This is a genomic window from Pseudomonas sp. FW305-70, assembly GCF_058783925.1.
Map to the genome: position 1 here is coordinate 1 of NZ_JBYSYZ010000024.1, position 55,396 is coordinate 55,396.

The following is a 55,396-nucleotide window of genomic DNA, read 5'->3' on the forward strand; positions in this document are numbered from 1 at the left end:
GCGTAACTCTTTGTTTATCAAGGAGTTTTCCGTTTCGACTGCGCCGGAAGTGGGGCGAATTATAGACATCTGAAATCAGCCGTCAAGCACTGACTTTGCTTTTCTATCAATAACTTGCAGAAAGCGCCAAAACGCCGGGTTTGCAGCCTATATAGAGAAGCAAAAGCGCTTCCCTATATAGAGGAGAGCAATCAAAGCACGCCAGACGCCTTGAGCGCAGACACCGAGCCTGCATCCAGCCCCAAGACCCGATGCAATACCTCCAGCGTATGCTCACCCAGCAAAGGTGGCGCAAACCGGTACTCCACCGGGGTTTCGGACAGACGAATAGGGCTCGCCACCTGAGGCACCATTCCCGCCAGCGCATGCGGCAGCTCGATGGCCAAGCCGCGCGCCTTGACCTGAGGATCGGCAAACATCTGCGCCAGGTCATTGATAGGCCCGCATGGCACGCCCGCCTGCTCCAGCTGCGCCACCCATTCAGCGGTGGTCTTGAACACCGTTGCCTGGCGGATCAGCGGAATCAACAGCGCACGGTTCGCTACCCGCAGCTTGTTGGTGGCAAAACGCGGATCGTCCGCCCACTGCGGCTGCCCGGCCACTTCCGCGAACTTGCGGAACTGCCCGTCGTTCCCAACGGTAAGGATGAAATCGCCGTCCGCCGTAGGAAAATCCTGATAGGGCACAATGTTCGGATGAGCATTACCCAAGCGTTTAGGCGCATTGCCTGTCGTCAGGTAGTTCATGGCCTGGTTGGCCAGACAGGCCACCTGCACGTCCAGCAGCGCCATGTCGATATGCTGACCACCGCCGTCGTGATCCCGATGCGCAAGCGCAGCCAGGATCGCGACAGTCGAGTACAGCCCGGTCAGGATATCCGTCAGCGCCACGCCAACCTTCACCGGCCCCGCACCTTCTTCGCCTTCAGGTCGCCCCGTGAGGCTCATGAGACCGCCCAACCCCTGGATCATGAAGTCATAACCCGCACGCTTGGCGTAAGGACCGGTCTGGCCAAACCCGGTGATCGAGCAATAGATCAGGTCCGGATTGATCGCCTTCATCGATTCATAGTCCAGGCCATAGGCCGCCAGACCACCAACCTTGAAGTTTTCGATCAGGATGTCCGACTTCGCCGCCAGCTCACGCACCAGCTTCTGCCCTTCGGGGCGAGTGAAGTCGATGGTGACCGATTGCTTGTTGCGGTTGGCCGACAGGTAATAGGCAGCCTCGCTGGTGTTTTCCCCATAAGCGTCTTTAAGGAACGGTGGCCCCCAGGCGCGCGTGTCATCACCGTTACCGGGGCGCTCGACCTTGATCACTTCAGCGCCGAGGTCGGCCAGGATCTGCCCGGCCCAAGGCCCGGCCAGCACCCGCGATAAATCCAGTACCCGTAGATGCGATAGCGCGCCCATGGACGTCCTCCTGTTAATAGAACGCCTGGATGCCGGTTTGCGCACGACCGAGGATCAGTGCATGGACGTCGTGCGTACCTTCATAGGTATTCACCACTTCCAGGTTCACCAGGTGGCGAGCAACGCCGAACTCATCGGAGATGCCATTGCCGCCCAACATATCGCGAGCCATGCGCGCGATGTCCAGGGACTTGCCGCAAGAGTTGCGCTTCATCATCGAAGTGATTTCGACCGCCGCAGTGCCTTCATCCTTCATACGACCCAGACGCAGGCAGCCTTGCAGCGCCATGGTGATTTCGGTCTGCATGTCGGCCAGTTTCTTCTGGATCAACTGAGTGGCTGCCAATGGACGGCCGAACTGTTGGCGATCCAGGGTGTACTGGCGAGCGGTGTGCCAGCAGAACTCGGCCGCACCCAGTGCGCCCCAGGAGATACCGTAACGTGCCGAGTTGAGGCAGGTGAAAGGACCTTTCAGGCCACGGACATCCGGGAAGATGTTCTCTTCCGGCACGAACACGTTGTCCATCACGATTTCACCGGTGATCGATGCCCGCAGGCCAACCTTGCCGTGAATCGCCGGAGCGCTCAGGCCTTTCCAGCCTTTCTCCAGAACGAAGCCGCGGATGTCGCCGGCATCATCCTTGCCCCAGACCACGAACACGTCGGCAATCGGGCTGTTGGTGATCCACATCTTGCTGCCGGTGAGGCTGTAGCCGCCTTCCACTTTGCGCGCACGAGTGATCATCGCGCCCGGGTCGGAACCGTGGTTAGGCTCGGTCAGACCGAAGCAGCCGATCCACTCGCCCGAGGCCAGTTTCGGCAGGTACTTCTGCTTCTGCGCTTCGGTACCGAACTCATTGATCGGCACCATCACCAGCGAGGACTGAACGCTCATCATCGAGCGATAACCGGAGTCGATACGCTCGACTTCACGGGCGATCAGGCCATAGCTGACGTAGTTCAGGCCACTGCCACCGTACTGCTCGGGGATGGTTGCGCCCAACAGACCCACTTCGCCCATTTCGCGGAAGATCGCCGGATCGGTCTTCTCATGGCGGAAAGCTTCAAGAATGCGCGGCGCCAGGCTCTGCTGAGCGAACTGCGCAGCCGTGTCGCGAATCATGCGTTCTTCTTCAGTGAGCTGTTGATCCAGCAGCAGGGGATCGATCCAGTTGAAGCTAGCTTTACCACCCATGAGTGTGTCCTCTCGAATCGGGTCAAATAACGTGGAGTGATCCTAGGCCTGGATCGGCGCTACGGCAAACGAGGATTTCGCATACTGTTGTGCTAATTTCTCACTCCGAAACGTCGCAAAAGAGCTTTTATGCGATGCATTAGTGAGGTTGGCGTACATGCGCAGGAAGATACCCAGCACCACCGCCCTGATCAGCTTCGAGGCCGCGGCGCGCCATGAAAGCTTCACCAAGGCCGCCCAGGAGCTTTCGCTGACCCAGGGGGCGATCTGCCGACAGATCGCCAGCCTTGAGGAGTTCCTAAGCGTAGAACTGTTCCGACGTTCGCGGCGCGGAGTGAAGTTGACGGAGGCCGGGCTTTCCTACAGCCGCCGGATCGCCACTCAACTTGATGCAGTTGAGCGCGACACCTTGTCCGTGATGGGCCAGCAGGGCACCAACGTAATCGAATTGGCCGTGGTGCCGACCTTCGGCACCCAATGGCTGCTGCCACGACTCAAGGATTTCCAGCACAAGCACCCGGAAGTGACGGTCAACCTGACCAACCGCACACGCCCGTTCCTGTTCGCCGACACTGATTTCGATGCCGCGATCTACTTCGGCGACGCGGATTGGTCGGGTACAGAATCCCACAGGCTGATGGGTGAAAATCCGATGCCCGTTTGCAGCCCCAACCTGCTCGGAAACAACAACAGCCTTACGCCCGACGAAATCGCCGATTTGCCCCTGCTGCAACAAACCACCCGTCCTTATGCCTGGCGCCAGTGGTTCGATTCCCAACACCTGAATGTCCCGCGAGACATGACAGGCCCCCGCTACGAGCTATTCTCCATGCTCGCCCAGGCGGCCATGCATGACATGGGCATTGCCCTGATTCCGCCGTTCCTGATTCAAAGGGAGTTGAAAGAAAAACGTCTGGTGATCGCCAACCCGCAAGCACTGTCCAGCATCAAGGCTTATTACCTGATGATTCCTGAGCGAAAGGTCGAATCCGCGTCTTTAAGGGCATTTCGTGACTGGCTGGTAAACCAGGCGCACAGCTACAGCCTAGAGGAGTAAAGGCTCTCCAACGTTACTTGACCCCGTAGTCAGCAAAAACAAAGCCCTACAGATATACGTATTTGTCGCATGACAGCAAACTGTATCGAAAAGTCGTACAAACGTCCCACAAGCGCCAGATCACGCGGCTTTGGGCCACTATTTCGAGGCGATGCCGCATCATTCATACGGCCGATGTATAAATTCTTCAATTTCGGCCAGAATCCTTGTAAAGCACGGTTTGCAAGGGATCGAGCCGGTTGGTTGCGACATTCGGTCACGGGGTGACTTGTAGTTAATTTTCCGTCACCCGTCATAATCCCTTGAAGGGCACAAAGTTCGCCTGCAAAATGCCGCGCCCCGCCCTGATTTGGCGGGATCGTGCTGATCGGCCGCCCCAGCCGCACCATCCGTAGTGCATGGGTTTACTCAATAAGATCACGCAGGAGATTTGACGTGCACATTGGTGTTCCTCTCGAAACCCAGACCGGTGAAACACGGGTTGCTGCAACCCCGGAAACCATCAAGAAGCTGATCAGCCAGGGTCATAAGGTCACTGTACAAAGCGGCGCCGGCGTTAATGCCAGCGTTGTCGACAGTGCCTATGAAGCGGCAGGCGCAACCATTGGCAGCGCCAATGATGCGTTTGGAGCAGAGCTGATTTTGAAGGTGGTCGCCCCCAGCGACAGCGAGCTGGCGCTGATCAAAAGCGGCACCGTTGTGGTGGGTATGCTCAATCCGTTCAACAACGAAACCATCGCCAAAATGGCCGAGTGCGGCATTACCGCCTTCGCCCTGGAGGCTGCGCCACGCACCTCCCGCGCCCAAAGCCTGGATGTGCTGTCGTCGCAAGCCAACATTGCCGGTTACAAGGCTGTCTTGCTGGCCGCTCACCATTACCCACGTTTCATGCCGATGCTGATGACGGCTGCGGGCACCGTAAAAGCGGCGCGCGTGCTGATCCTTGGTGCCGGTGTGGCCGGATTGCAGGCCATTGCTACGGCAAAACGCCTGGGTGCGGTGATCGAAGCCTCTGACGTGCGTCCTGCGGTGAAAGAGCAGATCGAATCCCTCGGCGCGAAGTTCGTCGACGTGCCTTACGAGACCGACGAGGAGCGTGAATGCGCCGTTGGTGTCGGTGGTTACGCCCGGCCGATGCCGGCCAGCTGGATGCAGCGCCAGGCCGCGGCCGTGCACGAGCGCGCCAAGCAGGCTGACATCGTCATCACCACAGCACTGATTCCCGGTCGCAAGGCACCGACGCTGCTCAGCGCAGAAACCGTGGCACAGATGAAACCGGGTTCGGTGGTCATCGACCTCGCGGCAGCCCAGGGCGGTAACTGCCCGCTGACCGTGGCCGATCAGGTGGTCGTCGAAAATGGCGTGACCATCGTTGGCCCGACCAACCTGGCGGGCGCAGTGGCGGCCGATGCGTCGGCGCTGTACGCACGCAACCTGCTGGACTTCATGAAACTGTTGTTCGATAAAGAAGGACAACTGGTGATCAACCTTGAAGACGATATCGTCGCCGCGTGCCTGATGTGCCGCGACGGCCAGATCGTGCGCAAGAACGGCTGAGGATAAAAACAATGGAAGACATGCTGATCTCTCACGGTATCTACAACCTGATCATCTTCGTGCTGGCCATCTACGTCGGCTACCACGTGGTCTGGAACGTTACACCTGCACTGCACACGCCACTGATGGCTGTCACCAATGCCATCTCTGCCATCGTGATCGTCGGCGCCATGCTCGCCGCCGCCCTCACTGTCACCCCGCTGGGCAAGACCATGGGTACCCTGGCCGTGGCCCTGGCTGCGGTCAACGTCTTTGGTGGCTTCCTGGTGACCCGGCGCATGCTGGAAATGTTCAAGAAGAAAGCGGCCCCGGCAAAAACTCCGGCCGCCAAGGCCGAAGCAGTCAAGGCTGAGGTGCAGCAAGCATGAGCATGAACCTGGTTACTTCCCTGTATTTGATCGCCTCGGTTTGCTTCATCCAGGCGCTCAAGGGCCTTTCGCATCCCACCACGTCGCGTCGCGGCAACCTGTTCGGCATGCTCGGCATGGGCTTGGCTATCCTCACCACGGTCGGCCTGATCTACAAGCTCGGTGCCGAACTGGCCCATGACGGTATCGTCTACGTGATCGTCGGCCTGCTGATCGGCGGCACTGCCGGTTCGATCATGGCCAAACGCGTTGAAATGACCAAGATGCCCGAACTGGTCGCCTTCATGCACAGCATGATCGGCCTGGCCGCGGTGTTCATTGCCATCGCGGCGGTCGTCGAGCCGCAGTCGCTGGGTATCGTTGCGCAGCTGGGTGACGCGATCCCGGCAGGTAACCGCCTGGAGCTGTTCCTCGGTGCCGCCATTGGTGCGATCACCTTCTCCGGTTCGGTCATCGCCTTCGGCAAGCTGTCGGGCAAGTACAAGTTCCGCCTGTTCCAGGGCGCACCGGTACAGTTCACCGGTCAACACAAGCTGAACCTGCTGCTGGGCGTGGCTACCCTGGGCCTGGGCATCACCTTCATGTTGACCGGCGACCTCAGCGCCTTCGCCTTGATGCTGGCCCTGGCCTTCATCATGGGTGTGCTGATCATCATCCCGATCGGTGGCGCGGACATGCCAGTGGTCGTGTCGATGCTCAACAGCTACTCCGGCTGGGCAGCGGCAGGTATCGGCTTCTCGCTGAACAACTCGATGCTGATCATCGCGGGTTCGCTGGTAGGTTCATCCGGTGCGATCCTCTCGTACATCATGTGCAAAGCGATGAACCGCTCCTTCTTTAATGTACTGCTCGGCGGTTTCGGCAATACAGCCGACGCAGGTCCGGCAGGCGCCAAGGAAGCCCGTCCGGTGAAATCCGGCTCGGCTGACGACGCGACTTTCCTGCTGACCAACGCCGACACCGTGATCATCGTTCCGGGCTATGGCCTGGCGGTAGCACGGGCGCAGCATGCGCTGAAGGAACTGACCGAGAAGCTGACCCATCGCGGCGTGACCGTGAAGTACGCGATCCACCCGGTTGCCGGTCGTATGCCGGGCCACATGAACGTGTTGCTGGCGGAGGCCGAAGTACCTTACGACCAGGTGTTCGAGATGGAAGACATCAACTCCGAGTTCGGCCAGGCCGACGTGGTGCTGGTGTTGGGCGCCAACGACGTGGTCAACCCGGCCGCGAAGAACGATCCGAAATCGCCGATTGCCGGCATGCCGATCCTCGAAGCGTTCAAGGCCAAGACAATCATTGTCAACAAGCGCTCGATGGCCAGCGGCTATGCCGGCCTGGACAACGAACTGTTCTACCTGGACAAAACCATGATGGTGTTCGGTGACGCCAAAAAGGTCATCGAAGACATGGTAAAAGCCGTCGACTAATCCTCTGCGGTACACAGAACGCCCCGACTCGTCGGGGCGTTTTTGTTTGCGCAAATCGTCGGACAAACCACTCTTTTGTTACCGATCCGGTAACGGTGTTTTGCTTGAAAGGCGCGGAATAGACGCCTCGATTGCGACCTTGGTAGCGGGACAGAAGTCGACGCAATTCACTAGACTGCACGTCCTGCTACCTGTTGCCCGAGATAACAATCCATGTACCGTGACCGTATTCGCCTGCCTTCGTTGTTGGACAAAGTGATGAGCGCTGCCGACGCTGCCGCCCTGATTGAGGATGGCATGACCGTCGGCATGAGTGGCTTTACTCGCGCCGGAGAAGCCAAAGCCGTTCCTCAGGCGTTGGCCGAGCGCGCCAAGGTCACGCCACTGAAGATCAGCCTCATGACTGGCGCAAGCCTGGGCAACGACCTCGACAAGCAGTTGACCGAAGCCGGTGTGCTCTCGCGGCGCATGCCGTTTCAGGTCGACAGCACCCTGCGCAAGGCGATCAACGCCGGTGAAGTCATGTTCATCGACCAGCACCTGTCGGAAACCGTGGAGCAATTGCGCAACCAGCAATTGAAACTGCCGGACATTGCCGTGATTGAAGCCGTTGCGATCACCGAGCAAGGGCATATCGTGCCAACCACTTCGGTAGGCAACTCGGCCAGCTTCGCGATTTTCGCCAAGCACGTGATCGTCGAGATCAACATGGCACACAACCCGAACCTCGAAGGCCTGCACGACATCTATATCCCGACCTATCGCCCGACCCGCACTCCGATTCCATTGGTCAGAGTCGACGACCGCATTGGCAGCACCGCCATCCCGATTCCGGCGGAAAAAATCGTCGCCATCGTGGTCACCAACCAGGCTGACTCACCCTCCACGGTGCTGGCACCCGACGCCGAGACCCAGGCCATTGCCGACCACCTGATCGACTTCTTCAAACAGGAAGTGGCTGCCGGACGCATGACCAACAAGCTCGGTCCACTACAGGCCGGTATCGGCACCATCGCCAACTCGGTGATGTGTGGCCTGATCGACTCGCCGTTCGAAGACCTGACGATGTATTCCGAGGTGCTGCAGGACTCGACTTTCGACCTGATCGACGCCGGTAAGCTGAGCTTTGCTTCGGGCAGCTCGATCACCCTGTCGAGCCGGCGCAACGCCGATGTGTTCGGCAACCTGGAGCGTTACAAGGACAAGCTGGTCCTGCGCCCGCAGGAAATCTCCAACCACCCGGAAGTCGTGCGCCGCCTCGGCATCATCGGCATCAACACGGCGCTGGAGTTCGACATCTACGGCAACGTCAACTCCACTCACGTCTGCGGCACCCGGATGATGAACGGCATCGGTGGCTCGGGCGACTTCGCGCGCAACGCGCACCTGTCCGTGTTCGTGACCAAGTCGATCGCCAAGGGCGGTGCGATCTCCAGCGTGGTGCCGATGGTCAGCCATGTCGACCACACCGAACATGATGTCGACATCCTCGTGACCGAAGTGGGCCTGGCAGACTTGCGAGGCCTGGCGCCCCGGGAGCGTGCCCGGGTCATCATCGACAAGTGCGTGCACCCGGATTACCGCCAGGCGCTGAATGATTACTTCACCGCTGCGTGCGCCATCGGCGGACATACCCCGCACATCCTGCGTGATGCACTCAGTTGGCACATAAACCTGGAAGAAACCGGGCACATGCTGAAGAAGTAATTGCTACAGATAGCAGCTGGTGCAAACACAGTTTCGCCAGCTTGCGCTTGCCACCCTCGCAATATGAAAAAAACTGTACTGCTGTACTGGTCATTTCCTACGGAAAATTCCTACTTCCTCGAGCAAAAACTGCAGTTTTGCACTCAAACAGTGCAGACAGGTACAGTTGCCTCAATTTCGACCAGTACACCCCCTATAAACAGTTAACTGAGCTCTCACAATACAGATGAACTGTATCTACAGAGACTAGGCAAACAAGAGGATCATGGGCACCAGTTAAACCACTACCTAATCCCGCCACAAGCGGAAGGATGACCACCATGGAACGTACACTCAGTTCCGATCTGTTCTTCGAAGACACTGCTGCAAAAACCCAGGCTTCCCTGCCTCTGCGCGTTATCGCCAACCTGATGTTGTGGCAGCGCCGCATTACCAGCCGCCATCAACTGGCTCGCCTGGATTCGCGTCTGCTGGCTGACGCCGGGATTAGCGAAGCACAACGCTACGAAGAGCTGAGCAAGCCGTTCTGGCGCTAAGTTAGCGTCGCTGGCTCTGACCTTAAGGTCCACCGCCAGCAACCCGAATTGAAAAAACAAAACCCGTCGTGGGCAACCACGACGGGTTTTGTCGTTTTGGCCTGGCAAACCCGGTCTTACAGAAGAGAAACCTGATAACCAGTACAGTTTGAAAAAAACATAAACTGCATGAGTACAATATTGCCGCCGTGTGTCTGTAGTGGATACTCGGCAGGTGTCAGCATGGAGCTTTCCACTTATCAGGACAGGGACCGTGCCATGAAGAACCTGCAGGATTTTTCCATTCCCTCGGCTCAATCGAGAACTTGCCAGCACTGGCTTCGAGGGCTGCTGAAGGGACTCTGCGCTGGCCTGGAAAGGGCGAGAACACGACGTTTGCTGGCTCAACTCGATGATCGCCAGCTAGCGGATCTGGGTATCAGCCACGCCGACCGCAGCCATGAATTGGATAAACCCTTCTGGCGCTGACTTACCGCGCACAGGGTCAGGACTGTTCGAACCGACACAGACAGGCCTAATATCACTTCAGAACGTGGCGAACGCCGAGTGCCTGGCGTCTGACTTTGCAGACACTGCGCCATATTTCAAATGGTCTACCAAAAGGAGTTACCCCATGTCCCGTCTTCGCCTGCTTAGCGCCGCGGCCCTGTTTGCCGTGGCTGCCAGTGCCCAAGCCACCAGCTTCATCGTGACCACGGATGCTGTGGTCAATGCGCTCAAGGCCACTTCCGATGCGACCACCAACATCGTCTCGTCGTCGTTCAAGGATGACAAGATCGTCCTCGCCGCCCGTGACGACGCCGCCAGCTTCGTCGCCAGCGAAGGCTCCATCCGCGGCGTGAAGCTGGAAAGCGCCCTCGACCACATTCGCCATAAGGCGCCGCAACTGAGCGCAACAGACGCACAACTGGCTCAGGCGATCCTGACCATCTAAACGGCGGTACAGACATGGGGCACGCCCGGCGTGTCCCAATGTTTCGGCACTGGCTCTAGACCGGCCCTTGCGCTAGCCTTGGGACTCACTTTCAACTGTCGAGTCTCATGCGTTTTCTTTCCATTCCCTTGATCGCTCCAGTTTTTCTTACTCTGGGTTACTGCGCATCAGCCCACGCTTATGACGCCTTCAACCTGTCCACCCAGGGCACCGTCGCCAGTGGTTACGCCACAAGCCTCGTGACCTCCGCCCCCTTCGACCATAAACTACTGCTCGCCGCCCACGATGACGCCGCGGCATTCATTGCCAGTGACGGTCTGATGAGAGGCGCACGATTGGAGTCGGCCCTTCGGTATCTGCGCCAGACCCAGGCAAAACTTCATGCCAGCGACCTTGAACTGGCGCAAGCAATTCTCGTCCAATAGTTATCCCCGTTTTTCTGGAGTTCGATCCATGCGTAACCCGCTGATTGCTGCCATCCTCGGCCTGCTGCTGTTGGCCGATGTGGCCCAGGCACATACTCTGGTTGCCACCAGTAACATCCTGATCCGTGCGACCCAGCGCACCCTCGATTTCACCTCCGACACCACCACGTCCATTCGCGATTCGAAAATCGTGCGCGAAGCCCAGGACGACGCCGCCAGTTTCGTCGCCAGCAACGGCGACATTCGTGGCGCTCACCTGGAGTCCGCTTTCAACTTGCTGCGTACCCGCGTGCCGGAAGCGCGCGACGCCAGCGATCAAGATCTCGCCGAAGCCATCCTCGCACTGTGAGGTGTCCACGTGCCTGGCTGCTGACCGGGGCCCTGTTGCTGCTTGGCAACACGGCCCACGCAGGCCTTCAGTTGCAACTCAAGACCGAAGGTCTGACGCCCGCGCAACAGCAAGCCAGCCAGGCGTTGCTTGATGAAGCCATGCAGGCGCTGCCGCCACGTTTCATCGAGCAACTGGACCGGCGTATCGTCGTCGGCTGGACCGATGACATGCCGCGCAATGCCTACGGCCAGGCATCGCTGGTGTCCGAGCTCGATCTGAACCGCAATCTGTTGGCCGGTCTCACCGATGGCAGCGCCGCGAGCAAAAAAACCCATCGCCCCCATGGCACCGTGCGTCGGGAAATGCTGGCCACTGTGTTGCACGAGCTGACTCACATCTACGACCGTTCGCGCCTGTGGCCGGATGACGAGCGCAAGTTGATTCAGCGCTGCACCCGGCGCAACAACAGCTCAGGGCTGGTCGGCATACCCGACCAATGTCGGGGCCAGTCCGATCGGCGCTTTACCCTCAGCGACGATCCGCGCCTGCTCGACCTGGCCGGCTGGCAGCAATACGTAGGCCGTCGGGGTGAACGCGAACAGCACAATCGCCAGATTGCCCGCAGTCCGGATATCTACGAGACCAGCAGCCCCAAGGAATTCGTCGCGATCAACATGGAGTATTTCCTCCTTGACCCGAGCTACGCCTGCCGCCGTCCCGCACTGTATCGCTACTACAAAGAGCATTTCGGCTGGGCGCCCGCCGCCAGTGACACCTGCAGCAAAACCGTCGCGTTCCTCAATGCCGGCAACGATTTCGCCAAGACACCGCTGGGGCAGGTCGATCCGGAGCGGGTCTATGCCGTTGACTATCTGCTGGCCGAGGCTAACCAGAACCTGTTCAGCCGCTGGGGCCACAGCATGCTGCGTCTGGTGATCTGCGCGCCGGGCCGCCCCCGTGGTCCGGATTGCCGACTGGACCTGGACCAGCACCTGGTGCTGTCGTATCGCGCCTTCGTCGGCGACGTACAGTTGTCGAGCTGGGATGGCCTGGTCGGTAAATACCCGTCGCGGCTGTTTATCCTGCCGCTGTCCCAGGTCATCGACGAATATACCAAGACCGAACTGCGCAGCCTGGCCTCCGTGCCCCTGAACCTGTCGCGCACAGAGGTTGAAGACGTGGTGGAGCGTGCCGCCGAGATGCACTGGAGCTACGACGGCAACTACTTCTTCCTGTCGAACAACTGTGCGGTGGAAGAACTGAAATTGCTGCGCGGCGGCACCAACAATCCGAAATTGGTAGGGCTCGACAACATCATGCCCAACGGTTTGCTGGAAGTGCTCAAAGGTCGAGGGTTGGCGGACACCAGTGTGCTGGACGATCCGCGGGAAGCCTTGCGCCTGGGTTATCGTTTCGATTCCTTCCGCGAACGCTATCAGGCGATGTTCGAAATCCTGAAAAAGCACTTGCCGATCAAACAGGAAACCGTCGAAGAGTGGCTGGACTTGAAAGCCGCGGATCGTCGGCAATGGTTCGACCAGGCGGACCTGCGCACCAGCGCGGCGTTGCTCCTGCTGGAACAGGCCAGTTTCCGTCAGCAGATGCTGCTGGCTCAGGATGAAGTGAAGCAGCGCTATCTGGGCGCCCGAGAACTGCAGAATGGCGGCATGGACAAGGCCAACCAGACGCTCAAGGACATTCTCGCCAACAGTGGCTTCCTCAGCCGTCCGGCGGAACTACTGGGCACCAACGGATATGGCTTGCCACAGCCGAGCGAGTGGGAGCACCTGGAATCGGAAAGCAGCCAGCGCCAGAAGCAGCTTCTGGCGCTGTCCGGGGACCTGGACAAGGAAGTGAGAGCGTTGCTCGAACCGGGTCGTGCCGCCGAAATGGCCGCCAACGAAGCCAACGTGAAGCAGATTGGCGAGCATTTGCGCAAACTGCACAAGGCAGCAGGCGGCATAGAGTTGCCTTGATACCGCGACCTGTGGGAGCGAGCTTGCTCGCGATGAGGGCTGCACATCCAGCATTGATGTCGGCTGACACGCCGCTATCGCGAGCAAGCTCGCTCCCACAAGGTTTACCGCGTTTTGCTGTTCAGTCCCTGAATCAGGAACGGTGCCTTCAGCTGACGCGGGCCTTACGCACGCCTTCGGCCAATGCCGAGCACAGGCTCAGCACGCCATCCACGGCTTGTTCCGGGGACGTGGCATTGGCGATGTGATCGATCAACGCCGAGCCCACCACCACGCCATCAGCCAGGCGTGCAATGGACGCTGCCTGTTCCGGAGTCCGGATACCGAAACCGATACTGATCGGCAGGTCGGTATGGCGGCGCAGACGGGCAACCGCTTCCTCGACGTGTTCCAGCGTGGCGGCACCTGCGCCGGTCACGCCGGCCACCGACACGTAGTAGACGAAACCGGAGCTGCCGTTAAGAACAGTCGGCAGGCGCACATCGTCGGTGGTTGGCGTGGTCAGGCGGATGAAGTCCAGGCCCGCAGCCTGCGCCGGGTCGCACAGCTCGCCGTTGTGCTCCGGCGGCAGGTCGACCACGATCAGGCCGTCAACGCCGGCCTCTTTGGCTTCGGCAATGAAGCGCGGTACACCGTACATGTGGATCGGGTTGAAGTAACCCATCAGCACCAGCGGCGTTTCGTTGTTGTCCTGGCGGAACTCGCGAACCATTTGCAGGGTTTTCGCCAGATTCTGTTTGGCACCCAACGCACGGATGTTGGCGAGCTGGATGGCCGGGCCGTCAGCCATCGGGTCGGTGAAGGGCATTCCCAACTCGATCACATCGGCGCCAGCCGCCGGCAAGCCCTTGAGGATTGCCAGGGAGGTGTCATAGCCCGGGTCGCCAGCGGTCACGAAGGTCACCAGGGCGGCACGGTTCTGTTCCTTGAGTTCGGCAAAACGCGTTTGCAGGCGGCTCATCAGTGTTTCTCCTGCTTGGATTGTTCCATGTGGTGCATCACGGTCTGCATGTCTTTGTCGCCACGGCCGGACAGGTTGACCACCATCAGGTGATCCTTTGGCAGGGTCGGTGCGCGTTTGAATACTTCAGCCAGGGCATGGGCGCTTTCCAGGGCCGGGATGATCCCTTCCAGGCGGCAGCACTGGTGGAACGCGGCGAGGGCTTCGTCGTCAGTCACCGAGGTGTACTGAACGCGGCCGATGTCGTGCAACCAGGCGTGTTCCGGGCCGATGCCCGGGTAGTCGAGGCCGGCGGAGATCGAGTGGGCATCGATGATCTGGCCATCGTCGTCCTGCAGCAGGAACGTGCGGTTGCCGTGCAGCACGCCTGGAACGCCGCCGTTCAGGCTGGCCGCATGCTTGCCGGTCTCGATGCCATAACCGGCCGCTTCAACGCCGATGATCTCGACACTCTTGTCGTCCAGGAACGGATGGAACAGGCCCATGGCGTTGGAGCCACCGCCAATGCACGCCACCAGGCTGTCCGGCAGGCGACCTTCCTGGGCTTGCAACTGCTCGCGGGTTTCCTTGCCGATCACGGCCTGGAAGTCACGGACCATCACCGGGTAAGGGTGCGGACCGGCCACGGTGCCGATCAGGTAGAAGGTGCTGTCGACGTTGGTCACCCAGTCACGCAGGGCTTCGTTCATTGCATCCTTGAGCGTGCCGGTGCCGGCGACCACCGGGATAACCTCGGCGCCCAGCAGCTTCATGCGGAAAACGTTGGCCTGCTGGCGTTCGATGTCAGTGGTGCCCATGTAGATCACGCAATCCAGGCCGAAACGTGCAGCCACGGTGGCAGTGGCCACGCCGTGCATGCCGGCGCCGGTCTCGGCGATGATGCGTTTCTTGCCCATGCGTCGCGCCAGCAGGATCTGGCCGATGCAGTTATTGATCTTGTGCGCGCCGGTGTGGTTCAGCTCTTCGCGCTTGAGATAGATCTTTGCGCCGCCACAGAACTCGGTCAGACGCTCGGCGAAGTACAACGGGCTTGGACGTCCGACGTAGTCGCGCTGGAAGTAGGCCAGTTCTTCCTTGAATGCAGGATCTTCCTTGGCCAATTCATATTCACGGGCCAGGTCGAGGATCAACGGCATCAGGGTTTCGGCAACGTAGCGGCCACCGAACGCGCCAAACAGGCCGTTGGCATCAGGGCCGTTGCGCAGATTAGTCTGGGTCATTTGGCGCTCCAGTTGAATGCGTGAAGTGATGCATAAAGAGATAGTGGGCTTCACTCTACCCCTGACGCCCCGGCCTGAAAACCGATAAGATCGCCACAACCTGTCAGGAAAACTCACAGATCCAATGAGCCATGACCTTCCTCCGCTGAATGCGCTTCGCGCCTTCGAAGCCACTGCCCGCTTGAACAGTGTCAGTCACGCGGCCGAGCAGCTGCATGTCACCCATGGTGCGGTTAGCCGGCAGCTCAAGGTGCTTGAAGAACACCTCGGCGTCAGCCTGTTCATCAAGGACGGTCGCGGCCTGAAACTCACAGATGCCGGCTTACGCCTGCGTGACGCCAGCAGCGAAGCCTTCGAGCGCCTGCGCAGCGTCTGCGCAGAACTCACACAAAGCACGGCCGACGCCCCGTTCGTACTCGGTTGCTCGGGAAGCCTGTTGGCGCGCTGGTTTATCCCGCGACTGGGGAGGCTCAATGCCGACTTGCCGGACCTGCGTCTGCACCTGTCGGCCGGAGAAGGCGATCTCGATCCGCGAAGACCGGGACTGGATGCCTTGCTGGTCTTTGCCGAGCCACCCTGGCCGGCGGACATGCAGGTTTTCGAGCTGGCCAGCGAACGTATCGGGCCGGTCATGAGCCCTCGGTTCGCCGGCTATGAGCGGCTCAAGCAAGCGCCGGAGAGCGCACTGCTGAACGAACCCTTGCTGCACACCACTTCACGCCCGCAAGCCTGGCCAAATTGGGCGCAACAATGCGGCCTCGACGCCAGGGCGTTGAAGTACGGTCAGGGATTTGAGCATTTGTACTACTTGCTGGAAGCCGCTGTCGCGGGTTTGGGCGTGGCGATTGCCCCCGAACCCTTGGTGGCAGAGGACTTGAAGGCCGGCCGCCTGGTTGCGCCCTGGGGCTTCAGTGAAACCCCGGCACAACTGGCGTTGTGGCTACCCAAGCGCGCCGCGGACGGGCGCGCCCGGCAACTGGCGCAGTGGCTTAAAAACGAGCTGCGCCAAACGGATTAGTCACGCTTGCACAACAGATAAGCGGCCAGCAGGCCCAATGCGCCCACGGCGACACCGGCTGTCGTCCAGGGGTGCTCCTGGGCGTAGTCCCTGGTGGCAATCCCGGTTTCACGGGTTTTGACCTTGACCTCTTCATAGGCGTCGGCAAGCAGATGGCGCGAGTGCTTCAAGGCATTCTCGGCGTTGCCTTTCAGGGTCTTGAGGGTTTTACGCGACTCGTCCGAGGCATCGTCCTTCAGGTTTTCCAAAGACTTGAGCAGACTCTCGATCTCGGCTTCCATGCTTTGCAATGAGGCTTTGCGTAACGAGGTGTTGGCCATGGTGGCTCTCCTGCATTGGTGATGAGTGGCGTGTGTTGGTTGGGACTTCAGAGGTTCGAGAAAGTGCAGAAAATCTGAACTTCACTCTCAGAACGGCCAACAGAAGAAATAGGAAAAATCACTGCTAGGCTGTAATTCACACGCCAAGGAGAACGCCATGTCTGACCATCACACCTACAAGAAAGTCGAGCTGGTCGGCTCGTCCACCAGCAGTATCGAAGATGCGATCAACAATGCTCTGACCGAAGCCAGCAAAAGCATCAAGTACATGGAATGGTTTGAAGTCACCGAGACTCGTGGGCACATCAGGGACGGCAAGGCTGCGCACTTTCAGGTGACCCTGAAAGTCGGATTCCGGATTGCCAGCAGCTGACTTTGGGCTAGTCTTCTGAACTTGCACGCCGGCCGAATGCCATAGGGAATGGCAAAGCGCTGAATGAGTGCGTCCGGCTGACGGCTGGTTACCCCTATGATCCGACCAGGGAATGCAACCGATGAAGAAGTTTATGTTGGCGGTAGGTTTGTTAAGCCTTGCGGGGACCGTATTGGCAGATGGTGGCAAGCCATGCGAAGAGCTGAAAGCCGAAATCGCAGCGAAACTTGATGCCAAGGGCGTTTCCGGTTATTCGCTGGAGATTGTCGATAAAGGTAGTGCATCTGGCGGAAAAGTTGTTGGTCAATGCGAAAAGGGCGCCAAAGTGATCGTCTACAAAAAGTAGGCTGATCCTCGCCTGATTGAAAAAGCCGACGCCCTGGCGCCGGCTTTTTCATGCCTGCCGTTTGAGTATCAGCCGCGCATAACCTGCGCGAGCAGCTCGTAGGAATGCACGCGATCCGAATGTTCGTACAGGTCACAGGTGAAAATCAGCTCGTCAGCCTGGGTCTGTTCGATCAGGACCTCGAGTTTGGCGCGGATTTTCTGTGGGCTGCCAATCATGGCCAGACCAAGAAAATCGTGCACAGCCTCTTTCTCATGGGGCAGCCACAGGCCGTCCATGGTCTTCACCGGCGGACGCTGTACCAGGCTTTGGCCGCGCATCAGGGCGAGAATCCGCTGGAACACCGAAGTCGCCAGGTAATCGGCCTGCTCGTCGGTATCGGCTGCCACCAATGGCACGCCGAGCATTACGTAGGGTTTGTCCAAAACGGCTGAGGGCTTGAAGTGATTGCGGTAGACCCGAATCGCTTCATGCATGTAGCGCGGTGCGAAATGCGAAGCGAAGGCGTAGGGCAAACCACGTTCACCGGCCAGCTGTGCACTGAACAGGCTCGATCCCAACAACCAGACCGGCACATGGGTCCCGGTTCCCGGCATGGCGATGATTCGTTGATCCGGGGTACGTGGCCCGAGGTAGCGCACCAGTTCCGCCACATCTTCCGGGAAGTCGTCGGCACTGCCGGAGCGCTCGCGGCGCAACGCACGTGCGGTCATCTGGTCGGAACCGGGCGCGCGCCCCAGGCCCAGATCAATCCGGCCCGGATACAGGCTTTCCAGGGTGCCGAACTGCTCGGCAATCACCAAGGGTGCGTGGTTGGGCAACATCACACCGCCCGAACCGACACGAATGGTCGACGTGCCACCGGCCAGATAACCGAGCAGTACCGATGTCGCGGAACTGGCGATGCCGTCCATGTTGTGGTGCTCAGCCACCCAGAAGCGGTTGTAACCGAACTTCTCGACATGCTGCGCCAGGTCCAGCGAGTTGCGCAGCGACTGGGCCGCGCTGCCGTTCTCGCGCACCGGCACCAGATCGAGGGTCGAGAACTTGATATCGGACAGTCGTTTCATAAACCTGCTTCTCCAATTGAGGGCGCAGGTTTGTTCTTGCGAACGCAAACCTGCCGAATCCAAAAGCGTGTTCATGCAATGTGGGCATATACCCGAGTTTCAATAGCCCGGTAAAAAATCCCGCGAAAAAAGCAGATTGATCGGACGAAGTGAACTTTGCCCCTTCGTCTATCCTCACAACCCTGGCAACTGAAAACCCCACAGGCGCGACCTTTCGCGCCGACCTTCAGGAGGCAGGCATGGCTATCGTCAAGAAAGCATCGGCACATTGGGAAGGTGATCTGAAAACCGGCATCGGCGCGATTTCCACAGAAACCGGCGTGCTCCGGGAAGCCCCCTACGGCTTCAAGGCGCGCTTCGAAGGCGGCCGGGGCACCAACCCGGAAGAGTTGATCGGCGCTGCCCACGCCGGCTGTTTCTCCATGGCGTTCTCCATGATTCTCGGTGACGCCGGCCTGAAGGCCGATAGCATCGATACCCAGGCGGAAGTCACTCTGGATCAAGTGGACGGCGGTTTTGCGATCACCGCAGTGAAATTGGTTCTGCAGGCGAAAATCCCCGGGGCAAGCCAGGCGCAGTTCGAAGAACTCAGCAACAAGGCCAAAGAGGGCTGCCCGGTGTCCAAAGTGCTGAATGCCAAGATCAGCCTGGAGGCAACATTGGTCAGCTAGATCTTCATTTTTGCAAAGAAAAATCGCAGCCTTGCGTAACCTGCCGGGGTCATTCGGCAAGAGGAGCCCAAGGCTGCGATCTTTTTTGTGTCGTTACAGATTTGCCCGCTAATAATATGGTCGAATAAATGACAGCAGCGAAAACCTGTGAACAGGCGTGCTGCCTCAAAGGAGCTTCAACCATGAAACGTTTTGCCCTGGCGGTTATCTGTTGCGCATTGGCCACGTCGGCCCTCGCAGCACCGAAACCCTGCGAAGAGCTCAAGGCCGAGATCGAAGAAAAGATCCAGGCCAGTGGCGTCACTTCCTACACGCTTGAAATCGTCACCAACGACGAAGTGCACGACCAGAACATGGTCGTGGGCTCGTGCGAAAACGGCACCAAAAAAATCATCTACCAGAAGAACGACCGCTGACATCTCACATCAGGCAGTTGGCTTCCCGGTCTTCAGCGACGATCTCGCGCTTGGCGTTGTACAGCCGGGCGCCGGGGGTAAACGCTATGGAGCGGCCTTCGAGTACATAACGCTGACCGGCTTCGAAATGATCATAACGGATGGTCAGGTAGCACAGCCGCTCAGAGGGCCCGCTCATCATACTCAAGCCACCACCGCCGGGGACTTCAAAGTCGAAACGCACGATCAGTTCGTGGCTGCCGGGCGTCACTTCGAAATAACGCCCATCGCGCAATCGCTGTTTGTCCAGGCGTTCAGCCATCAACAACTTGTCGTTAGGGAAGGGCGTCGAAAAATCAACCCAGGCCATTTTTGGATCAGGTGTCGGCATCGGGCTTTGACAGCCCGCGACGACTCCAACGGCGAGTAACAGCATCAACCTGCGCATGATGGATGTCCCAGGGGATATGCATCCAGCATAACGCCGATCAGGTTCGTTGGCAGCCCGCAGGAGTGCCATGGCCGATCACTTTTCGCTGCTGATCATAGAGCTTGGCCCACGGCCGAAAACCGATGTTCCCCGCTTGCAGTTGATAACGTTCGCCGGCGTTGAAATCCTTGAATTTCACATTCAACTGACAATCGCGCCACAACGGCTCGGCGTCGGGGCCGATGTTGGTGGGCTGCACCGGAAACTGGTAGCGGACTGTCAATTCATGGCTACCGGGCTGAACTTCGAAGTAGCGTTTATCGTCGGTGGCCTTGTCATCGACCTCCAGTGCCTGCAACGCCGTATCTTCTTGCTTCGAGTCCAGGTCGATCCAGGCTTGCGCAGGATCATGGCGGGGTATTCCGAATCCGGCACAGCCGGCCAGCAACAGCAGACTTCCTGTCAGTATCATCGTGCGCATAGCGGAGCTCCAGTGAGGCGGGATAGTCTTGCGGGAAGACTCTCCAAGGAAGAATTATTGTGATCAGGCCGCTTCCTAGCCTTGGGTTACTTGATCGCGTTTTTCGCGTTTTGTTTCCGGGCGTGTTGTTTTTGTTGCTCAACGGTTGCACCAGCATCAGCTATTACAGCCAACTGGCCAGCGGCCAACTGCAGTTGCTGCGGGCCAGGGAGCCGGTTTCCAGCGTGATTGCCGACCCGGCGCGCGACCAAAAACTGCGTATGCACCTGGAGCAATCACAAAAGGCCCGAACGTTCGCCAGCCGGCAATTGCACCTGCCGGATAACCAAAGTTACCGCTTGTATGCGGACATTGGCCGTCCCTTCGTCGTCTGGAATGTCTTCGTCACGCCGGAATTTTCCCTCAAGCCTGTCAACCACTGCTTTCCCATCGCCGGCTGCGTGGCCTATCGCGGGTACTACAGCCAGAGCGCAGCTCGCGGCGAAGCAGCCTTGCAACGCTTGCAGGGCATGGACGTGTCGATTGGCGGTGTCGAGGCCTATTCGACACTCGGCTGGTTCAACGATCCGATCATCAGTTCGATGATGGGCTGGGGGGATGAACGACTGGCCACGCTGATCTTTCACGAACTGGCCCATCAGCGCGTCTATGTGAAGGACGACACCGAGTTCAACGAATCCTTTGCCACCTTCGTTGAGCAGGAAGGTACTCGCCAATGGCGGGCCTATCGCCACCTGCCACCGGACAACAATGCGCAGGCGCGTCAGCGCGACCAGTTCACTGAATTGGTGCTGGAAACCCGCGCCAGGCTGGAAAAGCTCTACGCCTTGCCATTGCCAACCAAACAGATGCGCCAGCGCAAAGCGACCGAGTTCGAGCGCTTACGCAGCGAATACCGGCAACTGCGCGACAGTCAGTGGGCTGGAGACAAACGCTACGACGCCTGGATTCATGCCCCCATGAACAATGCCCGGCTATTGCCGTTTGGCTTGTACGACCAGTGGGTACCGGCATTTGACGCGCTGTTCCATCAGGTGGATGGCGATTGGCCCAGGTTCTATGCCGCCGCAGAAAAGCTCGGCGGCTTACCGACGGATGAGCGCAAGGCCGCGCTTAAGACGCTGGCTGACGACGTCGATCAACCAAAGAACCAGTAGCAAACACCGATTGCACCCAGCACCCCGGCCAGCTCCGCCAGCAAGGCGCAGCCAACCGCATGGCGCGCACGCTGGATGCCCACGGCACCGAAGTACACCGCCAGCACATAGAACGTGGTCTCGGTACTGCCCTGGATTGTCGCCGCCACCAGCGCCGGAAAGCTGTCGACGCCCGAGGTCTTCATGGTTTCAATCAGCATCGCCCGGGCGGCACTGCCGGAGAAGGGTTTGACCATCGCCGTCGGCAGCGCATCGACGAAGCGCGTGTCCCAACCGGCCCACGCCACCAGATGACGAATCCCGTCCAGGCCGAAGTCCAGTGCCCCGGAGGCCCGCAGGACACCCACCGCGCAGAGCATCGCCACCAGATAGGGCAGCAAGTTCTTGGCGACGTCGAAACCCTCTTTGGCACCTTCAACGAAGGCCTCGTACACCTTCACTTGGCGCAGCGCGCCGATCAGTAAAAACAGCATGATCAGGCCAAACAGCGTCAGGTTGCCGAGGATCGATGACAGGCCGGCCAGCGCGGTCGCCGAAAGGGTCGCCAGCAGCGCCATGAAACCACCGAGGGCGAGGGCGCCGGGGATCATGTAGGCCAACACCACCGGGTCCCAGACGCGCAAGCGCTGCATGAATGCCACCGACAGGAAGCCGACAATGGTCGAGCAACTGGTCGCCAGCAGGATCGGCAGGAACACCAGCGTCGGGTCAGGCGCGCCTTGCTGGGCGCGATACATGAAGATGGTCACCGGCAGCAGGGTCAGCGAAGAGGCGTTGAGCACCAGGAACAGGATCTGTGCGTTACTGGCGACGGTAGCGCTGGGGTTGAGTTCTTGCAGCGCTTTCATGGCCTTCAGGCCAATAGGCGTGGCGGCGTTGTCCAGACCGAGGCCGTTGGCGGCGAAGTTCAGGGTGATCAGGCCGATGGCTGGATGACCAGGCGGGACTTCGGGCATCAGGCGCAAAAACAATGGCCCCAAGGCCCTGGCCAACCATTCGACGATGCCGGCCTTCTCGGCAATGCGCAGAAAACCCAGCCAGAGGGTGAGGGTGCCGAACAGCAGCACCATGACCTCGACCGACAGCTTGGCCATGGCAAAAATGCTCTCCACCATCGCCGCGAATATCCCGGCGTTGCCACCAATCAGCCACTGCGCCAGCGCCGAAACGGCTGCCACGATGAAGAAGCCAAGCCACAGGCCATTGAGCATCAGTCAAATCCCCCAAAAGATCCGCGAATGATAGCGGGGTGACCAGAAACGACAAACCCCGGATTTCTCCGGGGTTTGTCTGGTGCGGCTTTCGTAGATCACTGTGGGAGCAGCCGGTCGACGCTCGATTGCTCGCGATAGCGGTGTATCCGTCGACATCAATGTCGGCTTTAGTCGGTCATCGCGAGCAAGCTCGCTCCCACAGGTTTTGTATCAGTCGCTGGAGGTTTCACCCGCCGGCAGCTTTTCCTTGCTACGCCAGTGCGGCAGGGAGTTCCAGTAACGCTGGCCCTTGGCGTCGTCGTACATGCCTTCCCAACGCGCGATAACCAGAACAGCCAGGGCGTTGCCGATCACGTTCAGTGCGGTACGGGCCATGTCCATGACGCGGTCGACACCGGCGATGAACGCCAGGCCTTCCAGTGGAATACCGACGCTGCCGAGGGTGGCCAGCAGGACCACGAAGGACACGCCCGGTACGCCGGCGATGCCTTTGGAGGTGACCATCAACGTCAGGACCAGCAGCAGTTGCTGGCTGATCGACAGGTCGATGCCATAGAGCTGGGCAATGAAGATCGCCGCAATGCTTTGGTACAGGGTCGAGCCGTCGAGGTTGAACGAGTAACCGGTCGGTACCACGAAGCTGCAAATGGCTTTCGGCGCGCCGTAGGCTTCCATCTTCTCGATCACGCGCGGCAGCACGGTTTCGGAGCTGGCGGTGGAGTAGGCCAGTACCAGCTCATCCTTGAAGATGCGCATCAGCTTGATCACCGAGAAGCCGAACAGGCGAGCGATCAGGCCCAGGATCACGAACGCGAAGAAGGCGATGGCGACGTAAACCAGGATCACCAGCTTGGCCAGCGGTATCAACGACGCGAAGCCGAAGTTGGCCACGGTCACCGCGATCAGTGCGAACACGCCGATCGGGGCGTAGTTCATGATCATGTGAGTGACCTTGAACATGCTTTCCGACACGCCCTGGAACATCTTCACCAGCGGCTCGCGCAGGTCCGCCTGCAGGCTCGACAGCCCGAGACCGAACAATACGGAGAAGAAGATGATCGGCAGCATTTCGCCGCGAACCATGGCCGCGAAGATGTTCGACGGGATCAGGTTGAGGATGGTTTCGATGAACGCGTGTTCATGCTGAACCTCGGCGGCAGTCGCCTGGTACTTGGAAATGTCCACAGTGCCCAGGGTGCTCATGTCGATACCGGCACCCGGATGGAACAGGTTGGCCAGCAGCAGACCGACCACGATGGCGATGGTCGTGACGATTTCGAAGTAGACGATGGTCTTGAAGCCGATGCGCCCCAGCTTCTTGGCGTCACCGACGCCGGCAATGCCGACGATCAAAGAGGAGATGACGATCGGGATCACGATCATCTTGATCAGACGGATAAAGATATCGCCTGCCGGTTGCAGGACGTTGCTGATCCACCAGGCTTTTTCGGCACTGAAATGGTTGAGCAGCGCACCGATTGCTATCCCCAATACCAGACCGATGAGGATCTGCCAGGCGAGGCTAAGCTTTGCCTTCTTCATATCTTTACCCTTACTTGCGTTTGACTCAGGGAGATGCGCGAACTGGAACGCTCATGGCGAAAAAGTCTAGTGCATCTACCCCCCGTATAAGGTGCCCCGGAACGCGTGTTTGCGGCTCTCTGGCAGGCGAAAAAAGGCGCAACTATTCCGATGCAAGGAAGCGCCGTCTAATGCCGTAAACGCCTACCCTATGCCGAATCGGCATGAGGTTTTTTTGCTGAATGCGGCGTCGCAATCGGTTCGATTACGACATTTCGGCAGGCATAAGTGCCGTGAACCGGTCATCACAGAGCAGATTGAATGTTTTTTGAGCAGTGGCCGAGCGTTGATTTTTCAACAAAATCCCGTAGGGCAAAGCGAAAAATCGCGACCAAAAAAAAGGGATTTTTCTCGATATACGGTCGCCTGTGAAACACCGGGAAAAGTAATTTCCGACGTAACAGGGACAAGGAGCCGATAACAGTGATGAAATCGAGACGAGCGCTCTATTTCAATGTGTTGCTTGATCCAGCCCTTCGCAAGCTCGTCGAGCCATGGTGGTCCGGCGAACTTGCGCAGCAGCTTTTCCTGACCCGGCCCTTACGCAGGTACTCCCTGTACCCGTAGGTCACTCCGCCCCTGAAGCAGGCAGAACATCCCGACCCCTTGGTCATGCGCCAGCCTTCCTCAGGTGACGCAGATCGAAAGAGGCGCTGTGACCTCCTTCGTGTACAAATTCTGTTCTACCGACAAGCCCTGCATGAGGGCCTCAGGCATGCCGCAGAAGCCTCAGCCCGCATGCCATGGCACTACCGCCCTGATAGCAGGGCGGCTGCCAGCGTCTTGAACAAACCTTTCATGTCAGCCTCGACCGCGACGGCCAAAGAAGAAGGAAGCAATGAACATCACCAGGAACACGACAAACAGAATCTTGGCGATACCCGTGGCGGTGCCCGCGATACCACCGAAGCCCAGTACTGCGGCGATGATGGCAATGATCAGGAATGTGATTGCCCAGCTCAACATGGTGATTCTCCTTACGCTTCTATTTAGAGGTGTTGCGTTTCCCGGCACATCGCTGCGGCGGAAATTTTTGACCTAGAACACCCAGCGCTCCTGAGGACGTATCTCACCTGCAGGCCCGGCCTGGTCGACGTCCATCATGCGCATCGGGGGGCTATCGGCCTGAAGACTGCCAACAGCACTGAAATGGGTTTGGGTCGGATGCTCAATTGACAGTTGTGGCGCTTGCGGCTGCTGACTCTGCTCCCAGCGCAGAAACTGTTGGCCGCCGATAAGGGTGAGCAACAGCGCCAGAACAGCAAACAGTCCTTGCTGAATATGCACAGGCGAGAGTTGCAGGTGGGCGGCACGTTGACGATTCATCCTGGAGCTCCTACCACTCGGGTCGGTATTCGATAGCGGGCGTTTGTTTTTGAATGCCCTGGTCAACCAGACAATTGCACCCCGCATGCCAGCATTGAAATGAATTAATTTCCTTTAATATCAACATCTTAAGATCATCAATGAAATCACATCGTACGCATCCTGCACGATGCCACTTGTGCGGTCGTGCGTATTGCACGATCCGTTTGAAGGAAGGCGTAAATTTTTTGAATTGAGAGGAGGACGCAGCTGTCAGAAATACACGCTGGCCACTGTCGGAAACCGGTCATCTATATAAAAGAGCCGCGACATCAGCTGGCTAACCGATACATCGGATGAAAGCTACCCTGCCATGACAGGAATGGCTCAGAATCAATCATGCAACTTGCCCGATTTCTCCGGGACTAAATCAAGATCATTCATTAAGGAGCGTAGGAAAATGGAATCAGCCACTGAGCACCAAGGCCGCATTCTGCTGGTGGATGATGAGTCCGCCATCCTGCGTACTTTCCGTTACTGCCTCGAAGACGAAGGCTACAGCGTGGCCACCGCCACCAGCGCCGCGCAGGCAGAAGCTCTGTTGCAGCGCCAGGTCTTCGACCTGTGCTTCCTCGATTTGCGTCTGGGCGAAGACAACGGCCTGGATGTGCTGGCCCAGATGCGTATCCAGGCGCCCTGGATGCGGGTGGTGATCGTCACTGCGCACTCAGCCGTCGACACGGCGGTGGATGCGATTCAGGCCGGTGCCGCCGACTATCTGGTCAAGCCGTGCAGCCCCGATCAATTGCGGTTGGCAACCGCCAAGCAACTGGAAGTGCGGCAGCTGTCGGCGCGGCTCGAAGCCCTGGAAGGTGAAGTGCGCAAGCCCAAGGACGGTCTGGACTCCCACAGCCCGGCCATGAAAGTGGTTCTCGAAACCGCACGCCAGGTAGCCACGACCGATGCCAATATCCTGATTCTCGGTGAATCCGGCACTGGCAAGGGCGAGCTGTCCCAGGCCATTCACGGCTGGAGCAAACGCGCGAAGAAATCCTGCGTCACGATCAACTGCCCGTCGCTGACCGCCGAGCTTATGGAAAGCGAGCTCTTCGGCCACAGTCGTGGCGCCTTCACCGGCGCCAGCGAAAGCACGCTGGGCCGAGTCAACCAGGCGGACGGCGGGACTCTGTTTCTTGACGAAATCGGCGATTTTCCACTGACATTGCAGCCGAAGTTACTGCGTTTCATTCAGGACAAAGAGTACGAGCGCGTCGGTGATCCGGTGACCCGCCGTGCCGATGTGCGCATCCTTGCAGCCACCAACCTCAACCTCGAGGACATGGTCCGCGATGGTCGTTTCCGTGAAGACCTGCTCTATCGCCTGAATGTCATTACCCTGCACCTGCCACCGCTCCGCGAACGCCGTGAAGATATTCTCAACCTGGCCGATCGTTTCCTGGCGCGTTTCGTCAAGGAGTATGCCCGTCCCGCGCGCGCGCTAAGCGACGAGGCCCGGGAAGCCCTGTTGGGCTATCGCTGGCCGGGCAACATCCGTGAGCTGCGCAACGTGATAGAGCGCGCGAGCATCATCTGTCCGCAGGAACGGGTCGAGATCAGTCATCTGGGCATGGCCGAAACCCCGGTCAACAATGCACCGCGCATCGGCGCAGCGCTGAGCCTGGATGAGCTGGAAAAGGCCCACATCGGCGCGGTCCTCGCCACCGCCGACACGCTGGATCAAGCGGCAAAAACCCTGGGCATCGATGCCTCGACGCTGTACCGCAAACGCAAGCAGTACAACTTGTGAGCAATAGCCGATGAAACTGGCGATGAAATTGCGGACCCGGCTTTTCCTGAGCATCTCCGCACTGATCACTGTCGCCTTGCTCGGTCTCCTGCTCGGGCTGGTCAGCGTGATGCAGATGGCCGGCAGCCAGGAAGCACTGACCCGCAGTAACTTCATCACCCTGGACCTGGGACTCAAGCTGCGCCAGACCCTGGGTGATCAACTGATCATCATGCTCAGCGAGAAGCCTGACTCCGCCGCTTTCGCCGCCTCGAAGCAGCGTTACTTCCAATTGCTGGAGGAAGGCATCGCCCAGGAACCGGAGCTAAACGCAAGCGAGTACGGCTTCAGAAAAGCCAAGGCTGACTACGAGCGCTTTATCGAAGCTTATGAGGCGTCCCCGGACCCCTCGAGTGTGCTCAGCAGCCATGACAACCTGACGGAAAAATTCAACGCACTGCGCAATGGTCTGATCGCCGAGCACAAGCGCGCGCTGGATAACATCAACGATACCGAGCGCAAGGCCCGGGAGCGGGCACTGCTGATTGCAGGGTTACTTGCCCTGGTGGGGCTGGCGGTGCTGATCATCGGCTTCGTGACCGCGCAGGCCATTGCCCGGCGTTTCGGGGCGCCCATCGAAGCCTTGGCCAAGGCAGCGGACAATATCGGCCAGGGCAATTTCGATGTCACCCTGCCGATCTCCTCGGCAGTGGAGCTCAACCAGCTGACCCGGCGTTTCGGGATCATGGCCCAGGCGCTGCGTGAACATCAGGCCACCAACGTCGATGAGTTGCTGGCCGGCCAGCAGCGTTTGCAGGCCGTGCTCGACAGCATCGACGACGGGCTGCTGATGATCGACCGTCAGGGCCATCTGGAACACCTTAACCCTGTGGCCCAGCGCCAGTTGGGCTGGGAGTCCGATCGCCTGGGACAGGGACTGGGCACGGCACTGGAGCGCCCCGAACTCGATGAGCAACTGCAACTGGTGCTGCGCGGCGGCACCCTGGAGAGGGCGCCGGAGGACTTGAGTGTCGAAGTCGACGGCGAGTCGCGACTGCTGACCTATAGCCTGACCCCGGTCAGCCACACCCAGGGCCATATTCTCGGTGCCGTGATGGTGCTGCATGACGTCACGGAGCAGCGTGCCTTCGAACGGGTACGCAGCGAATTTGTGTTGCGCGCCTCCCATGAATTGCGCACACCGGTTACCGGCATGCACATGGCCTTCGGATTGTTCCGCGAGCGCGCACACTTTGCCCCGGACTCCCGGGAAGCCGACCTGCTCGATACCGTGAATGAAGAGATGCAGCGGCTGATGCAGCTGATCAATGACCTGCTGAATTTCTCCCGCTACCAAAACGGTTTGCAGAAACTCACCCTGGCGCCGTGTTCCATCGAGGCGTTGCTGGAACAGGCTCAGTCACGCTTTGCCACATCGGCCGAAGAGAAGGAAATCAGTCTGCTGGTAGAAGTGCAGGGGCCCTTGCCGCGTTTGCAGGCCGATCAGCCACAACTGGAGCGGGTACTCGATAATTTGCTCGACAACGCCTTGCGTCACACCGGTTCCGGCGGACGGATACGCTTGCATGCCCGGCGCCACGGCGATCGGGTCATCATCAGTGTCGAGGACAACGGCGAAGGCATTGCCTACGGTCAGCAGGGGCGGATCTTCGAGCCGTTCGTGCAAGTCGGACGCAAGAAAGGCGGAGCCGGTCTCGGCCTGGCATTGTGCAAGGAAATCGTGCAATTGCATGGCGGGCGGATGGGCGTCTATTCACGGCCGGGGCAGGGCACTCAGTTCTACATGGCGCTGACGGTTTAGATCGTGGTCACGCTTCGTCATCCAGGCGCCGACCGCCCGCCAGTCGTCGCCCCCGGGTGATCAATTCAATGAACTGAACCGCGCTCAGCGCGTGGGCGAACAGCCAACCCTGGCCGAACTTCACGCCTTCACTGCTCAGGAACTCGGCCTGGGCCTCATGTTCGATGCCCTCGGCAATCACCTTCAAATGCAGCGACTGGGCCATGTGAATGATGTGCGGAGCCACACCGCTGCTGGCGGCGTCATGCCCCAACGCATCAATGAACGCCTTGTCGATTTTCAGGCAGTCCACCGGCAGGGTTTGCAAATAGGCGAGGCTGCAGTAGCCGGTGCCAAAATCATCGATCAACACCTGGTGCCCGACATCCCGCAGCGATTGCAGGTTTTCCCGGGCCACCACCACATCGACCAGCCCACGCTCGGTGACCTCGAAGGCAATTTGCCGCGCAGCAACGCGATGCAGGGTCAGCAGCCTCGCCATCACCTGGCCGATTCGCGGAACCATCACATCACACGCCGCGAGATTGACCGAGATGTACAGTTGCGGGTTGGCACGCAGCAACTGGCCAAGTTGCTCGAGCAAGCGTTGCAAGACGAAATCCGTCATCTGGCGAATCTGCCCGGTGTCCTCCGCCATCGGAATGAACAGATCGGGACTGGTCAGGGTACCGTCCGGCCTGCGCCAGCGCAGCAGCGCTTCAGCCCCGACACAGTTGCGGCTATCGAGGTCGAAGATCGGTTGATACAGCACCTGCAACTCGCCCCGGCGAATCGCCCCGGCCAGTTCGGCATCCAGCGACTGGCGCTGTTGCACCAGCAGGAACACCAGGAACCCGACGCATATGCCCAGCGCAATGCTGGCCGGCACTAGCCACCACCAGACCGACGGGATATGCATGCCCGTACGCAGGCTGATCAACACCAATTGATACTCCGGGTTGTCGGTGGGCATGCGGTATATCAGGCGTGTCTGGGTGATCTGCAGCGCATCGCGATTTTTCGGGGGCCAGGCCTCGACCGGTGGCCAGATCTGCGAAGAGCCCAACACCGGAATCGCGCGCTTACCATGGTCAAGGACTACCAGCAGGCTGCTGCCCGGCGACAGGTCGACCATATCGGTCAAATGCCCGCGAGAGGTCGCGACCCGGAAATTCCCGCGCCCGAGCATCAGGGCGGCGCGGTTTTCATCGGGTTCGGTGGTGGTATTGAGCCAATAGCTGTAGGTCGGGCCTTTGATGTCTGGCGGTCGAATCAGCGACAGCCCTTCCTGGCGAGGGCGATTGGAGCAGATTCGCGAAGAGTCCATGTAGGCGGCTTCGTAGACGAAGCGATAATTGAACGTAACCTGTTGCAAGGTCGCGATCATTTCAGCATCGCAACCACGTAACGGTTGCGCTTCAAGGTCGTCCAGGCTTTCACGCAGTTGCCCGAAGAGCTGTTCCAGGCGGGCGAGAAAACGCTCACCCTGAGCATTCATTTCTTCGCTTTCGTTTTGCTCGACCTGATGAATGGCGACGAACAGGCTGCCGGCCATCAATAACGTTGCACTCAAGACAGCCGACATCAGCCCCAGGAACCAGGGGCGATGGAACCAACTACGGAAGGTCTCTCGAGCAGCAGTCATTGCGTAATATCCGATGGATTACCAATGAGTTATAGCTGCTGATTGGGAAATAGCCCGGACCGCCGGGCGGGCGCCATTATTTTGTCTGATTCAACACCAAAAGCAGCGCGGCTGTTTGCGCATCCGGAGTGCCATCGAAGCGTGCCGGGCGGAAGTGCATCTGGAAGGCTGCTATCACATGGCGTGTCGCAACATCGAGCTCGCCGGTTTGTGGAGAGGCATAACCCAGGCGGGCCAATTGCGCCTGAAACCAGCTGATGCTCGGTAACTGATCGGCGAACAGCATTTGCTGGCGCGCAACCGCCTGTTCGTTCGGCCAGATACCCAGCCCCTCGGCAGCCAGACGCTTCCAGGGGAACAGTGGCCCCGGGTCCAGTTTGCGCAACGGCGCAATATCGCTATGGCCGATGATGTCGCGAGGCTTGATGCCCTGACGCTTGCTGATGTCCTTGAGCAATACGATCAAGGACTGAACCTGATCTTCGCTGTAGGGATACCACACGCGCCCGGTTGGAGTGTCCTTGAATCCCGGATTGACGATTTCGATACCAATGGAACTGGAATTCAGCCAGGTCCGGCCATCCCATTCGCTCTCCCCGGCGTGCCAGGCGCGAACGTTTTCATCCATCAGCTTGTAGATGGTGGCGCCCTTGTCGTCACCGATCAGGTAATGACTGCTGACCTCGCCGTGGGTCAGCAGTTGCAGCGAACGCTCCATCGAGGCGTTGGTGTAATGCACCACCACGAACTGCACACGACTGTCGTAATTGGCTGAAGGATGACTGGTGTCAAAACGGGGACCGCTGGCGCAGCCAGCCAGCAGAACAAGTGACAGGATCAGAGCAAGATATTTCATGGCGAAAGGCAGTACACACAAGACAATAATGCAACAGTGTAACGTAATGCCTTGCGGGTTGACGGCAATCGCCACGAATTAAACAAATATGGAACAAATAATGCTCAGCCCGGCTCCACGCGGTTGCGTCCGGCATTTTTTGCACGGTACAACGCCTGATCGGCTCTTTTAAGCACTTGATCGCTGTGCTCACCCGGCCTGAACGCCGACATTCCGACAGACACGGTAATGGTCACCGGCTCTCCCTTGAAGTGGAACGGACAGGCCTCGATGGAGGCACGCAGGCTTTCCAGCAACTTCAGGCCCGCCGCCGGCACTGTGGATGGCATCAACAGCACAAACTCCTCGCCGCCGAACCGGGCAATGAAGTCCGTTGCGCGAAGACGCTTGCGCAACACGCTGGCAATGATCTTCAGCACTTTGTCGCCGGCCAGGTGCCCGTAGTTATCGTTGATGCGCTTGAAATGATCGAGGTCGAGCATGGCCAGTAACAGCGTATTGCCATGTTGCTGCCATTGTTTGACTTCATGATCCAGGCGCTCGCTCCAGGCCGCGCGGTTGGGCAGCCCGGTCAACGGGTCGACCAATGCCTTCTGACGTTGCTCTTCAAGGTGCTCGCGGTAACCCTGGGCCTCCTGCTCCATATGGGCGACCCGCTCGGCCAGGCTGTGCAGGCGCGCAGCGACCTCTTGCTCGCGCTCATCGCGCTGTTTCTGGTGCTGGTCCATGGTACCCAGCAAGCCTTCGAGATGGTTTTCCAGAACGTGCTTGAGACCTTCCAGGTCCGCGGCATCCTGCATGCTGCTTTGCAAGCCATCAACCTGTTCGCGGATCTGCGTGTCCATCTGCCGCGCAGCCGAACGGTTGTCGGCGTGCCCTGCGGTGGCGGCCTGCAAGTTGCTCTGGAACGATTCGAGGCGCTCGTTCAGTCGTTGCAGGTAGGCTTCGAACTCATGCTGGCCGCTGTCGGTAATGGCCAGCATCAACGTGGCGAAGTCGTCGAGAATCGGTAGTAATTCGTACCAGTTCAACCCGTTTTTCAGACGATCGCGCATGGATTCGGCTTGCGGGCGATGACGCTCGGGCAATGTCAGGTCTTCGAGCAGCCCCAGCAGCGTGTGTTCGATGTGGCTGGCCACCGAGCTGTAGGAGGGCTCTGGGGTATCCGGGAGTGCGTAGAACGTGTCGTGACCGGATAGAGGCTGATCTGCGGCGACCACCTCCTCTGTCGGAATCGCAAGCAAGGCATGGCCATCCGGCGATGCTGGCACGATCAGCTCGTCGGGGTTCACTTGCGACTCAAGAGGTGTTTCGATGGTTTCCGGGGTCGGCTTCTCGGTCGACCCGGTTTTTGCCGCGCCTGCGATGGCGGTTTGAGGCTCCGCAGCCGCAGGTGCCAAGGCCACGACTGCCGGAGCAGCGCAAGCCTCGGCTGGTCCGGTCGGCGCGGACGCCTCTTCAACTCGCTCAGCCGTGGGTACTTCGCAGATTGCCGTCTCAATCGCGACCGGGGTCGGCTCGATAACCGCCACAGGACTCTCGGCTACAGGGGCCGCCGGCGCAGGAGAAACAGTCGTTGATGCCACCGTCTCTTCTGCTTCACGACCGCCGAACAATCGCTGCAACAAGCCCGGCCGACCAGGTTCGGTCGGGGTCTCCAGCTGGCTCAGGGCCTTGCCTTGCAAACCACTCAGCTCGCTGAGCAACAAGGGCATCTCACGCGCCTGACTGACCCGTGCATCCAGTTGCCTGGCGAAACTCTTGAGTGGCCGGCTCACATCCCGAGGCAGCGGCAATGTTTGCAGTTGAGTGACCAGTGCAGTCAGGGCGGCACTGGTCTGGTTGATCCGGGTTTCCCGACGCTGCTCGGAGTCGAGCACGGCTTTTTCCAGGCGCGGAATCAGCGCGGCCAGGCCGGCGTCCATGTCGTCGGTACGCACGACCTCGCGCATTTCCTTCATGCATTGGTCAACCGCGCGGTCAGTGCCTTCCGCCGCCAGGGTGCTGCGCACCAGTCCACGGCGCAGCAAGTCGAGCCGCGCGTCCCAGCGACGTTCGAGCTTTTCCTGTTGTTCGATGCTTTTGAGGTATTTCTCTTTCCAGCGCTGTGCTTCGTCGCTCATTCATGGGTTCCGCGAGGGGCAGGACTCAACGCGGGCAATGCATCGGCCGTGAGCGAACCCGGCAGACGAATCTCTACCGCGACCGGCAGGTGATCGGAAATGGGCTGTGCCAGCACCTCGACCTTTTCCAGGGTCAGGCTCGGGCTCAGCAGGATATGGTCCAGGCAACGCTGTGGGCGCCAGCTGGGGAACGTTGCTTCCAATTGCGGCGCGAGCAGGCCGAGATCGCGCAACGCGGAATTTTGCAGCAGGTCACTGGCATGGGTGTTCATGTCGCCCATCAGTACCTGGTGTTTGTAGTCGCCAATCAGATTGCGGATATAGGCCAGTTGCAGGCTGCGCGCCCGGGCGCCCAGTGCCAGGTGCATCATGACGACCACCAGTGCTTCCGGGCCTTCGCCGAACCGTACCAGAATGGCTCCGCGCCCCTTTGGGCCCGGCAACGGATGATCTTCAATGGCCCACGGGCGCAATCGGCTGAGCACGCCATTGCTGTGCTGGGCCAGGCGACCTAGATTGCGATTGAGTTGTTGATACCAGTAGGGGAAGGCGCCGAGTTGGGCCAGATGCTCAACCTGATTGACGTAGCCTGAACGCAGGCTGCCACCATCGGCCTCCTGCAAGGCGACCAGATCGAAGTCGCCCAGCAGATTGCCGATTTTCTGCAGATTGTCGGCACGCCCGGTGTGCGGCAGCAGATGCTGCCAGCCCCGGGTCAGGTAATGCCGGTAACGCTCGGTGCTGATGCCGACCTGGATATTGAAACTGAGCAAGCGCAGACGACTGTCTGCGGGCAGGCCCGTGGATTCCAGATGATGCTCGTTGACCCGCGGATCATGCAGGCCAACGATGCGTTCAGTACCCCATCGGCGCATGGCAGTGACTGCCCTTAGTTGGCGGCAGCCTTGTTAGCCGCTCGCTCTTTGTCGATCAGTTTGTCGGCCAGTTGCAGGGCCTGTTCGGCACCGCCGGCGGAGCCTACGTCAAAGCGGTATTTACCATTCACAATCAGGGTTGGAACGCCGGAGATCTCATATTTTTTGGCCAGTTCACGGGCTTGAACGACCTGTCCCTTGATCGCAAAGGAGTCGAAAGTGGCCAGGAATTTTTCCTTGTCTACGCCCTGGGTAGCCAGGAAGTCGGCCATATCATTCTTATCGGTCAGCTTCATTTTTTTGTTCTGGATCGCGTCGAACACCGCGGCATGAACCTTATGCTCAACACCCATGGACTCAAGAGTCAGGAACATTTGGCCATGAGCGTCCCAAGGACCGCCGAACATCGCTGGAATACGCTTGAAGTTCACATCCGATGGCAGTTTTTCGGCCCAGGGATTGATTGTCGGCTCAAAGTGATAGCAGTGCGGGCAGCCATACCAGAACAGCTCCACCACTTCGATCTTGCCAGGCACGGCGACCGGAACCGGATTGCTCAGTTCGACATAAGGTGCGGCGGGGGCTTCAGCGGCCTGGGCAGTCATGCCGAACAGGCTGGCAGCGGCAAAAACGGCGCTGATGATCAGATTACGCATGCTTCACTCCTGGACAAGTTTTTCGCCTCGCGCAACGTGTTTTCAGACAGGTCCTGGCGGGCTTGAGTTTTGTAGTGTAACGGCAGCGGCCACAAAAAAGGGCGGCCAAGGCCACCCTTTTTATACTCGTTGCAACGGATTAATCGAGCGTTAACGTTGCAGGCGATATTTACCCCGTTCAACGCCCGATCCGCCGGCCTTAGTGCAGGCCCTGGATGTAGCTGGACACCGCGGCGATGTCTTCGTCGCTCAGCCGCTTGGCGATGGTCTGCATGGTCTTGGCATCGCCATCGTTGGTGCGGCCGCCTTCTTCCTTGCGGAAATCGGTCAGTTGCTTGGCGATGTATTGAGCGTGCTGGCCACCCAGGTGCGGGAAGCCGGCGGCTGCGTTGCCGGCGCCATTTGGCGAGTGGCAGCCGGTGCAGGATGGCAGGCCCTTGGCCAGGTCACCGCCGCGGAACAGGGCCTCACCGCGAGCGACGACTTTAGGATCGGCGGCACCAACGCTGCCTTTCTGGCTGGCAAAGTAGGCGGCGATGTCCGCCAGGTCCTGATCGCTCAGGTTGGTCAGCAGGCCGGTCATTTCCAGAACGGTGCGCTTGCCCGACTTGATGTCGTGCAATTGCTTGGTCAGGTAGCGTTCACCCTGACCCGCCAGTTTGGGAAAGTTTGGCGCCATGCTGTTGCCATCCGGGCCGTGGCAGGCGCCACAGACGGCGGCTTTGGCCTGGCCAGCTTTAGCATCACCCGGTTGTACTGCCTCACCTGCAGCATGGGCTATGCCGGAGATGCCCACGGTCAACAGCAGACTCACGATCAATTTCTTCATCAGCTAATCCAACTACGGCTAAGGGTTAAGAGTTATGGACCGGGCTTACTCGCTCATCCAAAGGATGATGGCTTGGTAATCCTCGGCACTGCAGTCCATGCACAAACCACGCGGCGGCATCGCCTTGAAACCCTGGGTCACGTGTTGCACCAGCGTCTCCATACCTTTCGCCAACCTCGGCGTCCAAGCATCCTGATCGCCTTTTTTCGGCGCCATGGGTAGTTGGCCGGAATGACAGGCACCACAAACACGGTTGTACACAGCTTCCGGATCCTGTGTAGCCTGAGCGCTGTAAAGCGGCATCAAGACACCGGCAGCTAGCAGCCATTTCGTCATAAAACGACCTTTTCAGGGTTGAGAGCGTGCTGCGTTCTAGTGCGCAATCAAGGTCTGTCGCTCTCGTGAACTTCATCCTACGCTGGGACAAAGCGCACACAAAATCTGCGGCATTATATACTGGCGTCACTGAAACGGAAGCGACACTGCTTGCCGCACCCATTCCTGGCGCCGCCCACATCGGAAATCCCATGCAACTCAAGAATCCCATCCTCGGTCTGTGCCAACAGTCCACCTTCATGCTCAGCGCCGCCAAAGTCGACCAATGTCCGGATGACGAGGGCTTCGAAGTCGCCTTCGCCGGGCGTTCCAACGCCGGCAAGTCGAGTGCCTTGAACACCCTGACCCACGCCAGCCTGGCGCGCACCTCGAAAACCCCGGGGCGCACGCAACTGTTGAATTTCTTCAAGCTAGACGATGAACGCCGTCTGGTCGACCTGCCGGGCTACGGTTATGCAAAAGTACCGATCCCGCTCAAGCAACACTGGCAGCGTCACCTGGAAGCGTACCTGGGTGGTCGAGAGAGTTTGAAAGGCCTGATCCTGATGATGGACATCCGCCATCCGATGACCGATTTCGACCTGCTGATGCTCGATTGGGCCGTGGCTGCCGGCATGCCGATGCACATTCTGCTGACCAAAGCGGACAAGCTGACCTATGGCGCGGCCAAGAACACGCTGCTCAAGGTTCAGGCGGAAATCCGCAAGGGCTGGGGCGATCTGGTGACGATTCAGCTGTTCTCGGCCCCGAAACGCATGGGCCTGGAAGAAGCCTATACCGTACTGGCAGGCTGGATGGAGCTGGCGGACAAGGGTGTCGAGGTAGAAGCCCAATAAGGCTGCGAAAGCTGTCTGGGGCACCCCGGACAGCTTTCTGCAGGCAAAAAAAACCCCGGGCTTCATATGGGGAGGGAGAAGTTCCGGGGTTCAAGCTCTAGACCGCTAGGGCGGGGTCCAGATATCTGCCAACACTTAACACAACATAGGAGCATCGAAGGGCTTCACCAGCCATTCAGTACCTCTGAGTAGTGCTTCGCAAGATTAGTTCAGATTTTTTTCAAATAGCTTTGAAATAACGCCGATAGCCTTGCGGACTGAGCTGTTTGTGCCCTCTTGCCGCGGCACTATGCCGCAGCAGAACACCACATTTCTTGTAGGAGCGGGCTTGCTCGCGATGGAATTTCAGTCGAAATCGATGTGCCTGACACTCCATCGCGAGCAAGCTCGCTCCTACAGGAAGGCTCAGTGAGCCTCGTCCCAGTTATTTCCAACACCCACTTCGACCAGCAACGGCACGTCCAGTTTCGCGGCTTCACTCATGTGTACGCGAATTTCATCGCGAACCTGGTCGACCAGGTCTTCACGTACCTCCAGCACCAGTTCATCGTGCACCTGCAAAATGACTTTGGCGTCGAGTCCGGACGCGGTCAGCCAGTTATCCACAGCGACCATGGCTTTCTTGATGATGTCCGCAGCGGTGCCTTGCATCGGTGCGTTGATTGCCGTGCGTTCGGCGGCGGCGCGCTCTTGCGGCTTGTTGGAGTTGATGTCCGGCAGGTACAGGCGACGACCGAAGAACGTCTCGACATAACCTTGCTCGGCGGCCTGGGCACGCGTGCGGTCCATGTACTGGCGTACGCCGGGGTATCGGGCGAAGTAGGTATCGATGTAGGCCTTGGCGGTCTTGGTGTCGACGCCAATGTCCTTGCCGAGCTTCTGCGCCCCCATGCCGTAGATCAGGCCGAAGTTGATCGCCTTGGCGCTGCGGCGCTGGTCGGAGGTCACGTCGGCCAGTTCGACCTTGAACACTTCGGCGGCGGTCGCGGTGTGCACGTCCAGATTGTGGCGGAAAGCGTTCATCAGCCCTTCATCCCGTGACAGGTGCGCCATGATCCGCAACTCGATCTGCGAGTAGTCCGCCGCCAGCAGCTTGTAACCGGCCGGGGCCACGAAGGCCTGGCGGATACGACGCCCTTCGGCCGTGCGCACCGGGATGTTCTGCAGGTTCGGATCGCTGGAGGACAGGCGCCCGGTGGAGGCGACAGCCTGGTGGTAAGACGTATGGATCCGCCCGGTGCGCGGGTTGATCTGTTCCGGCAAACGATCGGTGTAAGTGCTTTTCAGCTTGCTCATGGAGCGATATTCCATGAGCACTTTCGGCAATCGGTAGTCGTCTTCCGCCAGCTTGGCCAGCACCTCTTCGGCCGTGGACGGCTGGCCCTTGGCAGTCTTTTTCAGCACCGGCAGGCCGAGTTTCTCGTAGAGGATCACGCCGAGCTGCTTGGGCGAACCGAGGTTGAATTCCTCGCCGGCAATCTCGAAGGCTTCGCGCTCAAGTGCGACCATCTTGTCGCCCAGCTCGATGCTTTGCACGCCCAGCAGAGCGGCGTCGACGAATGCGCCCTGGCGCTCGATGCGCGCCAGCACCGGCACCAGCGGGATTTCGATGTCGGTCAGCACACTGGCCAGGCTCGGAATGGCCGAGAGCTTTTCGAACAGGGCCTGGTGCAGACGCAGGGTGATGTCCGCATCTTCGGCGGCGTAAGGCCCGGCCTGCTCAAGGGCGATCTGATCGAACGTCAGCTGTTTCACGCCTTTGCCGGCGATGTCCTGGAAGCTCACCGTGGTGTGGTCCAGATACTTCTGCGCCAGGCTGTCCATGTCATGGCGCGTGGCCGTGGAGTTGAGCACGTAGGACTCGAGCATGGTGTCGAAGGCGATGCCGCGCACGGTGATGCCGTTGTCCTGTACGCCACCGATGGCGCAGTTGGCCAGGATGTTCATGTCGAACTTGGCGTGCTGGCCGACCTTGAGCTTGTTCGGGTCTTCCAGAATCGGCTTGAGCGCGCGCAGGACCGTGTCGCGGTCCAGCTGCTGCGGCACGCCGATGTAGGAATGGGTCAACGGGATGTAGGCCGCTTCGTTAGCCTGAACCGCGAATGACAGACCCACCAATTGCGCCTGCTGCGCGTCGATGCCGGTGGTTTCGGTGTCGAACGCAAACAGCTTGGCGTTGTTCAGTTTTTCCAGCCAGGCATCGAAACGCGCCTGATCGAGGATGGTTTCGTAGGCGGCTTCAGCAGCGGCGGCCGGTGCTTCGGCCTCTGGTTCGCTGAACAGATCGTTGGCCGGTGCAGGCTCGGCGGCAGCGCTCAGTTCCAGGCGTTTGGCGTCGCGATCAAGGTCGTTCAGCCAGCTCTTGAACTCCAGCAGGCTGTACAACTCGTAGAGTTTCGCCGGATCTTCCGCGCCCATTTGCAGGTCGTCGAGGCCAATGTCCAGCGGTACGTCGACCTTGATGGTCGCCAACTGATAGGAAAGGAAGGCCATTTCCTTGTGTTCTTCGAGCTTGGCCGGCAGGGTCTTGGCACCACGAATCGGCAGGGTCGGTACGATGTCGAGCTGCGCATAGAGCTCGGTCAGGCCGCCGTTCACACCGACCAGCAGGCCTGAAGCCGTCTTCGGGCCAATCCCCGGAACGCCCGGAATGTTGTCGGAAGAATCGCCCATGAGCGCCAGATAATCGATGATCTGCTCCGGAGCGACGCCGAATTTCTCCTTCACGCCCTCCACGTCCATGCTGCTACCGGTCATGGTGTTGACCAAGGTAATGTGACCATCGACCAGTTGCGCCATATCCTTGTCGCCCGTGGAGATGATCACCGGACGATCCGCCGCCGCACTGCTGCGGGCCAGGGTGCCGATCACGTCATCGGCCTCGACGCCTTCGACGCACAGCAGCGGGAAGCCCAGGGCGATCACGCTCTGGTGCAGCGGTTCGATCTGCACGCGCATGTCGTCAGGCATACTCGGACGGTTGGCCTTGTATTCGGCGTACATGTCATCGCGAAAAGTCCCGCCCTTGGCGTCGAACACCACGGCGAACGGACTATTCGGATATTGCTTGCGCAGGCTCTTGAGCATGTTCAACACGCCCTTGACCGCACCGGTCGGCAGGCCTTTGGACGTGGTCAGCGGTGGCAGCGCGTGAAAGGCGCGGTAAAGGTAAGAAGAACCGTCCACCAGGACGAGGGGGGCTTGGCTCATGAGCAGGATCAACCTTTTCGGCGGGTCCGGCGCTAGAATAGCGGGACCGTTGACGACAAAGGGACAAGGTTATCATGCGCACACTAAATCGCCTGTTGCTGGCTGGCTTGTTTGCAATCACTCCATTGACCGTCATGGCGGCGGATGATGCACCGTCGGCAGACCCGGATGTGACCATTCGCACGGAAGGCGATAAAACCATTCAGGAATACCGGCAAAACGGCTTTTTGTACGCCATCAAGGTCACCCCAAAGGTTGGCAAACCGTATTTCCTGGTGCGTGCGGATGGCTCGGAGGGAAACTTCATCCGCTCTGATTACCCGGATATGCTGATTCCGGCGTGGGAAATTTTTAAGTGGTAAGTCGTCCCTAACTTTAATCGGCGCTGGCTCATGAGCGGCGCCCGTACTGGCAGTTTAAACATGTCTGTGTTCACCCCCCTGGCTCGGCCCGAGCTGGAAGCTTTTCTCGCCCCTTATGGCCTCGGCCGCCTGCTTGATTTCCAGGGGATTGCCGCCGGTAGCGAAAACACCAATTTTTTCATCAGCCTGGAGCAGGGCGAATTTGTCCTGACCCTGGTCGAGCGCGGTCCGGTTCAGGAAATGCCGTTCTTCATCGAATTGCTCGACGTGCTGCACGGCGCCGACCTGCCGGTGCCTTACGCCCTGCGCACCACCGACGGCGTGGCCTTGCGCGAACTGGCGGGCAAACCGGCATTGCTGCAACCACGTCTGGCCGGCAAGCACATCAAGCAAGCCAATGCGCAACATTGCGCACAGGTCGGTGAGTTGCTCGGCCATCTGCACCTGGCGACCCAGGCCAACATGATCAAGCGCAAAACCGATCGCGGCCTGGACTGGATGCTGGAAGAGGGCACGCAGTTCCTCTCGCACCTCGGTGCCGAACAGAAGGACCTGCTGCAACGGACGCTGGAAGAAATCACCCGACAGAAAGAAAAAATCCTCGCTCTGCCGCGGGCGAACATTCACGCCGACCTGTTCCGCGACAACGCGATGTTCGAAGGCACACACCTGACCGGACTGATCGACTTCTACAACGCCTGCTCCGGGCCGATGCTCTACGACGTAGCGATTGCCTTGAACGACTGGTGCTCGGACGACGATGGCGTGATCGATGGCCCGCGAGCACGGGCCTTGCTGGGCGCTTATGCGGCCTTGCGACCGTTCACCGCTGCCGAAGCCGAACTGTGGCCGACCATGCTGCGGGTGGCGTGCGTACGGTTCTGGTTGTCACGCTTGATCGCGGCGCAGGCGTTCGCCGGGCAGGACGTGTTGATTCACGACCCGATGGAGTTCCAGTTGCGCCTGGCTCAGCGGCAGACGGTCAATACGCCGTTGCCTTTCGCCCTTTAAAATGTGGTGAGGGGCTTGCCTCCTCACCACAGAGTTGTGTCAGTTACAACGACTCCAGGCACCCCGCCAGATCATTCCCCAATTTCTCCAGCACCTGCTCATAGCCCTGGGCAGTCGCCGGCGTGTAACCACCCAACGCATCCAGTTCCGCCAGCTTCACCGGCAAGCCCGCCACCAGAGTTTCCGCCAGGCGCGGACGCAGCGGTGGTTCGCTGAACACGCAGGTCTTGCCGACTTCCTGCAAGCGCGCGCGCATCGCCGCGACATGCTGGGCACCGGGTTGCACTTCGGCCGCGACGCTGAACACACCCACGTGCTTGAGGCCGTAGGCGTCTTCGAAGTAATCGAACGCTTCGTGGAACACGAAGTAAGGCTTGCCCTGAACATCGGCCAGGCGTTTCTTCAGGCGCGCATCCAACGCATCGAGACGCTCGTCGAAGGCTTTCAGGTTGCTCTGATAGCGCACGGCATTGTCAGGATCGGCGGCACTCAGGTCAGCCGCCATTTTCGTGGCGATGACCCGGGCGTTGACCGGCGACAGCCACAAATGCGCATCCAGGCTGCCTGGGCGATGATCGTGGTCGTGGTCGTGGTCGTCGGCTTCTTCGGCGTGGGAGTGGCTATCCTCGGCAAAACGGCGCAGTTTCATGCCTGGCAAATCCTGCACGGCCACGCTGGGCAGCGTACGACCATTGAGTACGCGAGGCAGGAAACCTTCCATGTCCGGGCCGATCCAGTACAGCAGGTCCACCGATTGCACCTTGCGTACGTCGGAAGGGCGCAGTGCATAGTTGTGCGGCGAGGCACCCGGTGGCAGCAAGACCTCAGGAATCGCCACGCCGTCCTGCACCGCTGCGGCGATCAACTGCAGGGGCTTGATGCTGGTAAGGACCTTGACCTCGGCCTGCGCCGGACCGATCAGCAGAAAACTTGCGAAAAATGCGACAAAGATAGAAAAAAGACGGGACACGATGACCACTCGAAGAGGCGAGAACGGGTAACATAATAACGTCTCTCACAAAACTCGTCGCCGCTCATGCTAAAAACACCGATTGCCAGCCGCCCCCACGACCACTCGCATTGCGTTCACAGCGCTTTGTCCGAGGCCGATGCCCTGTGCGCTCGTCAAGGCCTGCGCCTGACCGCATTGCGCCGGCGGGTGCTGGAACTGGTGTGGCAAAGCCACAAGCCGCTGGGTGCCTACGACATTCTTGCGGTTCTCAGCGAGCAGGACGGTCGCCGCGCTGCGCCACCGACGGTGTACCGCGCGCTGGATTTCCTGCTGGAAAACGGCCTGGTCCATCGGATTTCCTCGCTCAACGCCTTTATCGGCTGCAATCACCCGGAACATGCACACCAGGGTCAGTTCCTGATCTGCCGTGTGTGCCACGCCGCCATCGAGCTCGAGCAAAAATCCATCAGCGACGCGATCATCGCCAGCGCCAGGGATGTCGGGTTTATCGTCGAAGGCCAGACCGTCGAAGTGGTCGGTCTGTGCTCGGGTTGCCAGGGGGCTTGATGAGCAACGCGCTGATCCGTCTAGAGCAGGTTGCCGTCACGTTCGCCGGGCAACCGGTGCTGGACAACATTGAGCTGAGTGTCGAGCCTGGGCAGATCGTGACACTGATCGGCCCCAACGGCGCCGGCAAAACCACACTGGTACGTGCCGTGCTCGGCCTGTTGAAACCGGACAGCGGCAACGTCTGGCGCAAGCCCAAACTGCGGGTCGGCTACATGCCGCAGAAACTCCATGTCGACCCGACCCTGCCGCTGTCGGTGCTGCGCTTCCTGCGCCTGGTGCCGGGCGTAGACCGTGCGATGGCCTTGGCGGCACTCAAGGAAGTCGGTGCCGAGCAGGTCATCGACAGTCCGGTGCAAAGCGTTTCCGGTGGTGAAATGCAACGCGTGCTACTGGCCCGGGCCTTGTTGCGCGAACCGGAGTTGCTGGTACTCGACGAACCGGTACAGGGTGTCGACGTGGCCGGCCAGGCTGAGCTGTACAGCCTGATCACCCGCCTGCGCGACCGTCACGGTTGCGGCGTGCTGATGGTCTCCCACGATTTGCATCTGGTGATGAGCACCACGGATCAAGTGGTTTGCCTCAATCGTCACGTCTGCTGTTCAGGCCATCCCGAGCAGGTCAGCGGCGATCCGGCGTTCGTCGAGCTGTTCGGAAAAAACGCACAAAGCCTGGCGATTTATCACCACCATCACGACCACGCCCACGACTTGCACGGCTCAGTGGTCAAGGCGCCCGCATCGGGACAACCCCATGTTCACGGAGATGGCTGCAAGCATGGCTGATTTTCTGCTCTACGCCCTGCTTGCAGGTCTGGCACTGGCCGTTGTCGCAGGCCCGTTGGGGTCTTTCGTGGTCTGGCGACGCATGGCTTATTTTGGCGACACCCTGTCCCACGCGGCATTGCTCGGCGTGGCCTTGGGCTTCCTGCTGGACGTCAGCCCGACGGTTGCCGTGACCGTCGGCTGCTTGCTGTTGGCGGTGTTACTGGTGACCTTGCAACAACGCCAGCCCTTGGCATCCGACACGCTTTTGGGAATTCTCGCACCCAGCACGCTCTCACTGGGCCTGGTGGTACTAAGCTTCATGCACGAAGTGCGGATCGACCTGATGGCCTATCTGTTCGGCGATCTGCTGGCAATCAGTCCAACCGATCTGGCCTGGATTCTTGGCGGCAGTGCGGCCGTGCTGGCCTTGCTGGTTGCATTGTGGCGGCCATTGCTGGCGATCACGGTGCATGAAGAACTGGCCAGGGTCGAAGGCCTTCCGGTGGCCGGATTGCGCCTGGCGCTGATGTTGTTGATCGCCGTTGTGATTGCCGTGGCGATGAAAATCGTCGGCGTGCTACTGATCACTTCGTTGCTGATCATCCCGGCGGCGGCGGCACAACGTCACGCCCGCTCGCCGGAGCAGATGGCACTGGGCGCGAGCCTGCTGGGCATACTCGCCGTGTGTGGCGGGCTGGCGTTGTCCTGGTTCAAGGACACCCCGGCCGGCCCGTCGATTGTGGTGGCAGCCGCCGCGCTGTTTCTGCTGAGTTTTGTTCTGCCCCGCCGAGGGGTGTAGACTTGCTCGTTTTTTGCGCAAATAGAGAGTCGCAGGAATGAAGTCGTTCGCCTCCCGTTATCTGCTCCTTGTCGCATTTTCTTTGCTGCTGGGCGCCTGCCAAAGCACGCCACCGGCGGCCACCGAGGCCGCCAATGCGCGAGCCACGGCCATCGTACAGCTGGAACAAAACATCGCCAGCGATGAACTGGCCACCGCCGAAGACCAATTGGCGGCCTTGCAGGCCGAATCGCCCAACGATGCATCCCTTGAGCAGTACCAGCGGCAACTGGCCGAAGCCTATCTGCGCCGCAGCCAGATCGTGCTGCAAAAAGGTGATGTGGATGCCGCTGCAACCGCCCTGAGCCGTGCCCGCGCGTTGATGCCCAAGGCTCCGGCACTGACCGGCGGAGTCAACGGCTCGATTGCCCAGGCACGCAAGGCCGAGCTGGAAAAAGCCGAAGCGGCCCTGAAAGCTGCCGAAGCCAAGCCAAAAGCCAAAGTCATCGATCTGACGGCTGAAAGCACCACGGTCGCGCTGAATATCAACGATATGGGCAAACTGCGTCGCCAACTGGATGCCATCGCCGCCGATGTGGTGAATTTTCAGTGCGAGGTGAGCATTCAGGCTCCACGCACCGATGATTACCCTTGGCTGGCGACATTGCTGACAAAACGGGTGAACAAGCTCGATCCCGAGTTTGACCTGAAGCTGGAGCGACAGATTTTGCGCAGTGTTCCGGCGCAGATGGTTCTGAGTCCGCGTAAACCTTAAAAAGCTTCGCGAGCAAGCCCGCTCCCACATTGGATCTGTGCCCGCCACAGGACTCGTGTGGGAGCGGGCTTGCTCGCGAAGGCGGCCTTTCTGGCAATAAACATGTTCAGGCCGGAATCGCCCTGGCCTTCGCCTCCCTGTCCCAAACCCGATGCTGTCCGATCGCGGCAAAAAACCCTTTGATCAACTTCGCATCCGTCCCCACGATCAATCCCGCATCAGCCTCCAGCTTCAATACATCCAGCAACTGCTTCGCTTCACCCTGCAAGGCGATAGCCTTCAGATGCTTGTACGCCTCCAGCAGGTAATGCAACGCCACGCCGTCTGTACTCAGCGCCTTGATCGACGCGGCTCCGCCCGGCACGAACACCGCGTCGAATGCCACCGACGGCGAGCCCTCCATCGAAGCATCGACCGCCTGGGTTTTGCCATCGGCGGTTTTCACGGGTGCAGAGGTCGGCCCCAGTAACTTCGCGTGAGCGCCCTGCACTGCAAGCGCTTTTTTCATCGCATCAATCGCGGCGCTATCAACGCCATTGGCCGCCAGAATCGCGACTTTTCGCGTCTTGATGTTCTCCGGCAACAGATTGGCCTGGCTCAATGCCGGAGAGTGATCCGGTGCGGTTTTGCGTACCTCGACGGTTCCTTGAGCCGGCGCAGGCAATCCAAGGTTCTGCGCCACGCGCTTGGCCAACTCCAGATCGATATTGGCGAGAATTTCGTTCACTTCCCGGGCGCGGATCGCCTCACGCTCAACCTTGCCCAATTCAAAGCTGTAGGCCGAGATGATGTGCTCCCGTTCATGCTCACTCATGCTGTGGAAAAACAAACGAGCCTGGGAGAAGTGGTCAGCGAACGACTCGCTGCGCTGGCGAATCTTGTTGGCGTCGATGCGCTCCGGATAACTCTCGAATCCTCCATCCTGCGCCGAAACAGGCGTTTCCTTTGGCCAGCCGCCATCGATGGAGTTCGGCTCATAAGACGCACGTCCCTTGTCGATGGTGGTGCGGTGTTGCGCATCCCGCTGACCGTTGTGGAACAGTGAGACCGGACGGTTGATCGGGATTTCGTGAAAGTTCGGCCCGCCGAGTCGGCTGATTTGCGTGTCGGTGTAGGAAAACAATCGACCTTGCAGCAGGGGGTCGTTGGAGAAATCGATCCCCGGAACGATATGCCCGGGGCAGAAGGCAACCTGCTCGGTTTCGGCGAAGAAGTTGTCCGGGTTGCGGTTCAGCACCATCTTGCCCAACGGCGTGATGGGCACCAGTTCTTCGGGGATCAGCTTGGTCGGGTCGAGAATGTCGAAATCGAAGGCGTGTTCATTTTCTTCTTCGATGACCTGCACCCCCAACTCCCATTCCGGGTAGTCGCCGATCTCAATCGACTCCCACAGATCACGCCGATGGTAGTCGGCGTCCTTTCCCGCAAGCTTCTGCGCTTCGTCCCACACCAGGGAGCAAGTGCCGGCCGTAGGGCGCCAGTGGAATTTGACGAAGCGCGACTTGCCCTCGGCATTGATCAGGCGAAAGGTGTGCACGCCGAAGCCCTGCATGCTGCGCAGGCTTTTCGGGATTGCCCGGTCGGACATTGCCCACATCACCATGTGCGCCGACTCCGGCACCAACGAAACGAAGTCCCAGAAGGTGTCGTGGGCCGAGCCACCGGTAGGGATCTCGTTATGCGGCTCGGGTTTGACCGCGTGCACGAAGTCGGGAAACTTGATCGCATCCTGTATGAAAAACACCGGCATGTTATTGCCCACCAGGTCGAAGTTGCCTTCGTCGGTGAAGAACTTCACGGCGAAACCCCGTACATCACGCACGGTATCGCCTGACCCTCGCGGCCCCTGTACCGTGGAAAAGCGCACGAACACCGGCGTTTTCTTCGCGGGGTCCTGCAGGAAACCGGCCTTGGTCAGCACCGAGTGGTTTTCATAGCTCTGGAAATAACCGTGGGCGCCGGTGCCGCGAGCGTGAACGATGCGTTCGGGAATACGCTCGTGATCAAAATGCGTGATCTTTTCACGCATGATGAAATCTTCCAGCAGCGACGGCCCGCGGGGCCCGGCCTTCAGGGTGTTCTGGTTGTCCGCCACCTTCACGCCCTGGTTGGTGCGCAAGGCCTGCTCAGTGGCATCGGAGCGAAATGCTTTCAGGCTGTCGAGCTTGGCATTGGTGTTGTGGCGGTCCGGGGTATCGGTCCCGGCCAGGACGCTCTTGGTGGCGGCAGGCTTCTTGGTACTCATCAGGCGTGAACTCCTCAGGCATATTCCAGTGGCCTAAGTAGTGACTGACGAGCTTATTCAGCCGTTCCTTTTTTCTGACCTTTGATCGCGTTATTGCCAAATGACAGGACAAATGCGAAATAAATGCTAAGAACCTCTATACGGACAGGCTAAAATGCGCGCCCGGCTAACCGCTGACCCTTTTCTAACGCGCCCCACAAGGTTCGCTACGTGATCGAGTTTCAAAACGTCCATAAAACCTACCGCGTCGCCGGTAAGGAAATCCCCGCGCTGCATCCGACCAGTCTGACGATTGAGAACGGGCAGGTTTTCGGCTTGATCGGTCATTCCGGCGCAGGAAAAAGTACCCTGCTGCGTCTGATCAATCGCCTGGAAAACGCCAGTGGCGGCAAGATCACCGTCGACGGTGAAGAAGTCACCGCGCTCGACGCCAACGGCCTGCGCCGCTTCCGTCAGCAGGTCGGGATGATTTTCCAGCACTTCAACCTGCTGGCCTCCAAGACCGTCGCCGACAACGTCGCACTGCCACTGACCCTGGCCGGCGAACTGTCGCGCAGCGAGATCGATTCGCGCGTGGCCGAGTTGCTGGCGCGGGTCGGTTTGTCCGACCACGCGAAAAAGTACCCGGCGCAATTGTCCGGCGGGCAAAAGCAGCGTGTCGGCATTGCCCGCGCCCTGGCGACCAAGCCAAAAATCCTGCTGTGCGATGAAGCCACCAGCGCCCTCGACCCGCAAACCACCGCATCGGTCCTGCAATTGCTGGCCGAGATCAATCGCGAGCTGAAACTGACCATCGTGTTGATCACCCACGAAATGGACGTGATCCGCCGGGTCTGCGACCAGGTGGCCGTGATGGACGCCGGCATGATCGTCGAGCAAGGCTCGGTGGCCGAGGTGTTCCTGCATCCGAAGCACCCGACCACCAAACGCTTTGTGCAGGAAGACGAGCAGATCGACGAAAGCGAACAGCGTGACGACTTCGCTCACGTACCGGGACGCATCGTGCGTCTGACCTTCCAGGGCGATGCGACCTACGCACCGTTGCTGGGCACCGTCGCCCGGGAAACCGGGGTGGACTACAGCATCCTGGCCGGTCGTATCGACCGCATCAAAGACGTCCCTTACGGGCAACTGACCCTGGCCGTGACCGGCGGTGACATGGAAGCGGCGTTCGCCCGCTTCACCGCAGCCGACGTCCACATGGAGGTGCTGCGCTAATGGAAGCCCTGACAAGTTTCTTCGCCAATATCGACTGGCTCGAAATCTGGCTGGCCACCGGCGACACTTTGCTGATGCTCGGCGGTTCGCTGTTGTTCACCGTGCTGCTCGGCTTGCCGCTGGGCGTGCTGCTATTCCTCTGCAGCCCACGCCAGTTGCTGGAAGCCAAAGGCGTCTACGCGATGTTGTCGCTGGTGGTGAACATTCTGCGTTCGCTGCCGTTCATCATCCTGTTGATCGTGATGATTCCGTTCACCGTGTTGATCACCGGCACGTCCCTCGGTGTTGCCGGTGCGATCCCGCCGCTGGTGGTGGGCGCCACGCCGTTTTTCGCGCGCCTGGTGGAAACCGCCCTGCGTGAAGTGGACCGCGGCATCATCGAAGCCACCCAGGCCATGGGTGCGACCACGCGACAGATCATCACCAATGCGTTGCTGCCTGAGGCTCGTCCGGGCATTTTCGCGGCGATTACGGTGACCGCAATTACACTGGTGTCCTACACGGCGATGGCGGGTGTTGTCGGCGCCGGTGGTCTGGGTGACCTGGCGATCCGCTTCGGTTACCAGCGTTTCCAGACCGATGTGATGGTCGTGACGGTGGTGTTGCTGCTGGTCCTGGTCCAGGTACTACAAACCGTTGGCGACAAGTTGGTCGTCCACTTTTCCCGTAAGTAAGACATGAGCCGGCCATTCGCTGGCAGGCGCCAAACGGGCGCCTCACAAGGAGTTAGCTGAATGAAAAAACTACTCGTCGCCTTCGCTGCCGTTGCCGCATTCTCGGCCCACGCGGCTGACACCCTGACCGTCGCAGCCACCCCGGTGCCACACGCCGAGATCCTCGAATTCGTGAAGCCGACCCTGGCCAAAGAAGGCGTGGACCTGAAGGTCAAGGTCTTCACTGACTACATCCAGCCGAACGTGCAAGTCGCGGAAAAGCGCCTGGACGCCAACTTCTTCCAGCACCAGCCGTACCTGGATGAGTTCAACAAGGCCAAGAGCACAAACCTGGTCTCCGTCGCCGGCGTGCACCTGGAACCCCTGGGCGCTTACTCCAGCAAGTACAAGACCCTCGCTGAACTGCCTGGCGGCGCCAACGTGGTGATCCCGAACGACGCCACCAACGGCGGCCGTGCACTGTTGCTAATGGCCAAGGCCGGGCTGATCAAGTTGAAGGATTCGAACAACATCCTGTCGACCGTGAAGGACATCACCGAGAACACCAAGGACCTGAAAATCCGCGAACTGGAAGCCGCGACCATCCCGCGCGTGCTGACCCAGGTCGACCTGGCGCTGATCAACACCAACTACGCGCTGGAAGCCAAGCTCGATCCGGCCAAGGACGCGCTGGTCATCGAAGGCAACGACTCGCCGTACGTGAACATCCTGGTGGCTCGCCCGGATGACAAGGACAGCGAGGCGATGAAGAAGCTGGTTGCAGCTTTGCACAGCCCGGAAGTGAAGGCCTTCATCCTCGAGAAGTACAAAGGCGCGGTAGTGCCGGCGTTCTGATTGAACTGCGGAAACGAAACAGGGGACGCCAAGTGCGTCCCCTTTTTTGTGCCTTGAAATTTAGACCCCTGTGGGAGCGGGCTTGCTCGCGAAAGCGGTGTGTCAGCCACTATCAATGTCGGCTGAACCACCGCCTTCGCGAGCAAGCCCGCTCCCACAGGGTTTTGTGTCACTTAATTACGCTTGAGCATCACCGGCAACTGCGCCACCAGCTTCGCGTTGTTCAACGGCGCCCGGATGAAGCCGCGCTGCGTGCCATCCGGCCCGATCACCGCGAGGTTGCCACTGTGGTCGACCGTGTAGTTTGGCTTGTTGGTGTCCGCCGGAATGAACGGAATGCTCACCGCGTTGGAGACCTTTTGCAATTCATCGGTCGACTTTGGCGTCAGGCCGACAAACTGCGGGTCAAAGTAGCCCAGGTACTGCTTGAGCTGCTGGGGCGTGTCGCGATGGGGGTCGACGCTGACCAGCACGATCTGCAACTTATCCACCGCCTCGGGCGGCAACTCGCTCTTGATCTGTCGCAGCTGGGCGAGGGTGGTCGGGCAGACGTCCGGGCAGAAGGTGTAGCCGAAGAACAGCAGGCTCCACTTACCCTTCAATTCATTGATCGCGACCGGCTGGCCGTCCTGATTGGTCAACGTCACGTCCGGCAGATTGCGGCTCTGCGGCAGCAAAATGATACCGGCGTCGATCAGCGCCGTCGGGTCGCCCTGGTCTTTCCCGGACAGTACCTTGTTGACGGTCAGGCCCAGGATCAGTGCGACCAGGGCGACGAGGATGAAGACGGTTTTCTGGGTTCGAGTCATAGGTTCAACAGTAAGTAGTGGTCTACGAGCAGGGCGATAAACAGCAGGAACAAGTAGTAAATAGAGTACTTGAACGTGTTGATCGCCGCGTGCGGCCGAGTGCCACGGTACAACACCACGGCCCATTGCAGAAAGCGCGCGCCCAGCCCGAGCGCGCAGACCAGATAGAGCATACCGCTCATGTGGATCACGTAGGGCATCAGGCTGACGGCGAGCAGCGCAAAGGTATACAGCAGGATATGAATCTTGGTGTAGTGCTCGCCATGGGTGACCGGCAGCATCGGGATGTCGGCCTTGGCGTATTCCTCCTTGCGATGGATCGCCAACGCCCAGAAGTGCGGCGGGGTCCAGGCGAAGATGATCAGCACCAGCAGCAGCGGTTCGGCGCTGACGTGACCGGTGGCGGCAGTCCAGCCGAGCAAGGGCGGCGCGGCACCGGCCAGACCGCCGATGACGATGTTCTGCGGGGTCGCACGCTTGAGGAATCCGGTGTAGATCACCGCATAGCCAAGCAGCGAGGCGAGGGTCAGCCACGCGGTCAGCGGGTTGGTAAACGCCAGCAGCATGGCTTGCCCGAGAGCCGCCAACACCAGCGCGAACGTCAGCGCGGCGGTCGGAGATATCCGGCCTTCGGCGAGCGGCCGTTTGTGGGTGCGCGCCATCACCGCGTCGATGCGCCGGTCCACCACATGATTGACCGCCGCGGCGCCACCGGCACACAGGGCGATGCCCAGGTTGCCGAACACCAGCACCGTCCAGGGCACCCCGGCACGGGTCGCGAGGAACATCCCCACCAGTGACGTGATGAGCATCAGCACCACGACTTTGGGCTTTGTCAGTTCCAGGTAGTCACGCCAGATCGCCTGACTGGGACGTTCGCCGATCAGAATCGCCATGGCATCTCTCCTTTTATTGTTATGGGCCCGGCTGAGTGTTTACGCGGGCTGAAGTGCCAGCGTGCTTGCTTGACCCGGACCAGACTGGTTCGGGCGTGGTAATTGACCAGCACCATGGTCAGCAACAGCGCCGCGCCGCCCGCGTTATGTGCGACGGCCAGCGGCAGCGGCAGATGAAATAGCACGTTGCTGATGCCCAAAGTGATTTGTGCGCCAAGGGCGATCAGCACCAGGCCTGCCAGGCGCGTCATGCCGACCACCTTCAATTGCCAGGCCAGACCAAGCAACACCAGGGTGACCAGCAAGGCGCCGATGCGATGGGTCAGGTGGATGGCCGTACGGGCGTCGCTGTCCAGTTGCCCGCCGAGGTAATTCGGGCCGATGTGTTGGGTCAGATGAAAGCCATTGGCGAAGTCGGCGGGCGGCAACCACTGGCCGTGACAGGTCGGAAAGTCGATGCAGGCCACGGCGGCGTAGTTGGAACTGACCCAGCCACCGAGGGCGATTTGCCCGATCACCAGCAACAGCCCCGCCGTCGCCCAGTGTTGCAGACGTCGTGGCACGGTCAGCGCCGGCAGTACGCCGGACAGGCGCAAGGTCAGCAGAAACAACAGGCTCAAGGTCGCGAAGCCGCCAAGCAAATGCCCGGTGACCACCTGCGGCCAGAGCTTGAGCGTTACCGTCCACATGCCGAACGCGGCTTGGCCGAAGACCACCGCCAACAGAAACAATGGCAACTTCACCGGTTGCCCCGGATGACGGCGATGCAACCACGCACGACCGGCCAACACCGCGATCAACACGCCCAGCGTGCCAGCGAAGTAGCGGTGGATCATCTCGTTCCAGCCCTTGTGGGCCTCGACCGGAGCGTCCGGGAAATGCAATTCGGCATGGGCCAGCTGGGCTTCGCTTTTCGGCACGCTGATGAAACCGTAGCAGCCAGGCCAGTCCGGGCAGCCGAGGCCGGCGTGGGTCAGGCGGGTGTAGGCGCCGAGCAATACCACGATCAGTGCCAGCAAGGTGGCAAACAACGCGAGGCGAAATCCAGGCTTGGCCATGACGATGCCCTTATCCGATGTTCGACAGTTTCAGCAGGTGGCGCAGATCGTTCAGCAGGTCCTTGCCCTTCACCGACGGGTCGTAGCGCAGCACCAGATTGCCGTGGGGGTCGATGATCCACAGGTGCGGCACGTCATTGCTCTGAGCGCCTTTTGTGTAGGCGGGCAAGTCCAGTGGATAGCGTTGCAACTGCGGGTACTCGCGTTGAAGTTTAGTCTCGTAATCGCTGTTCAGCGCCTGCGCGGCGGCCAATGCATGGCTGGCACGGGACGCATCGCGACCGAGGCCGATCTGGATCTGCCGCGCCAGGTACACCAGTTGCTGGCAGTCCACCGCGCAATCCTTGGGCGCGGTCACCAGGATCTGCCAACGCTCTTCCTGGGCCTGCACGCCGATGTCCGCGCGGGTCTGACCGTTGCCGATCAGTTCGCCGTGATAACTGCGGCCCTCGGGCACCCAGAAATTCAGCTTGTACATACCGGTGGCAAGGATCATCGGACCGATCACCCCGAGCAGGATCAGCAGCAGTTGCATACGCCCCTTGCGCCGGTTCACCGAAGGTTTCGCCTCAGACATGCTGGGTGGATTCATGGCCGCTCCCATGGTGTTTCTCCTTTGCGTTGTGCCAGCCGAGATAGAGATAAAGACCGAACAGGGCGATCGCCATGGCGAACCACTGCACGGCATAAGCGATGTGTTTTTCCGGGCCCGTGGCGACCACCGGCCAGTCGGCCTGATAGGTGGCCGGAGCGGTTTCGGCGCGTAGCTCAAAGGCAAAGCCTTCGCGGTTCAGCGTCTTCCAGAGACTGGCCGGTTCAACGGCCGTAATCAGCTTCGGCCACGTCGCTGTCGCCGGGTCTGCATGCAACTGAAATGGTGCACCGGGGGAGACGTAGACCCACGCGTCGAGGCTGACTGCCTCGGCAGGTGTCTTGAATTGCACGGGTGTGCGGCGTTCCGGCCAGGGCAGCCAGCCGCGATTGACCAGCAGCCAGAGCCCGCTGGCCTGATCATGAAAGGGTTGCAACAGCTCGACGCCGACCCTGCCGTTACGTTGACTGTTGTCGAGCAGCAGGCTGTGTTCGGCATCGAAGCGGCCGTGCAGGCGAACCCGGCGGAAAGCCGGGTCAGCGGTGTATTGCAGCTCGGTGCTGGCCATCGGCTCGGCGGCCCTGCGCTCGGCGTAGGTGTGCAGCAGCGCGCTTTTCTCCGCGCCCCGGCTCAATTGCCAGAACCCCAGGGACACCAGTAGCGGCAGCAACAGCGCGACCACCAGCGTTGGCACGATACCCGGCCGAAAGCGCTTCATGGCATTGCCAGAAAGTCGGTCATCGCGATAGCTATACTCAAGTGCATCGCTTGTCCCCCCGGAGTCCCACCATGCTCAAAGCAGCCATCGTCCTGATGCTGATTGCCACGGTTGTCAGCCTGTTCAGCGGCCTGTTTTTTCTGGTCAAGGACGACAGCCGCTCAAACCGCCTCGTCATTGCCTTGAGTGTGCGTGTCACGCTGGCCGCCATTACCCTCGGCCTGATCACCTGGGGGTTTTTCAGCGGCCAGCTGGTGTCCCACGTGCCGTGGTAGCTCAAAGCTTCAAGCTTTTAGTTTCAAGCTGCTTCAAAGCACATAGACGAAAACGAACAACCCGATCCACACCACATCCACGAAGTGCCAGTACCAGCTCGCCGCTTCGAAGCCGAACTGGTGCTCGCTGTCGAAGTGCCCGCGCATGACCCGCATCAGCATCACGAACAGGATGATGGTGCCGATGGTCACGTGAGCGCCGTGGAACCCGGTGAGCATGAAGAAGGTCGCGCCGTAGATGCCCGAACCCAAGGTCAGACCCAGTTCGCGGTAGGCGTGCATGTACTCTTCGGCCTGGAAAATGAGGAATGCACAGCCCAACACTACGGTGAGCGCCAGCCAGAGTTTCAGTGCGCCGCGATGGCCCTTTTTCAAGGCGTGATGGGCGATGGTCACAGTCACACTGGAGCTCACCAGCAACACGGTGTTGAGCAGCGGCAGA

At 59.7% G+C, this 55,396-nt stretch carries 58 protein-coding genes (1 of these 58 cut by a window edge); 30 read left to right on the forward strand and 28 right to left on the reverse strand.

From position 1 onward, the window contains the following. Positions 1–191: 191 nt before the first annotated feature. Both AC3WN7_RS17965 and AC3WN7_RS17970 read right to left on the reverse strand, forming a co-directional pair. Positions 192–1,412, reverse strand: coding sequence for a CaiB/BaiF CoA transferase family protein (locus AC3WN7_RS17965; RefSeq protein ID WP_095967827.1), 1,221 nt, complete (start codon positions 1,410–1,412; stop codon positions 192–194). Positions 1,413–1,425: 13 nt separating this feature from the next. Then, positions 1,426–2,607, reverse strand: coding sequence for an acyl-CoA dehydrogenase (locus AC3WN7_RS17970; RefSeq protein ID WP_007969743.1), 1,182 nt, complete (start codon positions 2,605–2,607; stop codon positions 1,426–1,428). 157 nt (positions 2,608–2,764) lie between these two features. On the opposite strand from AC3WN7_RS17970, the gene AC3WN7_RS17975 reads away from it, so the two are divergent. The 11 genes from AC3WN7_RS17975 to AC3WN7_RS18025 all read left to right on the forward strand — a co-directional run bounded on the left by AC3WN7_RS17975 (position 2,765) and on the right by AC3WN7_RS18025 (position 12,928). After that, positions 2,765–3,664, forward strand: a complete 900-nt coding sequence (locus tag AC3WN7_RS17975) for a LysR family transcriptional regulator (protein ID WP_095967828.1) — start codon at positions 2,765–2,767, stop codon at positions 3,662–3,664. A gap of 435 nt (positions 3,665–4,099) precedes the next feature. Continuing rightward, positions 4,100–5,221 (forward strand): Re/Si-specific NAD(P)(+) transhydrogenase subunit alpha, encoded by a 1,122-nt coding sequence (locus AC3WN7_RS17980; RefSeq protein WP_007969746.1) that lies wholly within the window; start codon positions 4,100–4,102, stop codon positions 5,219–5,221. 11 nt (positions 5,222–5,232) lie between these two features. Then, positions 5,233–5,589 (forward strand): NAD(P) transhydrogenase subunit alpha part 2, encoded by a 357-nt coding sequence (locus AC3WN7_RS17985; RefSeq protein WP_095967829.1) that lies wholly within the window; start codon positions 5,233–5,235, stop codon positions 5,587–5,589. After that, a complete protein-coding gene (locus AC3WN7_RS17990; RefSeq protein ID WP_007969748.1) occupies positions 5,586–7,019 on the forward strand; it encodes an NAD(P)(+) transhydrogenase (Re/Si-specific) subunit beta in 1,434 nt (477 codons plus the stop codon). Before AC3WN7_RS17985 ends, AC3WN7_RS17990 begins: the two co-directional genes overlap by 4 nt. A 213-nt stretch (positions 7,020–7,232) precedes the next feature. Continuing rightward, complete coding sequence (scpC, locus tag AC3WN7_RS17995; protein ID WP_095967831.1) at positions 7,233–8,726, forward strand: succinyl-CoA:acetate CoA-transferase ScpC; 1,494 nt, start codon at positions 7,233–7,235, stop codon at positions 8,724–8,726. A gap of 320 nt (positions 8,727–9,046) precedes the next feature. Further along, positions 9,047–9,262 (forward strand): DUF1127 domain-containing protein, encoded by a 216-nt coding sequence (locus AC3WN7_RS18000; protein ID WP_007969750.1) that lies wholly within the window; start codon positions 9,047–9,049, stop codon positions 9,260–9,262. A gap of 258 nt (positions 9,263–9,520) precedes the next feature. Then, on the forward strand, positions 9,521–9,730 hold the full coding sequence (locus tag AC3WN7_RS18005) for a DUF1127 domain-containing protein (protein ID WP_102674503.1): 210 nt from the start codon (positions 9,521–9,523) through the stop codon (positions 9,728–9,730). A 145-nt stretch (positions 9,731–9,875) separates the two neighbouring features. After that, on the forward strand, positions 9,876–10,196 hold the full coding sequence (locus AC3WN7_RS18010; RefSeq protein WP_095967832.1) for a DUF2388 domain-containing protein: 321 nt from the start codon (positions 9,876–9,878) through the stop codon (positions 10,194–10,196). Positions 10,197–10,303: 107 nt separating this feature from the next. Continuing rightward, positions 10,304–10,621 (forward strand): DUF2388 domain-containing protein, encoded by a 318-nt coding sequence (locus tag AC3WN7_RS18015; protein ID WP_015092935.1) that lies wholly within the window; start codon positions 10,304–10,306, stop codon positions 10,619–10,621. Positions 10,622–10,649: 28 nt separating this feature from the next. Next, entirely contained in the window at positions 10,650–10,970 is a 321-nt protein-coding gene (locus AC3WN7_RS18020; protein ID WP_008045884.1) for a DUF2388 domain-containing protein, read from the forward strand. After that, the gene (locus AC3WN7_RS18025) at positions 10,967–12,928 is read left to right on the forward strand and encodes a DUF7844 domain-containing protein (RefSeq protein ID WP_102674500.1); all 1,962 of its coding nucleotides are present in this window, start codon (positions 10,967–10,969) and stop codon (positions 12,926–12,928) included. Before AC3WN7_RS18020 ends, AC3WN7_RS18025 begins: the two co-directional genes overlap by 4 nt. Positions 12,929–13,076: 148 nt before the next feature. Here AC3WN7_RS18025 and trpA read toward each other — a convergent pair whose 3' ends face one another. After that, a complete protein-coding gene (gene trpA / locus AC3WN7_RS18030) occupies positions 13,077–13,889 on the reverse strand; it encodes a tryptophan synthase subunit alpha (RefSeq protein WP_015092933.1) in 813 nt (270 codons plus the stop codon). Continuing rightward, positions 13,889–15,109 (reverse strand): tryptophan synthase subunit beta, encoded by a 1,221-nt coding sequence (gene trpB / locus AC3WN7_RS18035; RefSeq protein ID WP_102674498.1) that lies wholly within the window; start codon positions 15,107–15,109, stop codon positions 13,889–13,891. Before trpB ends, trpA begins: the two co-directional genes overlap by 1 nt. Positions 15,110–15,233: 124 nt before the next feature. On the opposite strand from trpB, the gene AC3WN7_RS18040 reads away from it, so the two are divergent. Then, positions 15,234–16,127 carry a LysR family transcriptional regulator gene (locus tag AC3WN7_RS18040; RefSeq protein WP_095967835.1) on the forward strand — a complete coding sequence of 298 codons (894 nt, stop codon included), beginning with the start codon at positions 15,234–15,236 and terminating at the stop codon, positions 16,125–16,127. Here the strand turns inward: AC3WN7_RS18040 and AC3WN7_RS18045 are convergent. Beyond that, positions 16,124–16,447: an ElaB/YgaM/YqjD family protein gene (locus AC3WN7_RS18045; protein ID WP_095967836.1), complete on the reverse strand. Its 324-nt coding sequence runs from the start codon at positions 16,445–16,447 to the stop codon at positions 16,124–16,126. The genes AC3WN7_RS18040 and AC3WN7_RS18045 overlap by 4 nt on opposite strands. 157 nt (positions 16,448–16,604) lie before the next feature. On the opposite strand from AC3WN7_RS18045, the gene AC3WN7_RS18050 reads away from it, so the two are divergent. Together AC3WN7_RS18050 and AC3WN7_RS18055 are read left to right on the forward strand one after the other, a co-directional pair. Next, positions 16,605–16,820, forward strand: a complete 216-nt coding sequence (locus AC3WN7_RS18050; RefSeq protein WP_015092929.1) for a dodecin — start codon at positions 16,605–16,607, stop codon at positions 16,818–16,820. A gap of 121 nt (positions 16,821–16,941) precedes the next feature. Next, on the forward strand, positions 16,942–17,166 hold the full coding sequence (locus AC3WN7_RS18055) for a DUF1161 domain-containing protein (protein ID WP_015092928.1): 225 nt from the start codon (positions 16,942–16,944) through the stop codon (positions 17,164–17,166). A 68-nt stretch (positions 17,167–17,234) separates the two neighbouring features. Here AC3WN7_RS18055 and AC3WN7_RS18060 read toward each other — a convergent pair whose 3' ends face one another. Next, entirely contained in the window at positions 17,235–18,236 is a 1,002-nt protein-coding gene (locus AC3WN7_RS18060; protein WP_095967837.1) for an LLM class flavin-dependent oxidoreductase, read from the reverse strand. A gap of 239 nt (positions 18,237–18,475) precedes the next feature. Here AC3WN7_RS18060 and AC3WN7_RS18065 point away from each other — a divergent pair, with 239 nt between their 5' ends. Both AC3WN7_RS18065 and AC3WN7_RS18070 read left to right on the forward strand, forming a co-directional pair. Further along, positions 18,476–18,907: an OsmC family protein gene (locus tag AC3WN7_RS18065; RefSeq protein ID WP_095967838.1), complete on the forward strand. Its 432-nt coding sequence runs from the start codon at positions 18,476–18,478 to the stop codon at positions 18,905–18,907. A gap of 182 nt (positions 18,908–19,089) precedes the next feature. Next, positions 19,090–19,323, forward strand: coding sequence for a DUF1161 domain-containing protein (locus AC3WN7_RS18070; RefSeq protein WP_095967839.1), 234 nt, complete (start codon positions 19,090–19,092; stop codon positions 19,321–19,323). Between the two features lie 4 nt (positions 19,324–19,327). Here the strand turns inward: AC3WN7_RS18070 and AC3WN7_RS18075 are convergent, their stop codons facing one another. Both AC3WN7_RS18075 and AC3WN7_RS18080 read right to left on the reverse strand, forming a co-directional pair. After that, on the reverse strand, positions 19,328–19,750 hold the full coding sequence (locus AC3WN7_RS18075) for a PA0061/PA0062 family lipoprotein (RefSeq protein WP_007969772.1): 423 nt from the start codon (positions 19,748–19,750) through the stop codon (positions 19,328–19,330). A 40-nt stretch (positions 19,751–19,790) separates the two neighbouring features. Further along, positions 19,791–20,213: a PA0061/PA0062 family lipoprotein gene (locus tag AC3WN7_RS18080; protein ID WP_095967840.1), complete on the reverse strand. Its 423-nt coding sequence runs from the start codon at positions 20,211–20,213 to the stop codon at positions 19,791–19,793. A 59-nt stretch (positions 20,214–20,272) separates the two neighbouring features. Here AC3WN7_RS18080 and AC3WN7_RS18085 point away from each other — a divergent pair, with 59 nt between their 5' ends. Beyond that, positions 20,273–21,370, forward strand: a complete 1,098-nt coding sequence (locus AC3WN7_RS18085) for an aminopeptidase (RefSeq protein WP_102674497.1) — start codon at positions 20,273–20,275, stop codon at positions 21,368–21,370. Here AC3WN7_RS18085 and AC3WN7_RS18090 read toward each other — a convergent pair. The 4 genes from AC3WN7_RS18090 to AC3WN7_RS18105 form a co-directional block, all read right to left on the reverse strand. Beyond that, positions 21,352–22,581 carry a nucleoside recognition domain-containing protein gene (locus tag AC3WN7_RS18090; protein ID WP_095967842.1) on the reverse strand — a complete coding sequence of 410 codons (1,230 nt, stop codon included), beginning with the start codon at positions 22,579–22,581 and terminating at the stop codon, positions 21,352–21,354. The genes AC3WN7_RS18085 and AC3WN7_RS18090 overlap by 19 nt on opposite strands. Positions 22,582–22,794: 213 nt before the next feature. Further along, complete coding sequence (gltP, locus tag AC3WN7_RS18095; RefSeq protein ID WP_102674496.1) at positions 22,795–24,126, reverse strand: glutamate/aspartate:proton symporter GltP; 1,332 nt, start codon at positions 24,124–24,126, stop codon at positions 22,795–22,797. 840 nt (positions 24,127–24,966) lie between these two features. Continuing rightward, entirely contained in the window at positions 24,967–25,131 is a 165-nt protein-coding gene (locus tag AC3WN7_RS18100) for a DUF1328 domain-containing protein (protein ID WP_003177151.1), read from the reverse strand. A gap of 72 nt (positions 25,132–25,203) precedes the next feature. After that, complete coding sequence (locus AC3WN7_RS18105) at positions 25,204–25,491, reverse strand: hypothetical protein (protein WP_102674495.1); 288 nt, start codon at positions 25,489–25,491, stop codon at positions 25,204–25,206. Positions 25,492–25,930: 439 nt separating this feature from the next. Here AC3WN7_RS18105 and algB point away from each other — a divergent pair, with 439 nt between their 5' ends. After that, positions 25,931–27,277 (forward strand): sigma-54-dependent response regulator transcription factor AlgB, encoded by a 1,347-nt coding sequence (gene algB, locus AC3WN7_RS18110; protein WP_007969783.1) that lies wholly within the window; start codon positions 25,931–25,933, stop codon positions 27,275–27,277. Between the two features lie 10 nt (positions 27,278–27,287). Then, positions 27,288–29,078: an ATP-binding protein gene (locus tag AC3WN7_RS18115; protein ID WP_102674494.1), complete on the forward strand. Its 1,791-nt coding sequence runs from the start codon at positions 27,288–27,290 to the stop codon at positions 29,076–29,078. A 7-nt stretch (positions 29,079–29,085) separates the two neighbouring features. Here AC3WN7_RS18115 and AC3WN7_RS18120 read toward each other — a convergent pair whose 3' ends face one another. The 7 genes from AC3WN7_RS18120 to AC3WN7_RS18150 form a co-directional block, all read right to left on the reverse strand. After that, positions 29,086–30,702: an EAL domain-containing protein gene (locus tag AC3WN7_RS18120; protein WP_095967845.1), complete on the reverse strand. Its 1,617-nt coding sequence runs from the start codon at positions 30,700–30,702 to the stop codon at positions 29,086–29,088. A gap of 76 nt (positions 30,703–30,778) precedes the next feature. After that, positions 30,779–31,558 carry an N-acetylmuramoyl-L-alanine amidase gene (locus AC3WN7_RS18125; protein WP_095967846.1) on the reverse strand — a complete coding sequence of 260 codons (780 nt, stop codon included), beginning with the start codon at positions 31,556–31,558 and terminating at the stop codon, positions 30,779–30,781. 104 nt (positions 31,559–31,662) lie between these two features. Further along, on the reverse strand, positions 31,663–33,681 hold the full coding sequence (locus tag AC3WN7_RS18130; RefSeq protein WP_102674493.1) for a GGDEF domain-containing protein: 2,019 nt from the start codon (positions 33,679–33,681) through the stop codon (positions 31,663–31,665). Further along, positions 33,678–34,556 carry an endonuclease/exonuclease/phosphatase family protein gene (locus AC3WN7_RS18135; protein ID WP_102674492.1) on the reverse strand — a complete coding sequence of 293 codons (879 nt, stop codon included), beginning with the start codon at positions 34,554–34,556 and terminating at the stop codon, positions 33,678–33,680. The genes AC3WN7_RS18130 and AC3WN7_RS18135 overlap by 4 nt, the downstream gene beginning before the upstream one ends. A gap of 14 nt (positions 34,557–34,570) precedes the next feature. Next, entirely contained in the window at positions 34,571–35,212 is a 642-nt protein-coding gene (gene dsbA / locus AC3WN7_RS18140; protein ID WP_095967849.1) for a thiol:disulfide interchange protein DsbA, read from the reverse strand. Between the two features lie 199 nt (positions 35,213–35,411). Then, complete coding sequence (locus AC3WN7_RS18145; protein WP_015092911.1) at positions 35,412–36,041, reverse strand: c-type cytochrome; 630 nt, start codon at positions 36,039–36,041, stop codon at positions 35,412–35,414. A 45-nt stretch (positions 36,042–36,086) separates the two neighbouring features. Then, a complete protein-coding gene (locus AC3WN7_RS18150) occupies positions 36,087–36,377 on the reverse strand; it encodes a c-type cytochrome (RefSeq protein ID WP_015092910.1) in 291 nt (96 codons plus the stop codon). Between the two features lie 191 nt (positions 36,378–36,568). Between AC3WN7_RS18150 and yihA the strand changes: the two genes are divergently transcribed. Continuing rightward, entirely contained in the window at positions 36,569–37,213 is a 645-nt protein-coding gene (yihA, locus tag AC3WN7_RS18155) for a ribosome biogenesis GTP-binding protein YihA/YsxC (protein WP_102674491.1), read from the forward strand. Positions 37,214–37,618: 405 nt separating this feature from the next. Here the strand turns inward: yihA and polA are convergent, their stop codons facing one another. Beyond that, entirely contained in the window at positions 37,619–40,423 is a 2,805-nt protein-coding gene (polA, locus tag AC3WN7_RS18160; protein ID WP_095967851.1) for a DNA polymerase I, read from the reverse strand. 74 nt (positions 40,424–40,497) lie between these two features. Between polA and AC3WN7_RS18165 the strand changes: the two genes are divergently transcribed. Beyond that, the gene (locus tag AC3WN7_RS18165) at positions 40,498–40,785 is read left to right on the forward strand and encodes a DUF2782 domain-containing protein (RefSeq protein ID WP_095967852.1); all 288 of its coding nucleotides are present in this window, start codon (positions 40,498–40,500) and stop codon (positions 40,783–40,785) included. A gap of 60 nt (positions 40,786–40,845) precedes the next feature. Then, positions 40,846–41,796: a homoserine kinase gene (locus tag AC3WN7_RS18170; protein ID WP_102674490.1), complete on the forward strand. Its 951-nt coding sequence runs from the start codon at positions 40,846–40,848 to the stop codon at positions 41,794–41,796. 43 nt (positions 41,797–41,839) lie between these two features. Here AC3WN7_RS18170 and znuA read toward each other — a convergent pair whose 3' ends face one another. Then, positions 41,840–42,766, reverse strand: a complete 927-nt coding sequence (gene znuA, locus AC3WN7_RS18175; protein WP_102674502.1) for a zinc ABC transporter substrate-binding protein ZnuA — start codon at positions 42,764–42,766, stop codon at positions 41,840–41,842. A 66-nt stretch (positions 42,767–42,832) separates the two neighbouring features. Between znuA and zur the strand changes: the two genes are divergently transcribed. The 4 genes from zur to AC3WN7_RS18195 are packed head-to-tail and all read left to right on the forward strand — an operon-like array spanning position 42,833 to position 45,635. Further along, a complete protein-coding gene (zur, locus tag AC3WN7_RS18180) occupies positions 42,833–43,315 on the forward strand; it encodes a zinc uptake transcriptional repressor Zur (protein WP_007969799.1) in 483 nt (160 codons plus the stop codon). Then, a complete protein-coding gene (gene znuC, locus AC3WN7_RS18185; RefSeq protein ID WP_095967855.1) occupies positions 43,315–44,100 on the forward strand; it encodes a zinc ABC transporter ATP-binding protein ZnuC in 786 nt (261 codons plus the stop codon). Before zur ends, znuC begins: the two co-directional genes overlap by 1 nt. Continuing rightward, the gene (gene znuB / locus AC3WN7_RS18190; protein WP_015092904.1) at positions 44,093–44,881 is read left to right on the forward strand and encodes a zinc ABC transporter permease subunit ZnuB; all 789 of its coding nucleotides are present in this window, start codon (positions 44,093–44,095) and stop codon (positions 44,879–44,881) included. The genes znuC and znuB overlap by 8 nt, the downstream gene beginning before the upstream one ends. A 37-nt stretch (positions 44,882–44,918) precedes the next feature. Then, on the forward strand, positions 44,919–45,635 hold the full coding sequence (locus AC3WN7_RS18195) for a PA5502 family lipoprotein (RefSeq protein ID WP_095967856.1): 717 nt from the start codon (positions 44,919–44,921) through the stop codon (positions 45,633–45,635). A 106-nt stretch (positions 45,636–45,741) separates the two neighbouring features. On the opposite strand, the gene katE is transcribed toward AC3WN7_RS18195, so the two are convergent. Continuing rightward, a complete protein-coding gene (katE, locus tag AC3WN7_RS18200; protein ID WP_102674489.1) occupies positions 45,742–47,880 on the reverse strand; it encodes a catalase HPII in 2,139 nt (712 codons plus the stop codon). Positions 47,881–48,090: 210 nt separating this feature from the next. Between katE and AC3WN7_RS18205 the strand changes: the two genes are divergently transcribed. Genes AC3WN7_RS18205 through AC3WN7_RS18215 form a run of 3 tightly spaced genes read left to right on the forward strand, consistent with a single transcriptional unit; the run spans position 48,091 to position 50,606 of the window. After that, the gene (locus AC3WN7_RS18205) at positions 48,091–49,098 is read left to right on the forward strand and encodes a methionine ABC transporter ATP-binding protein (protein WP_015092901.1); all 1,008 of its coding nucleotides are present in this window, start codon (positions 48,091–48,093) and stop codon (positions 49,096–49,098) included. Continuing rightward, entirely contained in the window at positions 49,098–49,772 is a 675-nt protein-coding gene (locus tag AC3WN7_RS18210) for a methionine ABC transporter permease (RefSeq protein WP_008018443.1), read from the forward strand. Before AC3WN7_RS18205 ends, AC3WN7_RS18210 begins: the two co-directional genes overlap by 1 nt. A gap of 60 nt (positions 49,773–49,832) precedes the next feature. After that, the gene (locus AC3WN7_RS18215) at positions 49,833–50,606 is read left to right on the forward strand and encodes a MetQ/NlpA family ABC transporter substrate-binding protein (protein WP_102674488.1); all 774 of its coding nucleotides are present in this window, start codon (positions 49,833–49,835) and stop codon (positions 50,604–50,606) included. 173 nt (positions 50,607–50,779) lie between these two features. Here the strand turns inward: AC3WN7_RS18215 and AC3WN7_RS18220 are convergent, their stop codons facing one another. Genes AC3WN7_RS18220 through AC3WN7_RS18240 form a run of 5 tightly spaced genes read right to left on the reverse strand, consistent with a single transcriptional unit; the run spans position 50,780 to position 54,679 of the window. After that, complete coding sequence (locus AC3WN7_RS18220; protein WP_095967859.1) at positions 50,780–51,415, reverse strand: SCO family protein; 636 nt, start codon at positions 51,413–51,415, stop codon at positions 50,780–50,782. After that, positions 51,412–52,311 (reverse strand): heme o synthase, encoded by a 900-nt coding sequence (gene cyoE, locus AC3WN7_RS18225; RefSeq protein ID WP_015092898.1) that lies wholly within the window; start codon positions 52,309–52,311, stop codon positions 51,412–51,414. Before cyoE ends, AC3WN7_RS18220 begins: the two co-directional genes overlap by 4 nt. Further along, the gene (locus AC3WN7_RS18230) at positions 52,299–53,369 is read right to left on the reverse strand and encodes a COX15/CtaA family protein (RefSeq protein ID WP_095967860.1); all 1,071 of its coding nucleotides are present in this window, start codon (positions 53,367–53,369) and stop codon (positions 52,299–52,301) included. The genes cyoE and AC3WN7_RS18230 overlap by 13 nt, the downstream gene beginning before the upstream one ends. A 10-nt stretch (positions 53,370–53,379) precedes the next feature. After that, complete coding sequence (locus AC3WN7_RS18235; RefSeq protein WP_102674501.1) at positions 53,380–53,973, reverse strand: PA_0111/PP_0108 family redox-active disulfide protein; 594 nt, start codon at positions 53,971–53,973, stop codon at positions 53,380–53,382. Continuing rightward, entirely contained in the window at positions 53,939–54,679 is a 741-nt protein-coding gene (locus AC3WN7_RS18240) for an SURF1 family protein (protein ID WP_095967862.1), read from the reverse strand. Before AC3WN7_RS18240 ends, AC3WN7_RS18235 begins: the two co-directional genes overlap by 35 nt. Before the next feature lie 71 nt (positions 54,680–54,750). On the opposite strand from AC3WN7_RS18240, the gene AC3WN7_RS18245 reads away from it, so the two are divergent. Then, positions 54,751–54,954 (forward strand): twin transmembrane helix small protein, encoded by a 204-nt coding sequence (locus tag AC3WN7_RS18245; RefSeq protein ID WP_008045798.1) that lies wholly within the window; start codon positions 54,751–54,753, stop codon positions 54,952–54,954. Between the two features lie 33 nt (positions 54,955–54,987). On the opposite strand, the gene AC3WN7_RS18250 is transcribed toward AC3WN7_RS18245, so the two are convergent. Next, on the reverse strand, positions 54,988–55,396 hold the end of the coding sequence (locus tag AC3WN7_RS18250) for a cytochrome c oxidase subunit 3 (RefSeq protein WP_095967863.1). 479 nt of this gene lie beyond the right edge of the window; only the last 409 of its 888 coding nucleotides appear in the window; its start codon lies beyond the right edge, outside the window; it ends in the stop codon at positions 54,988–54,990.

Coding starts and splice junctions, on each gene's coding strand:
- AC3WN7_RS18075 (WP_007969772.1), bottom strand. CDS start 19,750: ATGCGCAGGTTGATGCTGTTACTCGCCGTTGGAGTCGTCGCGGGCTGT.
- AC3WN7_RS18090 (WP_095967842.1), bottom strand. CDS start 22,581: ATGCTCAATGGCCTGTGGCTTGGCTTCTTCATCGTGGCAGCCGTTTCG.
- AC3WN7_RS17985 (WP_095967829.1), top strand. CDS start 5,233: ATGGAAGACATGCTGATCTCTCACGGTATCTACAACCTGATCATCTTC.
- AC3WN7_RS18105 (WP_102674495.1), bottom strand. CDS start 25,491: ATGAATCGTCAACGTGCCGCCCACCTGCAACTCTCGCCTGTGCATATT.
- AC3WN7_RS18220 (WP_095967859.1), bottom strand. CDS start 51,415: ATGACTCGAACCCAGAAAACCGTCTTCATCCTCGTCGCCCTGGTCGCA.
- AC3WN7_RS17970 (WP_007969743.1), bottom strand. CDS start 2,607: ATGGGTGGTAAAGCTAGCTTCAACTGGATCGATCCCCTGCTGCTGGAT.
- AC3WN7_RS18215 (WP_102674488.1), top strand. CDS start 49,833: ATGAAAAAACTACTCGTCGCCTTCGCTGCCGTTGCCGCATTCTCGGCC.
- cyoE (WP_015092898.1), bottom strand. CDS start 52,311: ATGGCGATTCTGATCGGCGAACGTCCCAGTCAGGCGATCTGGCGTGAC.
- AC3WN7_RS18125 (WP_095967846.1), bottom strand. CDS start 31,558: ATGAAATATCTTGCTCTGATCCTGTCACTTGTTCTGCTGGCTGGCTGC.
- znuC (WP_095967855.1), top strand. CDS start 43,315: ATGAGCAACGCGCTGATCCGTCTAGAGCAGGTTGCCGTCACGTTCGCC.
- AC3WN7_RS18245 (WP_008045798.1), top strand. CDS start 54,751: ATGCTCAAAGCAGCCATCGTCCTGATGCTGATTGCCACGGTTGTCAGC.
- polA (WP_095967851.1), bottom strand. CDS start 40,423: ATGAGCCAAGCCCCCCTCGTCCTGGTGGACGGTTCTTCTTACCTTTAC.
- AC3WN7_RS18040 (WP_095967835.1), top strand. CDS start 15,234: ATGAGCCATGACCTTCCTCCGCTGAATGCGCTTCGCGCCTTCGAAGCC.
- AC3WN7_RS18210 (WP_008018443.1), top strand. CDS start 49,098: ATGGAAGCCCTGACAAGTTTCTTCGCCAATATCGACTGGCTCGAAATC.
- AC3WN7_RS18050 (WP_015092929.1), top strand. CDS start 16,605: ATGTCTGACCATCACACCTACAAGAAAGTCGAGCTGGTCGGCTCGTCC.
- scpC (WP_095967831.1), top strand. CDS start 7,233: ATGTACCGTGACCGTATTCGCCTGCCTTCGTTGTTGGACAAAGTGATG.
- AC3WN7_RS18115 (WP_102674494.1), top strand. CDS start 27,288: ATGAAACTGGCGATGAAATTGCGGACCCGGCTTTTCCTGAGCATCTCC.
- trpA (WP_015092933.1), bottom strand. CDS start 13,889: ATGAGCCGCCTGCAAACGCGTTTTGCCGAACTCAAGGAACAGAACCGT.
- AC3WN7_RS18065 (WP_095967838.1), top strand. CDS start 18,476: ATGGCTATCGTCAAGAAAGCATCGGCACATTGGGAAGGTGATCTGAAA.
- AC3WN7_RS18055 (WP_015092928.1), top strand. CDS start 16,942: ATGAAGAAGTTTATGTTGGCGGTAGGTTTGTTAAGCCTTGCGGGGACC.
- AC3WN7_RS18060 (WP_095967837.1), bottom strand. CDS start 18,236: ATGAAACGACTGTCCGATATCAAGTTCTCGACCCTCGATCTGGTGCCG.
- AC3WN7_RS17975 (WP_095967828.1), top strand. CDS start 2,765: ATGCGCAGGAAGATACCCAGCACCACCGCCCTGATCAGCTTCGAGGCC.
- AC3WN7_RS18010 (WP_095967832.1), top strand. CDS start 9,876: ATGTCCCGTCTTCGCCTGCTTAGCGCCGCGGCCCTGTTTGCCGTGGCT.
- dsbA (WP_095967849.1), bottom strand. CDS start 35,212: ATGCGTAATCTGATCATCAGCGCCGTTTTTGCCGCTGCCAGCCTGTTC.
- AC3WN7_RS18000 (WP_007969750.1), top strand. CDS start 9,047: ATGGAACGTACACTCAGTTCCGATCTGTTCTTCGAAGACACTGCTGCA.
- AC3WN7_RS18195 (WP_095967856.1), top strand. CDS start 44,919: ATGAAGTCGTTCGCCTCCCGTTATCTGCTCCTTGTCGCATTTTCTTTG.
- AC3WN7_RS18100 (WP_003177151.1), bottom strand. CDS start 25,131: ATGTTGAGCTGGGCAATCACATTCCTGATCATTGCCATCATCGCCGCA.
- AC3WN7_RS18150 (WP_015092910.1), bottom strand. CDS start 36,377: ATGACGAAATGGCTGCTAGCTGCCGGTGTCTTGATGCCGCTTTACAGC.
- algB (WP_007969783.1), top strand. CDS start 25,931: ATGGAATCAGCCACTGAGCACCAAGGCCGCATTCTGCTGGTGGATGAT.
- znuB (WP_015092904.1), top strand. CDS start 44,093: ATGGCTGATTTTCTGCTCTACGCCCTGCTTGCAGGTCTGGCACTGGCC.
- AC3WN7_RS18165 (WP_095967852.1), top strand. CDS start 40,498: ATGCGCACACTAAATCGCCTGTTGCTGGCTGGCTTGTTTGCAATCACT.
- zur (WP_007969799.1), top strand. CDS start 42,833: ATGCTAAAAACACCGATTGCCAGCCGCCCCCACGACCACTCGCATTGC.
- AC3WN7_RS18020 (WP_008045884.1), top strand. CDS start 10,650: ATGCGTAACCCGCTGATTGCTGCCATCCTCGGCCTGCTGCTGTTGGCC.
- AC3WN7_RS18240 (WP_095967862.1), bottom strand. CDS start 54,679: ATGAAGCGCTTTCGGCCGGGTATCGTGCCAACGCTGGTGGTCGCGCTG.
- yihA (WP_102674491.1), top strand. CDS start 36,569: ATGCAACTCAAGAATCCCATCCTCGGTCTGTGCCAACAGTCCACCTTC.
- trpB (WP_102674498.1), bottom strand. CDS start 15,109: ATGACCCAGACTAATCTGCGCAACGGCCCTGATGCCAACGGCCTGTTT.
- AC3WN7_RS18135 (WP_102674492.1), bottom strand. CDS start 34,556: ATGCGCCGATGGGGTACTGAACGCATCGTTGGCCTGCATGATCCGCGG.
- AC3WN7_RS18045 (WP_095967836.1), bottom strand. CDS start 16,447: ATGGCCAACACCTCGTTACGCAAAGCCTCATTGCAAAGCATGGAAGCC.
- AC3WN7_RS18235 (WP_102674501.1), bottom strand. CDS start 53,973: ATGGGAGCGGCCATGAATCCACCCAGCATGTCTGAGGCGAAACCTTCG.
- AC3WN7_RS18015 (WP_015092935.1), top strand. CDS start 10,304: ATGCGTTTTCTTTCCATTCCCTTGATCGCTCCAGTTTTTCTTACTCTG.
- AC3WN7_RS18230 (WP_095967860.1), bottom strand. CDS start 53,369: ATGGCCAAGCCTGGATTTCGCCTCGCGTTGTTTGCCACCTTGCTGGCA.
- AC3WN7_RS17965 (WP_095967827.1), bottom strand. CDS start 1,412: ATGGGCGCGCTATCGCATCTACGGGTACTGGATTTATCGCGGGTGCTG.
- AC3WN7_RS18080 (WP_095967840.1), bottom strand. CDS start 20,213: ATGCGCACGATGATACTGACAGGAAGTCTGCTGTTGCTGGCCGGCTGT.
- AC3WN7_RS18120 (WP_095967845.1), bottom strand. CDS start 30,702: ATGACTGCTGCTCGAGAGACCTTCCGTAGTTGGTTCCATCGCCCCTGG.
- AC3WN7_RS18070 (WP_095967839.1), top strand. CDS start 19,090: ATGAAACGTTTTGCCCTGGCGGTTATCTGTTGCGCATTGGCCACGTCG.
- gltP (WP_102674496.1), bottom strand. CDS start 24,126: ATGAAGAAGGCAAAGCTTAGCCTCGCCTGGCAGATCCTCATCGGTCTG.
- AC3WN7_RS18145 (WP_015092911.1), bottom strand. CDS start 36,041: ATGAAGAAATTGATCGTGAGTCTGCTGTTGACCGTGGGCATCTCCGGC.
- AC3WN7_RS18130 (WP_102674493.1), bottom strand. CDS start 33,681: ATGAGCGACGAAGCACAGCGCTGGAAAGAGAAATACCTCAAAAGCATC.
- katE (WP_102674489.1), bottom strand. CDS start 47,880: ATGAGTACCAAGAAGCCTGCCGCCACCAAGAGCGTCCTGGCCGGGACC.
- AC3WN7_RS18170 (WP_102674490.1), top strand. CDS start 40,846: ATGTCTGTGTTCACCCCCCTGGCTCGGCCCGAGCTGGAAGCTTTTCTC.
- AC3WN7_RS17990 (WP_007969748.1), top strand. CDS start 5,586: ATGAGCATGAACCTGGTTACTTCCCTGTATTTGATCGCCTCGGTTTGC.
- AC3WN7_RS18005 (WP_102674503.1), top strand. CDS start 9,521: ATGAAGAACCTGCAGGATTTTTCCATTCCCTCGGCTCAATCGAGAACT.